Genomic DNA, 57,671 nt, shown 5'->3' with positions numbered 1-57,671 from the left:
TAAATTTATGTCATTCTCATTGGGAATGATACAAGGGTTGCCTATCATTGGTAAGTAGGAAGAACCATTGTGAAAAACATTATTTTTTATATAACCTACAATTTGAACTTCCAAAATTCTTTTTATTGATTTTTTAGAAAACCTATTATCAAAACTTATGTTATATTTATTTATATTTGAAGTATCCCATATTGTTTCAGAGTTGATTCTCGCCACTATTCTTATGAAACCTTGTTTTATTATCATGAAGCTATTTACGCTTATGTTTTTTACGATTTCACCATTACTGATAAAACTTGAATGATTAGTATTATCGTAAGTAGCAATTTTATTGTTAAATCCATTGGCTTCAATAACTATTCCAATTTCTAAATCACTCAAGAAAATCATCTCCTTCATCTGCTAAAACGGAGAAATGTTTTTCATTGAAAGTATTAGTAATATCAGCTTCAAGCAGTTGATTAAGGGAAGAAAAATTTAAGGTGGCCATTGTGCTTCCATCTTCCTTTTTAATAAAAGAAACCTCTTTACTATATATAGTAATTTGTTCCTCATCAACTATGATATTGTTTGCGGCTAAATCTTCATCCCCAGATTCTTGTTTATATGTTTCAATGTCTATCTCTTTTAGGATAAAATCACTTGGCAAAACAAATTTGATGTTATTAGGGATTGTATTTGGGGTGAAATTAAAATTTGAAATAATCTCATTCTTATTTTTATCAGCAAAACAAAAAATAATAACTAGTAAATTCGGATTATTTAGCGATCGTTGAACTATTTCTGTAATGTGTTCGTCATAGAAAGAAAATCCAAAAACAATCAATGTGGTTTGTTCTTTTTCTAGTTCATAACTTAACAATCTTAGTAAGCTAAAATAATATTCATTTACCAATGTTGATTCAAATTTCTTTTTGGTCGGATAGACAATCTGCATTTCTGCAAGTTTATTTTCTATCTCACTTAGTTCGTTAGAGAAATGATCGCCTATCAAGTTAATGTCATCTTTGATATATTCAGAACTCTCTTCATTTATCAATTCAACTAGATCATCAATGGAGGTAAACCAATTTTTTAAATCTTCTTCCTCGGTTATAAACACCTCTATATCATCAAATAACGAATCAATTAGTGAATTTAACTCATGAATAGTATTAGGCGAAGAGTTTACTTGAATTCTTTTCTTATTGTCTCTTGAATAATGTGTCTGCCAATTAACTGACCCATGGCATTTAATTAGATTAATCGTTGGCATCTCATTTGAATAGTTATCAAATATACCTGAATACAATAACGTTTTGTTAAAATTATCAGTTTGTAATATTTTTTTTGTATATCCATTAGTTCCATCATTAAAATGAACTCTAGGATTATCCTCCAAAATGTCATCAATTGCAGCTTCTATAAAAAGATCATAGTTTGTAGTTATGATGTTAGTTCGTTTAGGAGATACACGACTATTCCTTACTTTCATATATTCAAGAATGTTGTGAATAAATCTCTTATATTGCAATAAAATTGAATACATTATCTTTTCGTCTTTACCATCATCTACTAAACAATCTTGTAAATAATCCACTAAATATATGTTATTAGCGATAGAGGTATCATAAAATAATGCTTTGATTAGTTGCTTCCCACTTTCATTAATACTACTATTTGTCAGGACATTTTCTAAGTTTCCCAATGATGAGAAAAAGGGTGTCGATGCACCAGCTCCTATCAAAAATGATATGTTTTTCTCCATAAGAACAGTTGATAAAAGCTCATTAATTTTTTGATTCATGCACTACCCCTCCACCATTTTCATGTATATTCATTATCTAATAGATTCAGATAACATACAATAACATAATGATAGGTAAAGGACAGTTTATCAATTTTTCTTTATTTAATGTGTTCAGTCTATCTCACAGTTTCTTCCTAGAGCTATCCAAAATATATCTACTACTTATAGCTGAAACAGTTCATAACTAAGTACTTTAATCAAGATTAATAGAACTTGTAGGATTTTTAATTTTTTTGAATACTTTCATATTTTTGATTGGCATTTTTCTTGTCAAAAAACAGGGTCTTTTTTTTGAATAATAGTAAGTTGCTTTTCTTTTATAAAGTTGATATTATTACTTCCAATGTACTGCAGGGAATTGAAATAGATTTTTATTCCTATGGGAATTAGTCTCTTAAAATGTTTGAAGAGCCATAATGTTAACGAAATATACTACCTCTTTTAGAACACATTTTCAGAACACATAAGGGTAAAATCTAATCAAATTCATTAAAAACTAAATCTATAGAAACACTGCCAAATCAAGCTATTTCACACTTATTCAATAATAAGAAGGGAAAACCAGGTCTTAAAAAAGCTCGTAAAGCTTCACAGTTTTCAAAACGTTAATATATCTTATATCAACATTTCAAGACATTTTCCATTTATTTGGAAAGTGTCTTTTTTTGTGTTTTGGGACGTTAGTTGGGACTAAGAATATACTAATCATAAAAATAAGCTTGTATTTTATGAAATCAAGAGGCATTATTTATTTAGTGGTAGTGCTACAACCACATTCGAAAGGAGGTTAGTTTATGAGTTTAGAATTAATAGAAAATTGGTTAAATTATTGTGAAGCAGAAAAAATCGAACCATGGCGTTATGACTTCAAAACTGAAAACCTAGTAAAAGGAGTTCAAAATCCCAATCCAATATTAAGAATATTTGAATGGTACATCAATTATGATAAAAAATATCAAGAAGGTGAAATCGAGAATACTGAACTTGCTAAAGAAATATATTGTAATTTGTGGAATATTGATAGGGAAATTCTTTTTTTAAAGCGACCGTTTGTAGATATAGATGTAATGAATTCATTTTGGACGATATATCAAAGATCTATTAAAGTAGATAAAAATCAAGACTTTTATAAGTGGAAGAAGAATAGAGAAATAAATAAAGAAACATTTAAATTTTTAATGAATAACTATGATAATTATAAAGAAACAAATGATAAATTTGAGGAATATGCTTCATTAACACATACAATTGGAAATTTTACAATTGAACCAAGAGGATTTAATATGGGACGTAAGAATTCAGACTATTGGGATTTAGGAATGATACTTCTTCAAAGTTTTTTTAATTGCTTGGATGGAGAAGAAAATTGGAAAAATTTTGTTGAAAAATACTTTTTGCATTCATATGTAAATAATTCAGAAGAGTATGTAGTTACAGAATTTTGGAATAGAAATGGTGTTAATCCTCGTAATAATGAAGATATAAAAAGCTTCATATCAAAAGCTAATTGGTGTATTGAAGAGCGTGGAAAATTAATGATAAAAAAACTTTGTGAAGATAGCAATTTAACACATTATAAATTTTATGATTTATATTTAAAAAATTTTAAAAAAAAATTCTCAGATGATCAATAGCAATGTATAAGGAGATTTGAATATGGCTAGAATTAATAAAACAGTAAGATTAGCACATGAAACGAAACTATGTATTGATGAACTAGTAAGTATTAAAGAATTGGAATTAAGAGAGGAATTAAGCAATGGACTGATTTTGAAACTAGAGGAGAGTTTGTTTAACACAAATGAAGAAATTCTGAATGGAGTTTCTTGTAATGTTGTTTTAAAAGTAACGAGCGGTAGTGTAATTGAACAAGCATATAGAAATACCGTAAAGTACACTAAAACAGATTGGGAAAAGATGAGAACTAGAATGGAGTCTGAATTATCACAGGTAGATTATAGTAAAGAATCATCTGTTACTCCCAAGTTATATATGAATGAAGAAGTATTGAATGGACTTAAACTTTACCAAGATGAATGGAGATATAATGAACCAGGAAAAAGACTAATAAGGTTAAGTTACGTTATTAAATTAGTAGTATTTGCTGAGTATTTTAATCAAAAGTATATTTAGATGAATTTTGTCTAGATATTTTTTTTATTCATATTGTTTGCATGTGCTACCACTGAGATTAGAGGTTTGCTCCATCAGGAATTGCCGATAGTTATTCTGAATTTACTAAAGAAAATTATGATGAATCTATGAAAAATAATATTCAAATTAGATTCAGTGGATATATGCAATGAATTTCACTATATTTGGTGATGTTCATAGAATTGGTTGGGATCCAACGAATGAAAATATTATAAAAACAGTTGATAATAAAACATATCAAATTCTGTTTGATTCTTCTTCGAGTAGTTATGACTCATTAGAAGAAAGAAGTAAACTTTGGTCGGCATTTGAGAGAAGATACTAAGAAATAAAATATATAAATTTGAAACATCTTTCAACAATTTGCAAGGTGTTTTTTTGTTATTTAGTTAAATAGGTATTGTTCTGAAATTTTGATATACTATAAAAGAGAGTTAAATCAGTTCATAATCATATAGACGGAGAATACGAAAAAATAATGGAAAGTACATATTAAAAGAAACAAGAAGTTATAAAATCGAGAGTGTAAAATATTTTGTGTAAATGAATAAAACCATACAAAAAAGGAAGTCCCTTCTGTAGAATAAAGTTAACGACAACCAATTCACAGAAAAGAGGACTTCCCTATGAATGATTTTACTACAGAAATTGTACAAACTCTAGTCACTAAAGGCGATTTAAATGAATTATTCCGGTCACACTTAGAAAGAGCGATAAACACTCTCCTACGGACAGAATTAACGGCTTTCTTGGATTATGAAAAATATGACCCCACTGGTTTTAATTCCGGTAATTCGAGGAACGGTTCTTATTTTCGATCAATCAAAACCGAATATGGTGAACTAACCTTGGAGATACCTAGAGATCGAAATGGTGAGTTTAAACAACAAACTTTACCAGCCTACAAAAGAACAAACGACACATTGGAAACAACCATTATCCATTTGTTCAAAAAAGGCGTTACGATGTCTGAAATCGCTGATTTAATCGAAAAAATGTATGGACATCATTATACTCCACAAACCATGTCAAACATGACTAAAGTGTTGACTGAAGAAGTAAACGCATTTAAAGCCAGAGCCTTAAATGATAAGTATGTCTCTATTTTTATGGACGCTACTTATATTCCACTAAAACGTCAAACCGTGTCAAAAGAAGCCATTTACATTGCCATTGGAATACGAGAAGATGGTACTAAAGAAGTACTAGGTTATGCGATTGCCCCGACTGAGTCAACACACGTTTGGAATGAGCTACTACAAGATATTAGCTCCAGAGGCGTTCAAGATGTCTTGCTCTTTATTACGGATGGCTTAAAAGGTATGAAAGATACCATTCATAAAATTTATCCGAAAGCAAAATACCAACACTGTTGTATCCATGTATCTCGTAATATTGCTCATAAAGTACGTGTCAAAGACCGAAAAGAAATCTGTGATGACTTTAAGACTGTTTATCAAGCCAATTCAAAGGAAGAAGCGAGTACCTTCTTGTCCTGTATGGTTGAGAAGTGGCAGAAAACTTATCCTAAAGTGACGCAGTCGCTCATAGAAAACCAAGATTTATTGACTTTCTATGAGTTTCCGCCTAGTATTCGCAGAACCATTTACTCAACCAATCTGATCGAGTCATTCAATAAGCAAATCAAGAAATACAGCCGCAGAAAAGAGCAGTTCCAAAATGAAGAATCATTAGAACGTTTCCTAGTATCCATCTTTGATACATACAATCAAAAATTTCTAAGCAGAAGCCATAAAGGTTTCCAGCGAGTAACCGATACATTAGCTTCAATGTTTAATAAGTGACAGATTATTTTGCAGAAGGACGATTTATTTACACAAAAATATTGACGCTCTCTATAGGTTACGCACTTCTAATATACACATTATAAATCATAGCATTTAGCAAATAATTTTATGTAATAACCTTAGTTAGGTTTTTTCTAATAAATTAAAATGTGTAGTTTAATGCTAAGATGCCGTTTGTTAAATCGAAACGAGGAGAAAAAAATGAAAAATAAATATATGCACCTTTTTTTAGTTGGATTATTGTTTGGGTCAATTGTAATGAATCCAGTACAAGCATTGACAGATACGCTCGGAACGGAACCTGATCAAGAACGAGAAGGCAGCAATCTTTTATCGGAATCTTTGAACAGCTATGAAAAAAGTGAAAATCAGGAACCGGCGCCTGATAACAAAGATGTATTTTCTGAAAGTGAAGCTAAGGAAAACCTTTTAGAGAATGAAACGTTAAGCAGTCTAGAAGATGATGCTACTAGTAATGAGGAGCAATCGGATAACAGTAAAGAACTATCTGAAAGCCAGTCATCTGGATCCGATACGAGTGAAAGTGTGACAGATAATGCTGACCAGAATCAAATACATAAAAAAGACTCGAAGATGCTTATGACTCCAATGGAAGCTTCAGAGATGTTCACTTACGACTTAACAGTTGAATATGATCCTCTTAAGGTTCAACCATTGGTAATCGACTTACCCATTCCTGAAAAATATATAGAGGATGAACTATATTTTCGTCTTCTGTTAGGTGGGGATGACGGAAATTTTTACGAGTACAAATCGGATCAGCAATATTTCATGACAGGTTCATCACATAGCAATCCAGTAATAGGAGTGAACACTTTACAAATGTCATGGAGTAATTTTACTCAAGGTTGGAGCCCAGATGATTTTGAATATTTTGGGTTTACTGTGGTTATTCCTTACAAAGATGCTAACGGGAATGACCTATTTACAGCTGCATACAATATCCGTTTTACAAACAGCCACTTAACTATTAAGTATGTAGATGAATCAGGTAATGAAATCTACCCTTCACGTCGAATTGATGATAGTACAAATCAGCCCTATGACGTTTCAACTAGTGACTACATTCCAGAAATTCCTGGATATGAGCTAGATACAAGTAAGTTGCCTTCTTATGCTATTGGAGTATTTCAACGTGGTGAATTTACTGTTACCTATGTTTATCAGAAAGCGCAAATTGATTATACCGATATTTCGATTAAAGATAGTACTATTCATACACAGGACACATGGTCACCGATTGATAACTTTATCGAGGCTTCATCAAAAGAAGGGAAACAGCTAAATTATGAGGAGTTTTTGGCAAACGGCGGGATTGTTTCTGGTACAGTAGACACACAGACAGCGGGTACTTATACGGTTAGTTATACTCTCAATAATCTAACCAAGAATGCGACAATAGTTGTTAAGCCTAGGCTGACCGCCATAAATGTCTCTGATTCAACGATCTATGTGGGGGATAGCTGGGAAGCAGAAGATAATTTTGATAGTGCGTTAGATAAAGATGGCAATGATGTTGATTTTTCAGCTTTAACTGTCGATGCCAGTAAAGCCGACACGAGTAAGGTAGGCAGCTTTGAAGTCACCTATACGTACGATGGTGTAATGAGTACAGCGATTGTTACGGTTAAAGAAAAAATGACCGCCGTCAATGTCCATGATTCTACGATTTATGTGGGAGACAATTGGGAAGCAGAATATAATTTCGATAGTGCGTTAGATAAAGATGGTAATGATGTTGATTTTTCAGCTTTAACTGTCGATGCCAGTAAAGCCGACACGAGTAAATCAGGCAGCTTTGAAGTCACCTATACGTACGATGGTGTAACGAGTACAGCGATTGTTACAGTCAAAGAAAAAATGACCGCCGTTAAGGTCCATGATTCTACGATTTATGTGGGAGATGATTGGGAAGCAGAGGATAACTTTGACAGTGCGTTAGACAAAGATGGCAATGATGTTGATTTTTCAGCCCTAACGGTCGATGCCAGTAAAGCCGACACGAGTAAATCAGGCAGCTTTGAAGTCACCTATACGTACGATGGTGTAATGAGTACAGCGATTGTTACGGTTAAAGAAAAAATGACCGCCGTCAATGTCCATGACTCAACGATCTACGTGGGGGATAATTGGGAAGCAGAAGATAATTTCGATAGTGCGTTAGACAAAGATGGCAACGACGTTGCACTTTCAGATCTGACAGTCGATGTTAGTAAAGCCAACACGAGCAAAGCAGGGAGCTTTGACGTCACGTATACGTATGATGGTGTAACGAGTACAGCGACTATCACGGTCAAAGAAAAAATGACAGCCGTCAACGTCCATGATTCTACGATCTACGTGGGGGATAACTGGGAAGCGAAAGATAATTTCGATAGCGCGTTAGATAAAGATGCTAATCCGGTAGATTTCCAAGATCTTGCAGTTGATGCCAGTGAAGCCGACACGAGTAAATCAGGCAGCTTTGAAGTTACCTATACGTATGATGGTGTAACCAGTACAGCGATCATTACGGTCAAAGAAAAAAGGACCGCCGTCAATGTCCACGATTCCACGATTTATGTGGGGGATCCATGGCAAGCAGAGGGTAACTTCGACGGTGCTTTGGATAAAGATGGTAATTCAGTAGATTTCCAAGATCTTGTAGTCAATGATAGTGAAGCCGACACGAGTAAAGCAGGGAGCTTTGAAGTCACGTATACGTACGATGGTGTAACGAGTACAGCGATTGTTACGGTTAAAGATAAAATGACCGCCGTTAATGTTCATGACTCAACGATCTACGTGGGGGATAACTGGCAAGCAGAAGATAACTTCGATAGTGCGTTAGATAAAAATGGTAATTCAATAGATTTCCAAGATTTGACGGTTGATGCCAGTCAATCAGATACAAATAAAGCAGGCAGTTTTAAAGTCACGTATACGTACGACGGTATAACCAGTACAGCGATCGTTACGGTCACAGAAAAAATGACCGCCGTCAATGTCCATGATTCTACGATTTATGTGGGAGATAATTGGGAAGCAGAGAATAACTTCGACGGTGCTTTGGATAAAGATGGCAACGATGTTGACTTTTCAGCCCTGATGGTGGATGACAGTAAGGCAGATACGAGTAAAGCAGGTACCTTTGAAGTCGCGTATACGTATGATGGTGTAACGAGTACAGCGATTGTCACAGTTAAAGAAAAAATGACCGCCGTCAATGTCCATGATTCTACGATTTACGTAGGAGATAACTGGGAAGCAGAAGATAATTTTGATAGTGCGTTGGATAAAGATGGTAATCCGATAGATTTCCAAGAACTGACGGTCGATGCTAGTAAAGCAGACACGAGTAAAGCAGGCAGCTTTGAAGTCACGTATACGTACGATGGTATAACGAGTACAGCGATTGTCACAGTTAAAGAGAAAATGACAGATGTCAATGTCCATGATTCTACGATCTATGTGGGAGATAAATGGACGGCAAAAGAAAATTTTGACAATGCATTAGACAAAACAAGAAAGAAAGTCGTGTACGAAGACTTGACAGTAGACGCCAGTCAAGTTGATACGAGCAAAGCAGGTAGCTATGAAGTATCGTATAGTTATGATGGAATTACGGTAACGGCTACAGTCACAGTAAAAGAAAAACCTAGCCAAGAAAAACCTGAAGATGATTCAACGCATACGACACCAGAACAAAAGAAAGAGAATCGGAAAAAAATAACTTCTGATAGTAAGAAACAGGTAACACTTCCTAAAACAAATGAAACTAAATCAGTAGTTGAATTAGTAGCAGGTGTCATAATTGTGCTTCTAACAGGTGTAATTTTCTTTTGGAAAAAAAGAAAAGCGAATAAAGTGTAATGTCTAAAAAATAAAGTATTCGGAATTTATTTCCGGGTACTTTATTTTATTTGAAAAAGACTTCAGCCAAGCTTCTCTTTCTTGCTAGGGGAGAGATAGAAACCCTCACAGAAGCCATGTAAATTTATTTCATAGAGGATCATATCTTCTTACATGGAGGATGTTAGGAAGGTACTGACACCATTCTCATCAAAGAGAGGGACACCTTTCAATAACTAATTATATTAAGTAGGAATTTTCGGTAGTAAGGTTAGCGTACTTGATAAAATCATGCCTCCCTAAAATCAACCTTTGATCAACTCTACCAGCACATCAGCGGTTTCCTGTGGGTGGCTGATTGGAAAATGATGACCCAATGGCAGATCGACTATTTTAGTCGTTTCTCTTGGCGGTAAATAGCTTTTATCCTCAGTTCCCCATATGATCGGAATTGAAGGGTCATTTCTTTTAACAACCGATTTAGTTGAAGTGTTGTGTTGACTATCCGTGAAGAACGAACACTCTTCTTCACTCTTTTTAAATATTCACTAGAAGAGGCTGCTTCGTCTATCAGCAGTTTTTTTTGTGAAATAGGCGAGTAATTGTCGTTCAGATGCATGTCTTAAAGCTAATTTACTGAGCCATGTTGCAGGGACCGAATCGGTTTTGTGAATAGGTGGTTGTAAAAGAATCAGTTGATCGTTCTCTGAAAAGAAGCGCTGTTCAGCGGCTGTTTCGATCACTTTGTTTTTATTTGAACGTTTAGAATTTGCCATAATAGAACTACATAGTACTAATTGAGTCTTGTCAATTTTTTGTTGACCGATTGATTCATTTTCTTTTTATTGTTTTAAAATTAATGTTAAAAAATAATTTAAGGTTCTTTTTTAATGGTTGGTATGTATAATAAGAACATACAGTAAGAAAATGTATGCTGAAAAGAGGACTCTTATGAAAAAATTTGCAATTAGCTGTTTTTGGATCAGCCTTTTTATGACGATCGTTGGCTTTTTTTTACAGACGATTTTGATCCCTATTCAAGATTTTGACACAATCAGCAAAGAAGAACTTAAGAATATCCAACTTGACCTCGCTATTAATTATCCATTAGGAACTGGTATGCTCTATGTCGGGCTTCCTTTGTTAGTATGCTCGAGTGGTTATTTGATTTATTGTTATTTTAGAGATAGGAAGAACTGAAAGAAGAGTAAGAATATCTGGAGTATAAAGCTTTCGTTCATTAGGAGGGATAAGTTGAAAAGAGGGTTATTTTTATTGTTTTATGTCCTATGGAAGGGGCTAGCAATACGTGGCATTCCTTCTTCTTATGCAAGATATTTGATGAGTTATAATCATATTGGGATAAAATTACTATTCATTTTATTCGGTACTATACTCTTTCGTAATTATTTAGTAGAGAGTTATCAAAAGATAAATAAAATTGCGCTAATAAAAATCGGTCTCATCGTACCTACTAGTATTATCCTTACCATCGGTTTAATTAATATTCTTTTATTTCGTGATCTCAATGCGTTGATTTTTGTTTATCCCTCAGATCAACGAACCCTTCCCTTTGTATTTGATGCCCTTTTGCTAGCACCTGTTTTTGAGGAAATGCTTTATCGATATTCACTGATTTATGTTGGAGAAAAACGATGGTTGAGAATCATCACTGCTGCCGGAAGTCTCTTGCTTTTTACTCAGAGTCATATTGAAAATGTGAACGGGAATCTTTTTGCTCTTTTTCCTTACTTTGTCATAGGGTTTTATTTGACGATCACCTATTTACGTAGGGGAAATATTTGGGAATCCATTTTTGCACATAGCTTCTATAATTTCGTTGTGATGTTAGCAGCCATCTTGATCTAAAAATTACTGTGCAGTGGCTGTCTATAAGCGTAAAGGAATTGAGGATAGCTTGGCTGTACGCTTAGAAGCTCTAAAATTAGGTTGATTGAAGCCGATTTGAGAGTTCAGATAAGCGTTACGGGCTTGCTATTTTTTGCAGTCGTTATATACTGATGTCTATACTTCATGTTTTCGTATGTCGTCATCATTTCGGTAGTATTGCTGATATGAAAGACCGCAGCAAAAGTGAGCGAATAGGAGGAAGTAGTGATGCAGCAAACAGAAGAAACTGAATTATTTGTAGAATGTCCAGTGGCTAGCGTCCAGAAGGTCGTACGCGGCAAGTGGTCCATGGTCATCTTGTCCTTTTTACGGCACAAAACGCTTCGTTTCGGTGCGCTTAGTCGTAAAATGCCCATGGTGACCCAAGCAAATTTGACAAAGGAATTGCGCATGCTTGAAAGCTATGGCCTCATTCATCGTGAAGTCTATCCGCAAGTGCCGCCAAAAGTTGAATACTCACTGACCGAAATGGGGCATAAATTCATGCCAGTTTTGGATGCCTTAGAAACATTTGCTTCTACCTATGAGTCAGAAAACGAAAAAGTAGTCAATCCTTGAAGCGTTCAAGGATTTTTTTTGTACCTGAAATCCGTATGATTACACAAATCTATTGAAAACGATAGTACCTATCAAAAAATATGGTACTTTTTATTATTGAGGTAACAGGTCATAATGAAATCATCTTAAGAAAGAAGGTTTTTTTTATGAAAAAAATGATATTGAATCAATATGGCTCTGTAGATGTGATGCAAATGGTTGAAACTGCTATCCCTGAGCCAGCTGCTAAACAATTGGTGATCAAAACCGCAGCGATCGGCGTGAATGATCCTGATATTGTTATTCGTGCGAATGGACCATTTCCAACGATGCCAAAAGAATTGAAACCTGTGCTTCCACACTCTTTGGGACAAGACTTTTCTGGTATCGTAACAGCTGTCGGAGATGATGTGACCCGCTTTTCAGTAGGTGATCATGTGGTTGGGATGGCGTTTATGAGTACATATTCTGAATACATTTTGTTAGACGAGTCAGCAGTTGTTGCTGCTGTACCGAAGGAGCTGGGCTTGGTGCCGCTAGGAGGATTTTTCCTTGGCGTAGCCACAGCTTATGGTGCAACCATTCGTGATGGTCAAGCAAAAGCTGGACAAAAAGTACTGATCCATGGCGGTGCTGGCGGTGTCGGGTCTAAAGCTGTTCAGCTGGCAAAACATGCCGAGGCGTATGTCATAGCAACAGGCAGCGCTGAACAAGCTGACTATATGAAGGAGTTAGGGGCAGATCAAACGATCGATTATCAGACAGAAGATTTCACAAAATTGGTTTCTGATGTCGATTTAGTGGTCAACTTGACTGGTCCTAAAACATTGGAGAACAGTTATCAAGTAATCAAAAAAGGTGGACGCGTCACTTCTGTTAATGCGCCAATCAACCAAGAAGAAACGGAGCGTAGAGGAATTACTGGTATGTATTCTATGGGGTTCATGACTGTTGAAGAGCTGGAAAAAGTCATTGATCTTTATGCGCAAAGAAAACTTGATGTCCTTGTAGACAAGACATATCCCTTTGAATTAGAAGCAATCAAGCAAGCTCACCTTGATTTCGAAGCAGGCGGAAATACTGGCAAAAAGATTATTGTCTTTGATAAATAGGGAGTAGTAAATAGAAATCGTACAATAGAGATTTTAAGAGCGAGCGTAACAGAACGCTGTCCGTTGTTTAGCTACAAGCACAGTGCTCCAGAGAAATGAGTTTAATCGATGGATTCTTCAGTTACTTGATCAAGGCAGAATTTCCAAAAATTTTGTAAGAATTACCATGAAAAGAGACAAGATACAACTCAGTAAGAACCAATACAAGTCCGCTTCCTTTCGAAACGGAAGCGGACTTGTATTGGTTTCCTTCAATAAAAACCCTATTAGTTTTCAGTATCTAACATCCGATTCATAAACCATTCCACTTGTTGGGGGGCATCGTGGTCAAAGAATGCGGACTCTTTTTTATCTAAAGCGGCTATTTTTTCAATGTCTTCCTGGGAAAGCTCAAAGTCAAAAATAGCAATGTTTTCAACCATCCGTTCTGGACGAACTGTTTTTGCTAAAGCGACGATCCTTCTTTGCATCAACCAGCGAAGCACAACTTGACCAACCGTTTTGCCATATTGCTTGCCAATTTCTGCTAATGTCGGATTGGTAAATAGGTCATGGCGTCCTTCTGCAAAAGGTGCCCAAGCTTCCACTTGGACGTCATATTTTTCATGCCATTCCTGATCTTCCACTCGTTGATTCCAAGGGTTCACTTCGATTTGATTGATTTGAGGTTTCACCTCATTCAAGCCGACAAACTCGATCATCTTAGCTGATTTGAAATTTGAAACGCCAATTGCACGTAATTTCCCTGTTTTTTGAGCAGCAACCATTGAGCGCCAAGCACCATAAATATCTCCATATGGTTGGTGAATAAGGTAGAGATCAAGATAAGTCAATCCCATTGTTTCAAGCGAATGCTCAATCGTTTCTTTAGCTTTATCTTCGGAAGCTTGTAGAATAAATAATTTAGAGGTAACAAAAAGTTGTTCTCGAGTGACTAGACCTTCACTGATGGCACGCTTGATTCCCTCGCCGGTTTCTTTTTCATTTCCATAAATAGAAGCAGTGTCGATCAGGCGATACCCAGCTTTGATTGCTTGGTAAACAGCTTCAGCTGTTTCTTCCAAAGGAATTTGATAAACGCCAAATCCTAGTTGCGGCATGGTGACACCATTATTGAGTATGATTGTTTGCATAGTGTTTCCTCCTCTAATTTTCATTACATGTTCTATCCTAAACCTTGGAGTTAGGTCTATAGCAAGTAAAAGATGTTACTTTTTTCGTTCCCATAATTTTTCCACTTTATCAGGAGTCATATTTCCTGCTTTGAATTTTGCGATATGCTCATCATACGTTTCTATCTTATAAATAAGCAGGTCTCGTACTTCCTGCATTTCTGCTAACTTTTTCTCTAATTCTTCGAGTTGATCGGCTAAAATCTGTTTCTGAGCTTTTTCGACATTTTGACTTTCACGTACTTGTGCCAATTGAGCAAATTCAATTAGCGATTCGATGGACAATCCTGCATTTCGTAAATGTTTTGCTAGATAGATCCAGTTTAGATCATTTGTTGTGTACACCCGATAGCCACTCTCATTGCGTTGAACAGGTGGGATCACACCGACTCGTTCATAATAGCGCAATGTGTCTACGCTCAAATCAAACATTTCCGCTGCTTTTTTTATATTCATCGTTGGTTCTCCTTATCTTTTTCTATAAGTAATCATAAACCCTGAAGTGGACTCTAAGGCAAGTGGTTTAAACTCGTTTATTTAAAAGAATATATTTTGTTCGTTATGGCGACTGGGAAGAAAAAGCTACAAGCATTTTTATTTCAACAGAATGATTTGAGCAATCATCAGTATTGAAAGCTCCTTTCTTAGTGTTTTTCAAAGCAAGTCATACTCTCTTAGAAATTATTGTTTCATTATCTATATGAGCAAGGCATTTTTCATCCATAGATTTTAAATAAATCCATCTCATGTTATGATGATGATGAAAATTCTTAACTTGGATCAAGGAAACAATCGGTTCTTGTTATGAAAAACGAAAAAAAGCTGATGAGAGTGTGACTATCCATGAATATAAAAGAAGTAAATAATATGAATCAAAAGTTAGAGCAACAAATCATTGAAGTTTGGGAGAGTTCTGTTAAGGCGACGCACACCTTTTTGTCAGAGTCTGAAATCCAAGCCATTAAGCAATACATTCCAGAGGCATTGCATCATGTGCCGCATTTGATTGTCGTAGAAAGTGAGCATGGAGAGCCAGCTGGTTTCATGGGGATCTCGGATCGAAATCTTGAAATGCTGTTTATAGCAAATGAACAAAGAGGCAAGGGCCTAGGAAAGAAACTCTTGGCATACGGGATGGAAAACTATGCTGTAAATGAACTGGGAGTAAATGAACAAAATCCTCAGGCGAAAGGATTTTATGAGCATATGGGATTTGAGGTATACAGAAGAAGCGAGTTGGACGAACAAGGAAATCCTTATCCGATTCTTTATATGAAGAAAGTTGCTAAAAAGTAGCTGTTTTTTTTATTCTTTGTTTTTGAGGATGGCTTGGCTGAATGCCTAGAAGATCTAAAATTAGGTTGATTGAAGACGATTTTAGAAACAAGATAAGCGTCACAAGCTTTTTATTTTCAGCAGTCGTTATATACGACTGTCTATCATTCATCATTTTATAGGTCGTCATCATTTAGATTACGCTGGTAATGTGAAAGGCTGCTACCCAATCAAGTCAGCTTCATTTGCAATGCCTCCAAAAAACTTTCCAATTTGAATAAAAAGCTCACCCCAAGCAGCCCCCGAAAAATAGTTTCGGGGGCTGCTTGGGGTTTGGGGGGCTTAGCTTGCTAAGCAATGATCGATCACTAAAAAATGATCAAAACAGAAGAGGCAATTTTTTGTTTTCAATCAAAAAAGTTTGATCGTTTTATCAAGCAGAGGATGGCACAAGTAAGTGGAAAGTAGGTAGTGGCTATTTTTTGTGTTCAGGATGGGGAAGTAGATTTGTTTAGGATACACGTGAGGATAAACGTTTGAGGATCATTTGTTTTTGACTTACCTATGTGCCATCACTGCGAAAACCCTGTGGATGAAGGCGTCGTGTACGACACCAAATACTCGGATGAGAACTAAGGACGGTTGATTGCCCGTGCCTGACACGCTTTTTCTAACCGCAAAGTCGTAAGGGCTGAAGAGCTGCAACGCTGAGTAAGTTGGCTGCCCCGTGCGGTTTTTGGTGTTTTTTGAACCCTACAAGCTGCTATTGCTGCGCGTCTATTCGTCGCAAGCTTGGAAGGCTTTCTCAGAAAGTGACCGTCAGCTGTCAGCACGTTGTCTTTTGCATCAGGAAGCATCAGCGTTCCAACAAACCTTTGTGACCCAGAAGGCACCCACTCATTTTTGGCAACTTTTATCCGAGAGATCGTTGCGCTAGAAGTAGGTCCGTCCGTACTTTCCAGACAAAAGGCAGCTGAAAGTGGGCTGATACCCAACAAAAAGGTGGTTATGACGAACACAAGCGCTCTCAAAAAACTCAGTCCTTTCTTTTCAATGGTCATTGTTCTTATCTGCACTTCATGATAGCACCGAAACGCGAAGTAATTTTCGCGTTTTTTTGTTTTTAAAATAAAAAATTAGATATTCGCTTTTTTTAGATAAATGGTATACCTGAGATGGAATAAAAATAATAAAAGAAAGGACAGGATTTACAATGAAAAAAACATCATTAGTTGCAGGTTTCGTTTTAGGTGTAGGTGTTTTGTTCACTCTAGGTGCGTGCTCAACAGTGGAAGAGTCAGGGGAAGTGGTCTCTGGGTCAAGAACCGAAACGTTGATCAGTGATTCTTCAGATGAGGTGATCGTGGGAAGTGAAAAATTGAGTGATGACGGGTATTTTGAAGAAATCGTTACCAAGGGGATCGATCCGAAAGTCAAAGATGTTGTTTGGTATGAAACGAATTATGAAAATGCTGGTTGGGATCACATTCGCTTTTTAGTGAACCATGTAAAAATCGTGAATGTAGAAGCGTTCAAACACAAAGACAAAGAATACAAAACATTGCTTTCACTGAAATATCAATTGTTTAATGAAGATTCGAAAGACAAAAAAATCAAACCTGACAAAGCATATTTGGTGTTGAATGATGGCAAGAAAATTGAAGCGGAAGTATTTGTGGACTATTTAGATGATGAAATTTTGACCCATGACAAACACAAAGATGGCTTTATTCACTTTAAAGTAGCACAAGAACAAAGTTTGCCAGCGATCAAAGCAATCGAAATCGAATTTAAAGCAGATGGCGATCTGACACATACGTACCATATTGATCTTTCTTCCGCTGCTGAAAAATAGTATCTAACGATAGGAGGTTGAAAAAATGGATACTAGCAAGAAAAAACTATCATTGTTGAGTTTTTTTGCGATAACTGCTTCAATGGTGATGACGGTATATGAGTATCCAACCTTTGCGACATCGAAGATGAATCTAGTTTTTTATTTACTCGTCGGCGGTTTCCTCTGGTTTATCCCTGTGGCCCTTTGCTCTGCGGAGATGGCTACTGTAAAAGGATGGGAAAAAGGGGGACTCTATACCTGGGTCTCAAAAACATTAGGGAGAAAATGGGGCTTTGCTGCCATTTTCTTCCAATGGTTCCAAATCACGGTAGGCTTTATTACGATGATTTACTTTATTGTCGGGGCGCTTTCCTATGCCCTAAATTGGCCGGCTCTTAATACCAATGTTTGGCTGAAGCTGATTGCCACTTTAGTGATCTTTTGGTTGATTACGATCTCACAATTTGGCGGAACAAAAAATACCGCGAAGATTGCCAAAGTAGGGTTCTTTGTGGGGATCGTCGCAACTGGGATCATACTTTTTATCCTAGGAATTGTCTACATTGCTCAAGGAAATCCCATCAAAGTTTCCTTTGGATCAGGCGCTTGGATTCCTGATTTTACGAAAATCAATACGCTGGTCGTTTTTGTTTCCTTTATTTTGGCCTATGCAGGGGTTGAATCTTCTGCCAGTCACGTAAAAGACATGGATAATCCTGGAAAGAATTACCCGAAAGCCATTTTGATTTTAGTCGTAGCGACGATCCTTTTGGATACGCTCGGCGGGGCAACGGTGGCTGCTACGATTCCCCAAAATCAATTGTCTCTTGATACTGGTGTGATTCAAGCCTATTCTTATTTGATCCATCATTTTGGCGGTGGGGAATGGCTGGTTCGTTTGATTGCCGTGGTCATCTGTTTAGGTGTCATTGCAGAAATTGCCGCTTGGGTGGTCGGCCCATCAACGGCGATGCTTGAAGCAGCTGAAAATGGCTTGCTGCCAAAACAAATGGCAAAAGTCAATCAACACAATGTCCCAATCAATATCGTTTTGGTGCAAGGCATCATTGTTTCTATTTGGGCGGTTGTCTTGACATTAGGCGGCGGGGGCGCCAATCTATCCTTCTTCGTTGCGATGGCTTTGACGGTCTGCATCTATCTGGTTGCTTATGTCCTCTTGTTTCTTTCGTATATTAAGTTAGTCAAAGAAAAAGACGACTTAACAAGAACGTATCATATTCCTGGTGGGAAAAATGTGAAAATCGGTGTTGCGATGGTTGGTTTGCTTGTTTCTATTTTTTCTTTCTTTATTTCCTTCTTTCCACCGAGCGATATCGGATCGGGAAAAGGCGGAACCTATTTAGCCATCTTGATCATCAGCTGGCTGATAATTGTCGTGATACCGTTTGTCATCTATAAATACGTAGGTGAAAAAGCAAGCGATAAAAAATAAAAAGCACAACCTATGAGGAGGAGAGCTGCATGTTATTTAGTAAAAAAAATCGAAAAGAAGCCCAATATTTGGAACCTATCTATGGGAATGAGGCAATGGATCGGGCGATCCCTATGTACAAATTGCCAAAAGAGTCCTTGGTACCGCGGGATGCCTATGAATTAGTCAAAGATCAATTGATCGATGAAGGGGTCTCCAGACAAAATTTGGCGACGTTTTGTCAAACCTACATGGAACCAGAAGCAGTCAAAATCATGAGTGAAACCCTTGATAAAAACGCCATCGATAAAACCGAGTACCCACGGACAGCAGAAATTGAAAACCGCTGTGTCAACATGATCGCTGATTTATGGCATGCACCAGAAGCGTCTGATTTTATCGGTACATCAACGGTAGGCTCAAGTGAAGCGTGTATGCTAGGTGGATTGGCCTTGAAATTTGCTTGGCGCAATCGGGCAAAAAAACTTGGTTTAGATATCAATAAACGAAAACCAAACTTAGTGATTTCTTCTGCCTATCAAGTCGTTTGGGAAAAATTCTGTGTCTACTGGGACATTGAAATGCGGACGATCCCTATCGATGAAGAACATGGCAGCATCAATGTCGAAAAGGTCACAGACTATTTAGATGAATATACGATCGGGGTCGTCGGTATCTTAGGGATCACTTACACTGGACGATACGATGACATCAAAGCACTAGATAAGAAATTAGAGGAATACAACAAACACACCGACTACAAAGTCTACATCCACGTGGATGCGGCTAGTGGTGGATTGTACACACCGTTTATGGAACCAGAGCTTGAATGGGATTTCCGTTTGAAAAACGTTCGTTCCATCAGTACGTCTGGACATAAATATGGGTTAGTCTATCCTGGTATCGGTTGGGTGCTTTGGAAAGAAAAAGATTTCCTTCCAGAAGAATTGGTCTTCAAAGTAAGTTATCTTGGCGGTGAAATGCCAACGATGGCCATCAACTTTTCAAGAAGTGCCAGCCAAATCATCGGACAATATTACACCTTTATCCGCAATGGGTTTGAAGGCTACCGCTTGATCCACAAAAAGACCAGCGATGTTGCCCAATATTTAGCAAAAGAGATTGAAAACATGGGCTACTTCGATATTTATAATGATGGGTCACGGTTGCCGATCGTCTGCTACAAATTAAAAGAAGATGCCGACATTTCTTGGAATCTGTATGATTTGACGGATGAATTTGCCATGAAAGGCTGGCAAGTCCCTACCTATCCATTACCTGATAATCTATCACATATCAATATCCAACGCTTTGTCTGTCGGGCAGATTTAAGTATGCAAATGGCAATGGATCTGGTGCAAGACATGAAAGAAGGAATCGAGCGCTTGAACAAGCGACCAAGCCGTCATGTTTCATCTGATCAAACCTATGGCTTTTCACATTAAGAAACGGTATCGCTAGAAACCCGTTCATTGCTTTTTTCAATGAATAAAAAGACCCTTTATGAAACGTTTTTTGCAAGACTGAATGAACAATGGTTTATAGAAAAATCAAAGGCGGTTGCATCGACTGCCTTTGATTTTTTTGTTTATACGAACGGGTAAGCACTTGATAGGGTCATTTTTTAAGAGAAAGTAAAAAAAATGGCGCTTGATAATGTCATTTATTGACATTTCTAGCTTGTGATAGTATTAATTATTATGGTCTAAATATATTTTTTTAGAGAAGCATGTTTTACATAAACAAAAAGAAAATCCGAGAATATTGTCGCGAGAAAATTCTGAGGAAAGTTCGTCTGGCAGGGCGCATTTTTGTTCGTTCGTTTTGGTTTATTTGGGGAGTAAGTGAAGGAAAAGTATGTGTAGAAAGGGCATGTTTTTACTACATTTGTTTGTTTCATAGGGAATGTACTGCTATCTTTTTCTGTAAATTGGTTGTAACTATTCGAAAAGAATAAGGATTTACACAGGAGGAAAAACAGTCATGTATAAAGAAGACTTACTGGATAAAGACTTGAAATTGGAGTATATCTTGCTCAAATTCTTGTATTTATCGACGGGTCATATCAAAAAAAGTGATGCGTGTCGGGAATTAGAGATTACGATGCCAACCTTGACGAAACTATCAGAAAATCTTCAGCAACAACTAAAAAATGAGAAGGTCTCTTTTGCAATCAACCGTTATACCCTTGATCTGCAAGTAAACGACAGCGTCTCATTGGATGATTTGACCGACACGTTATTGAAAAAATCTGTAAAATATCAAATCATCCATTATTTGTTTCAACATGCAGGCTATGATGCTTTTGTATTAGCCGATGAATTAAAAATAAGCGTCGGGACACTGAATCGTGTGATTGCAGAGTGCAATCAGCTGCTGCAGCATTTTGAATTAAAGATAAAGAACAAAAAGCTAGCGGGAACGATGACTCAACGCATTTATTTTTACTATAATTTTTTAAAAATGGGGGAAACAGCGATCGATTCTGTTTTGATCGATGAGCTGGTGGCGGAGCTAGCGAAAAAAATAACCCTCTCGATTGCGCAACAAAAGCAGTTGAAGATCTGGCTATTTGTGATCATGAAAAAAGTCACGCCACACACAACCTTGGGAAGCTTAAGTCCGGAGGAACAAATCAAAATCAATCGCTGCCAAGAAATGCCGATTTGTCGCTTTATTCGAGAAGCCTATGTGTCGAAAAAAAGCATCTGTTCAGTAGACGAAGCCAAGATCGTCCCCTTCTTTATCTGTCTTTTTCTCGTTACGGTAGGAGGAATTCCTTACGAGGAGCTTCGCTTAGGGTTGTATACCAATAAAAATCCTGTTTTTGAGATTACCGATGAAGTCATGGCAGCGATCCAGTCCATTTATTGTCTTGAAGCCTCGCATACGACGATCGATATTAAAGCCAGTGTCTTCTCCTTGATCGCACAAGTCTATTACTTTCATGGGGTAAATTACTCCATTGACCGAGTCACCTTGAATTATTATCACAAGCTGTTTCACAATTCCTTGCGAGATCAAGTGATTACAGACATCCTACAACACATTATTGCACCAACCAACTTGTTTACGCCCACGAAACTCAACTACCTCAAGAAACGTCTGGTCTTTTTAATCTATCTGTTATCACCGAAAGAGGAATATCGGGTACGGATCGGGGTCTTAAATATGGGCTCCAGTCTTTTGGCAGATGCTTCCATTTACTTGTTAAAAAATGAACTAAAAGGGAAACAAAATGTAACTATTTCTCCTTATAACAATGAGGAAGAATACGATTTGCTGATTTCAAACGCCCGTGTCCCTCAACTTGGCAACAATTATGGTCAATTTTATCAAGTGACTGCCATCGGTGCCGATTTAGATGTCAATCAGGTTTCTGCGATCGTCGATCAAATTGCTTATTCTAAGTATCATTCGTTTGTGGTGTGAGCCATTACTTGTTAGTTAAAAAGCAGTGAGTCAACGGATAGTTGATTCGCTGCTTTTTCAATTATCTGCGAAGGAGGGAAAGGAAAAGGAGCTTGAATTGCTCTTATCATTGATGACAGAATAAGAATAGGGATTAGTCAAGCAGCTTTCTGTTAGATAAATGTGCCCAGTATCCTTGTATAACGTATCGCAACAGAGCAGAAGACATCAAGCGTGAAAATAATAGAAGGGATTCAAAATGCTGATTTTGGAAGGGGGTAAAAAAAGACCCACGTAATGATGTGAATCTGCAATCGTTAATTGGCTCTATCAATATCGACAAACCGACTAGCTATATTTTTCCAAAAACGGAAGTATGCTAAAATAGAATTCAACTAATAGTTTAGTTCTGATTTCCTCTATTCCGCACTCTGTTCATTGAAAAGATAATCTCAAGGGAGTTGTTTTAATGGTAGAGAGAAGAGAAAATCAAAGAATTAAGGCAATCTAAAAGATGCCTCAAAAAGCTTAACAGAAATTCTGAGCGATAATTTTTTTAGCAACTAATGAAAGCGTTTAAATAAGCGCTGAGATAGAACTCAACCAATAGTTTAGTCCCCATTCCCTCTATTCAACGATCCGTTCATTGAAAAGATAATCTGAAGGGAGTTATATTAATGTTAGATTTAGGAAAAAATATCAAAGAATTAAGACAATCTAAAAAGATGACTCAAAAAAGCCTAGCAAAAATATTGAACGTTACGCCACAAGCTGTATCTAAGTGGGAAAGAAACGAGAGCAATCCAGACATTCAGACGCTTATATCTTTGAGTAACTACTTCAATGTTTCTGTAGACGAGATTTTAGGAAGGAAAAAACCTACTTTTTTTGAGACTCTTTTTTCTAAAAAGAAAGGATACCAGCAAATGGAAAAAACAGGAGATTTCATTAAACCAAAAGATTCAGTAGAAGAAAAGAAATGGAAAAAAGTTGTTATATTCGATATCGTTTTCAGCTTCATTGCAGACCAAGGACTTTTACAAACGCAAGCTTTAAGTAGGAAACTGGAGATGCTTATGCAGAAAAGAGGAGAAAAAGTTTTCATTGAGACTTATAATTCGAATCAGGTAAATCAATATGGCGGTGAAGCCGATCTTATTTTGCTGACTCCAACTTTCGGATATGCGAAAAACGAAATTGAACAGAATTTTCCTACAACACCAGTCATAGCTATTTCAAAAAAAGATTACGGGATGCTTAATGTTGAAAAATTGTACCAAGAGATAGAAAATGCATTCGATCGATAGCAGTTCTCAAAAGATTTGCTATTTTTGTTTTACGTTTCCCTTTGGGCCTTTGGTTGGTTCAGCAACCTTATCCGCTATTTCGTTTGATTGAGTTTCTGTTCGTAGACTCAAAGTTGTGCGGCACCACTTCCTGCACATTGTCATTACTGTATTCGGCTTGTGGTTCACTGCACTTGCCAGTAACTATCTGTGAGTGGATTTGCACCATCTAGAGAAGTGCCATCCATGTCCAGTAGACTCAAAAAAGATGAAAATCACTAACAAAAAATCTGAGCCAGAATGTGGTTTATTCTGTCCCAGATTTGATGTTGTGCAACTCATTAGTCCTTATTAACGAAGAGCTCATTAGTTTTGATTTTCTAATTTCTCTAGAACCTTTTTGGGAATTGCGTCTTTTTCAACGCCATTCGGGCCGTTTATTGTACGCTTTTCACTGATCACCGCTTTTACATAAGAATTTGGTGTTAAGGGTTTTGCGTTATCTTATGATAATGAAACCTCAAGGGTTTGGGTGCTGCCATCTTCTTTTACAAAGTTTAATGTGTAATCGTAAGAATACCAAGGAGACTGGTCGCCGATGCCGCTCTTACTTTCGTGTTGGACTTTAGGCGGAATCTCAGACGGGACATACGCGTAAGCTGTTTGTCCTGAGTAGGTGGATTGATAATATTCATATCCTTTGTATCCAACGAATCCTAAAAGTACGACTAAGATGAATCCGATTATTTTTTTCATATAAACCATCCTTATCCTCAAATATGGAGCTATTATAACAGAATGGTTCTATAGATGACCTTTCATCAGACGAACAGTTTTGCAAGGAGAAACGTTGCTATCCAGTCGTGAAAAAGCAGGGAACGCCGCTAGTAAAGGGTTCGATCTATAAATCCTCAGGGGATTGGTGCTTAGAGCGACTAGAAATAAGAGGGGAAGTAGACGACAAGATCTTAATTAAAAAACACAGCATGGAAAATGCTTCTTTATGTATGCCCAGCAGCAGACAGCTTGATGAGACGTGCCGTTTGTTTTTTCACTATAGACAGGCGAAAGAGGGCGCACCAGTTTCATAAAAAACCAGCAAAGACGCTCCGTAAGAGACAGTCTTTGCTGGTTTTTTTACCGAAAATGCTTGAGAGCAGTCCATGGCAGCTTTTTATGGTTCGATTTTACTATACAAATCGAGGGCTCTTTTTCTGGCTTCGTTGTGGTCAACTATAGGCAACGGATAGTCGGTGCCTAAAACTACCTTTAGGTCGGCTTGTTCTTCGTCAGTCATCAAGTAGGGTTCATGGATGAATTTTAGCGGCAACTGGGCGAGTTCGGGAACAAATTGTTTGATAAACGTCCCATCCTTGTCGAATTTTTTCCCTTGTGTAATGGGGTTGAAAATTCGAAAGTAAGGAACCGCATCGGTGCCAGTCGAAGCTGCCCACTGCCAGCCGCCGATATTGCTGGCAGCGTCGTAGTCGATCAATTGTCGAGCAAAATAGGCTTCTCCTTGCCGCCAATCGATCAGTAAATCTTTGGTTAGAAAGGAAGCGACGATCATCCGTAGACGGTTATGCATCCAACCGGTTTGATTCAGCTGCCGCATCGCGGCATCAATGATCGGATAGCCGGTTTGCCCTGCTTGCCATTTGGTTAGCTCCTCTTCATTTTTTCGCCAATCCATGTTTCGATATTTCTCAATGAGTTCATAGTTTTTTTGTTCAGGATGGCTGAAGTAGATCATATGATAAAAATCTCGCCAAGCCAGTTCTTTTAAAAAGGTCGCTTTGCCAGTGCTTGATGGCATTCCTTGGCAAGCGGCCCAAACCTTCCGAATGGAGATTTGTCCAAAAGACAAGAAAGGGGACAGGCGGCTGGTTCCTTTGATCGAAGGGATATCACGGTCTTTTTCATAGGTGGCCAAACGCTTTTGCACAAATGCTTGCAATTGCTTGTGCGCATAGTCTTCCCCAACGATCGTTGAAAAATCGGTCTTTCTATTTTCTAGCAGCTTAGCAAGCAGCGCTTTCCCTGCTTTGAAGTGAGGGGCATCATCAAAATGAACGGCTTTTTCAAAATCGAGAGCCTGCTTTTGATACACCGGTTTGGGCAATTGAATCCATTTCTTATAGTAGGGGGTAAATTTTTTGTAGTACGTCCCATCCTCTTTGGTGACTTCTGTTGGTTGATGCAGATGATGATCTTCAAAAGAATGGACAGTGATGCCTTTTTTCTCGACCAATTCTTTTATGTAGAGATCACGTTTACGACCAAATCCACGGTTATCAAAGTTGAAGTAAAGCTGGCTCCATTTTGGATAGCAAGCGAGCAACTGATCAAAGGCTTCTGTCAAAGTCCCTGTCAATAGGTGGATCGTCAGATTTTGCTTTTTGGCAGCCTCGATAAAGTGAGCAACTGCGCTAAAAAAGTAATCATGGCTTGGCGCCTTGGGGAGAAACTGCTTGTCATTGAGATGAAATACACACAACAAATGGTCGTTTTCTTGAAGAGACGCAAGCGCCTCAGTCAGTGCCGTGTTGTCCTCTAAGCGTAGATCCTTTCTAAACCACATCACATGAATTGCCATACAAACCTCCCTGATAGTATAACCGTGCAAAAAACGATCGGATTTCGTTTATAGTAATGGAAAGATGGGATTTATTCAAATTTGGCGATTGCGTCAGCTAACCAGAAATCTTGGCAAGCGTCCGTGATTATAGAAAGCATATGGAACAAGAAGATGCGTCGCTTTTCAATAGCCGATCTTGTAAACAAAAAAAATCGAACACAGAACAAGAGTCTGCGTTCGATTCTAGCAATCAACAAAATTATTTCATTTTCCGTTCATCTGGCACGATGTCTGCTTTTAACAACCAGATGTGGAAGAACCATTCTGCCACACTGATCAATACTGCTGGGATCAATACTAGCATCCAGATGTCATTTGTATAGTCCATATAAGTCAGATACAGCCATAGGATAAGGGCTGCTGCGCCGGCATCTGCAACCGTTGCCGCAATGTTACCGATCTTGCGCAAAATGACCAAGTCGCCTAGCACATAGATCATCACCACAATGATCACACCGACGATCGTCGAGTCCATAAAACTGACATCGTAAATCCCTGACAACACAATCCACAAAATCGCCCAAATCATTAGTGCTTTGACAACCAACGCTTTTAGATGTTTCATTTCATACACTCCTTTTTATTATTTATTCCAAAAGCAAGAAGATCATCTTAGTGATAACCTTCTATTTCAAGGCTATCATCTGACATTTTTTGCGTCAAAAAAAAGGATTGGTTTGGTTTTTTATTCAAAAGCACTAGCAAGAGGCACATGTTGCGAGCAGATTCGCTTTCTCCATTCATTTACTTGAGAAGCGATCTTGTTACATGGTTCGATTGTTGGTTATCAGTTGGTATTTGTTTTAATATATCTTGTAAGATTAGTTAGTAGTATTGCTAATATTATTCTTAAAAAAAGCAGGTAATCGCCTATTAGATAGTTTCTAGCAGGATAAAAAAATTCGACTCTTTTCATCAATATCAGAAACAATTTTTAATTGAAATTCGCTTAGTTTACTAGGGCTTCTTCTGCTTGATCTGGTTCTAGTACAACTTCCTTTCCTATTTCGGAAGCAGCAGCTTCTTCCTCAGGATCTTCAATTCCTAAGAATAGTTGAATAATAAATGATGCGGAAAAAGCAATGATACAACCGATGATTGCATAGATAAAATTCGAAAATCCATCCGCGCCAATATAGCTTGGAAGTGATACGAGACTTGGCGCAACTTGGGCATAGCGTCCAACATTCATAACTCCTATAAACAGACCACCCAATCCACCTCCGACCATTGCTGAAATCAATGGTTTTTTAAACCTTAAGCTAATGCCGTATAGGACAGGTTCAGTTATTCCTAAGAGAGCAGAAATACCTGAGGAAATCGCAAGTTGCCTAACTGAACTATTTTTTGTTTTGACAGCTACTGCAAAAGCGGCGGCACCTTGAGAAACATTCGAAATCAACATTCCCGGTCCAACGACTGTATCGATCCCTATCGTGGCAAGAGAATTGATGCCCAATGAAATCAATACATAATGCATACCAGTCATCACTAAAAGAGGATTCAAAATACCAACCACAGTTGGTGCCAGCCAACTTACATGTTCATTCAGAAAAGTTACCATATCTCCTAATCCTGAGCCAATCAGAGCACCTAATGGTCCTAGTAAGACTAAAGTTACTGGCGCAACAATAGCTAGAGTTAGAAGAGGTACCATAATGAGTTTGATGGATTTATGAACAATTTTATCTATAAAAGGTTCAACATAAGACATAAACCAAACTGCAAGAATGATTGGTACAACGGATGAACTATAAGTGGCAACTGTGACTGGAAAAGCAAGAAACCTTACGGCATTTCCCGTCTCTATACTGTTATTCAACAGGCCTATGAAAGTGGGATGAACAAGTGCTCCTGCTATAGCCATAGCAATGTAAGGATTGACGGAAAATGTTTTAGCAGCTGAATTTGCTAATAAAAGTGGTAAGAAGTAAAAAGCAGCATCACTTATCATCTCTAGAAGAATATAGGTTTCTGATTCTGTTGACAAGACTCCTAATAAAGAGATGATTGCAAGCAGGGCTTTTAACATCCCGGCACCAGCAATGGCAGGGACGATTGGCATAAAAATTCCTGTGATCATATCGATGATTTTAGTTAATACACCATTTTTCTTTTTCGCTGTGGATTCCATACTAACCCCCGTTAAACAGTTATAGTTTCTTTTATTAAATCTGTTGGTGAACTGCTGTTTCCTAGATAGACTTCGTAAGGAATTTCTTCTAGCTCCCATTGTTCAGAATCAGGATTGTACCATTTCAATTTTTCGATAGGACATTTAATCGTAATATTCTTTTTTTCTCCAGGAAGTAGATGCACTTTCTTGAACCCGCGTAATACTTTGATGGGACGATCGATTTGCGAGTGACTAAATCCTACATATAATTGAACAACTTCTGCTCCAGGTAGTTTCCCTGTGTTTTCAACTGTACATTTTGCTGTCAAAAGCTTTTTATCTATTGTAAAATCATGGTTTGAAATATCAAAATTGGTATAAGAAAGCCCATAACCAAAAGGAATCGAAGGCACTTTTCCTTCCTTTTCCAACTTCGCATATCCATGGTAATACTCATAGGTGATTTGATCTGCATTCCAATCAATCTGTGGCAGATCTTTCTCTTTGTAAGGGGTTACAAATGGGAGTTTTCCACTCGGATTGGCTTCTCCAAAGAGGATTTTTGCCAGCGCTGTGCCACCTTCCATTCCTGAGTAGTAGGTAAAGAGAATCGCAGATACTGCATTTTTCCATTTTTCAATCATAATTGTATTACCACCAACTAAAGCAACAACTGAATTATTGTTTTCTGGGCCAACTTGGTTTATTAGTAAAATATCTTCAGAATGGAGTTCTAATGATTCTTTTCGATCACCGCCTTTAGCGTCAAAAATCGCACCAGCAGGAACCTCTCTGTTTTCTGCTTCACCAGTATATTCACCTTCATCATCATAATTATATCCAACAACAAAAATCGCTGCGTCCGCTTCTCTGGCAATCGTTTTTGCTAATTCAATATCTGATCCTTCGTTATAAATAACCTGAATGTGTGGAGAGTATTTTTTTAATCCTTCTAAATAACTGATAACATAGGGAGGGTAAACTCGACTAGAACCACGATCGCCTGTATTTTCTTCAGTCGCTAATTTTCCAAAAATAGCAACTTTTTTAATATTTGCGTTTAAAGGAAGACAGTTGTTTTCATTTTTTATCAAAGTAATCGATTGTTCTGCAGCATCTAAAGCTAGACGTATATGTTTTTTGTAATCAATGGTTTCTTTGGAATCATCGTTTTTCCTAGCTTCTTCAAAGACGAGTAGGGTACGAATAATTCTTAATGCAGCATCGTCAATTGTTTCTACAGGTACTAATCCATCTTCGACAGCTTTTTCTAATTTTTCTCCGTAATGATTTGTTACATGCATTTCAATATCTAATCCTGCCAATGCTGCTTTTACAGTGTCTCTCGTTCCGTTAACGAAATCACTAATGACAAAGCCGTCGAAATTCCATTCATTTTTTAGTACATCTCGAACTAAATAAGTACTATTGCCAGTATGTTCGCCAAAATATTTATTATAAGAAGTCATTACCGAAGCTGCACCAGAATCAATAACATCTTTAAAATGCGATAAATAAATTTCTCGTTCTGTTCTTTTGCTAGCATGAACATCGACTTTAAAACGAGCATTTTCCATACTGTTAAATGCATAATGCTTGACGCAAGCAACCACACTTTCAGATTGAACACCTTCTGAAAGGGCAGATCCCATCGCACCGAGAAGGAATGAATCTTCTCCGTAGACTTCTTGACTGCGCCCCCAACCGGGATTATAAGGTAAATTAATACAAACGCCGCCAAAAAAATTCCCGCCACTATCTTTGATTTCTTTCGCAATCGCTATTCCAATTTGCTTTTCTAACTCAGTGTCGAAGGAAGCGCCCCTTGCCATAGAAACTGGAAAACAAGTTGTTTTGTCTCTGCCGGTTACTGCACCGCGAGGACCGTCTACAAATTTCATGGAGGGAACATTCAATCGTTCATTTCCACCGGCCTCATAAGGAAATTCGTTGTAATGCTGCCCATTTGCCATATCCCTTCTTACATCTGCTAAAACCATATTGCCGCTCATCAAGTGCACTTTTTCTTTTAGGGTCATTTGCTTCAAAATCTTCTCAGCTGCTTCCGTATATTGGAGCCGATTTTTTCTCATATTCATATCAATTTTCATCTGATCTCCTTCCTTGTTACATTTTATCTGTTAATGATACCGTTTCCATCATTAAGTTAGTTTTGCGTACTAACTTAATAGGTGAAATATAAATCATAAAATATAAAAAGTCAATGGAAATTTTAGTTATTATTATTAAATAAATAGATATAATTTGGAATATTGAAGAAAAAAGAGCACGACCCAATAGAGTCGTGCTCTTAATCATTTTCTCCTAACAGCTCGAAAATAATTGATCCCGGTTCCTGCAAATACTACGAAACTAGCCAATAGAAACAAGAATCCTACGGGAATCAGATAGAAATTTTCATGTAAAATGCCGGTTTGATCGATGTATTCTACGGCGCTTGCTTTGATGAAGAAGCAGGCAAAGCCGAATAGTAGTAAAAATGTTCCGATCAAGGTCGTGATCAAATTGAGTTTGGCGCGTCGGGTCTCGCTGCCGTCTTTGATTAGTTTTTCAGTGATCTTGTTCACTTGAGTTCCTCCTAAAATCAATTCATCAAGCGAGAGTTCAAAAATCGTGGCGATGGCAATCAGCATTTCTAAATCTGGTAGATTACGATTGTTTTCCCAGTTCGAAACGGCTTGTCTTGTCACGTGTAGTTGAGTGGCAAATTGTTCTTGGGTCAAGTTATTTCTCGTACGTACTTCTTTGATTTTTTCGCCAAATTCCATCTTTTCTTCCTTTCGCTGATGTGACTTAAGCATAGTCGAAACCCTCGTTGGTTCCAAGAAAGCAGGGCTTGCTGCTTGGTAAATCAAGGGAAAGTGGTGCTTGCGTCGCTTTTTTGTCCGCTCTTGGTTAGGGCGGGAGCCAATCATCTTTAATAATCAAAGCGATCAGCTGCTAAGTAAACGAATTGATGTGTGTTATTTTTACAATGTATCTTTTCTTTTATTATAGCATTGTGATCGAGGGGAGGGAAATGTGTGATACGGGTCTTTCGCTACTTGATTGGTAGATGTCTAACAGCTGTCGAGAGTATCGAGCGGGGAGCAGCGCAACAGCAAGGTTCTTTTCTTAAAGAAAATCACTTAGTTGACAAATCGCAAAACATCTTGTTTAATATACCCCAAGGGGTATACGAAAGGAGCAAGAAATGTTTTCACTATTTAAGCGCATACCAAGTATGTCAACAGCAGATTTACAAAAAGAAGGAGCCAAAGAATGGACGGTTCTGGATGTACGCACGCCAGCGGAGTACCGCAGCGGGCACATTGCCTATGCGAAAAATGTACCGTTAAATAAGGTTGCTGGATTTACTCAAAAAGGCGACAAGAAACTGGCAGTCATTTGCCAATCGGGGATGCGGAGCAAACAAGCAGCCAAAATCCTAAGTAAAAAAGGTTTTGATGTGGTCAACGTTCGTGGCGGCATGAATCAATGGCGCGGAACAACCAAAGGAGGAAAGTAATGATGGAAAAAATAGTTATTGTCGGTGGGGTAGCAGGGGGAATGTCGGCAGCCACGCGCTTACGTCGGCTTAAAGAAGCAGCGGAGATCATTGTTTTTGAAAAAGGCCCTTTTGTCTCTTTTGCGAATTGTGGGCTGCCGTATGCCATTTCTGGTGAGATCAAAGAGCGAGACGCCCTATTGGTCCAAACACCTGAAGCACTAAAAAAACGGTTCAACTTAGATGTGCGACCTTTTCATGAAGTACTGGCGATCCAGCCAGAGGAGAAAACGGTGACGGTCAAACATGGCGAACACGTCTTCACGGAATCTTATGATGCGTTGATTTTATCGCCGGGGGCAAAACCGCTAGTACCAGCGATCAAAGGGCTAGAAGAAGCAACCAACGCCTTTTCTTTGCGCAATGTTCCTGACTTAGACCAAATCATGGCGCATCTTGAAGACAAAAAGCCTCAAAAAGCGACGATCATTGGCGCTGGGTTTATTGGGTTAGAAGTCGCTGAAAATTTACATAAAAAAGGCCTCGAAGTAACGATCGTAGAAAAAGCACCCCACGTATTGCCACCTTTGGACGAAGAAATGGCTGCGTATATCAAAAATGAATTGATCAAGCAAGGGGTCAAAGTTTTGACCTCGCAGTCAGCGACCGCTTTTGAAAAAGCAGGGCAAGAAATCGTTCTGGAAGATGGCACGGTCCTGGCCTCAGATGTCACGATTCTTTCGGTTGGTGTCCAACCAGAAACGGATTTGGCGAAACGTGCTGGTATCCAATTAGGACACCGGGGGGGTATCCTGGTAGATGAGCAATACCAAACCAGCAAGAAAGATATTTACGCGGTGGGTGATGCCATCGTTGTGAAACAACAAATCACCAACGAAGACACGTTGATCTCCCTGGCGTCACCAGCCAATCGCCAAGGTCGGCAAGTTGCTGATGTGTTGGGTGGACTGGCTCGCAAAAACAAAGGCAGTATTGGGACTGCGATCGTGCGCGTATTTGATCTTGCCGCAGCTTCCACAGGGTTGAGTGAGCGCAGCGCCAAACTGGCAGGGCTAAATCCCCAGGTGGTTCATCTGTCAGGCAAAGACCATGCAGGGTATTATCCTGATGCGACGGATATTTATTTGAAACTGATTTTTGATGCGGATACTGGAAAAATCTATGGTGCGCAAGGCATCGGTGCCAAAGGGGTCGATAAACGAATCGATATATTGGCAACAGCGATCAAAGGCGGTTTAACCATCTTTGACTTGCCTGAACTGGAATTCACCTATGCACCGCCTTTTGGCTCAGCCAAAGATCCAGTGAATATGCTTGGCTATGCAGCGATCAATCTGGCGGAAGGAATCAGTGAGAATATTCAGTGGCACGAATTGACGGATGCCTTAGAAAACGGTAAGCAGTTGTTGGATGTTCGTTCAGAGATGGAATTAGCCAATAATGGGCGTTTTCAACAGGCGCTCCACATTCCGTTAGATGAATTGAGGGATCGGTTGTCTGAATTGGATCCAAGCGTCTCGTATGTCGTTACGTGTCATAGCGGATTGAGAAGCTACATTGCCGAACGCATCTTAAAACAAGCGGGCATCAATTGTCAAAACCTCGATGGTGCCTTTTCGTTGTATAATACTATTAAGCCGGAGATGATTATTCATGATTAAAGCAATATCTATGGAGGAATTTGCCCAAAAAGAAAAACGTGAACCACTTGAGATCCTTGATGTCAGAGAAGTCGATGAGTTTGCACAAGGACACATCAAAACAGCACAAAACCTACCGTTGAGCGAACTGACAGAACAAATCAGCGACTTAGAGAAGGATAAAAACTACTATGTCATCTGTCATTCAGGGGCTCGTTCGCAAATGGCATCTGAATTTTTGAGCCAGCAAGGGTTTCAAGTGACCAATGTCCTCGGCGGCATGTCAGCATGGAGAGGAGAAATCAAACGATGACCGCATGCAACAAAGATATCTTGAATCGGTTAAAACGAACCGAAGGGCAGTTGCGGGGGATTCAAAAAATGATCGAAGACGAGAAAGAATGCGTCGATGTCATCACGCAATTGTCCGCCGTCAGTTCCAGTGTTAACCGTATTATGGGGATCATTGTCGCTGAAAATTTGAAAAATTGTTTGGAAAATCCAGACAGCGACACGGAAACCCAAAAGCAGAAAATCGATCAAGCCGTTCAGCTGATCGTGAAGAAATAACGGGATTTTTGAAAGGTTTGTCGCGTTTTTTATCATCCCATGGAAAAGGTTCAGAAGAGCAGCATGTTCTTCTGAACCTTTTTACTCTTCATCAGCGATTGCTTGTCGACGCCAATAGAGGAAATAAGCGGAGATTGTCGGTATGTTTTGTTTTTTAATTATGAAGGAATATACACCGAGAAGGCTGTATGGTTAAATGGAGGGAGAAACGTCAAAACGCCTGATGGGTCGTTGCGTATTTATAGCGACCAACGATCGCTTTTCTTGTGATTAAAATCACAATAAGCGAGTGGGTGTTGCGCAGTTATGGCGAATGAGAGAGGAGAGTTTCTTGAACAAAAAAATACAGTCTTTTACATTGCCCTTGATTGCTTCCAATTTGTTTCAAATCATTATTGCGCAAGTTTCATTAGCGATTATTTCAAGAAGATCCACGGAAGCGCTGGCGGCGATCGCACTGATCGACGGATTTCTCTACGCTTTTGCGGGTATTTTAGGTGCGATTGGCCTGGCTTTTAATATTTATGGCGCAAAGGCAGTCGGGCAAAGAGAAAAGACGCAGTTAAATGATTATCTGTCGTCGGTTCTTTTTCTAGTAGTCGCGATCGGCGTGAGCTTTTTCTTGATTTTCCTGCTTTTTGGACGCGGCATTTTGCAGGTTATTTACGGATTTAGTGGGGAGCTGCTAAGGACCGCAACATTGTATCTTGCAATCATGTCTCCCTATATTTTACTTACGTTAGTCACGTTTGTTTTTACTAGCCTTTTAAAAATTGAAAAGAAAACGAACTACATCCTCGGTGTTTCCATTATTAGTGCGTTGGTACAGGTGTTGCTTAGCTATCTATTGATCAACGGCAATCTCGGTTTTCCCGCAATGGGGGTCTTAGGCAGTGGCATCGCAAATATGCTTGCGACTTTGTGCTTGCTGGGGATTTATGGGGTTCTTTTACGAGAAAGTCTAGCCAGGGGGCTGAAACAAAGACCACGAAAACGCACCTTTTTATTGAAAAAAGCGGTCCCTTTAATGATTCAGGAATGCTTTGAGGGTTTAGTCTTTATTATTGCTTTTGAAGCTTTCGTCTCACGATTGGGTGTCAGTACGCTGGCAGCCTATGCGATCGGCAGCCAAGGATTGATGATCGCACGGTTGCCTGCTTTGATGTATGGCAACGCAGTGACCGTCTTTGCTAGTGAGGCGAATGGACAGAAAAACCGTCAGAAGATTTTAGCAGTGGGGAAAAGTGCCTTCGTTTCTTCTTTTGTGGCTTATGTCGGAATCGCCAGTCTGATCTGGCTCTTTCGTCCTGCTTTTTTTCAGTTGTTTACTACAGATGTCGCTGTTTTAGACTTGTTGCCAGCTATTCTACCAATCATGCTGGGGATAATGCTCGTCAGTCCGTTATATGAAATCACAAAATACCTATTACAAAGCTTGGAGTGCAGTCGCACGGTTTGTGTGTTGACAGGATGCGTCAACAGTCTGGTTTTAGTGGGAATCATGGGCTTTTGGCGTAGTGGGCAGCTGAACTTTTTCTTCCTCTACTGCCTATACGGCATGAATTTCCTGATTCTCGGTAGTTTCTTTGCAGGGCTGTTTTATTGGACGATCAAGCAGCGTGATCCTCAGGGCAAAGGATGCCTTTGAGGGTTAAAAAAGCGAAGGTGCTGCTGAGCCTTCGCTTTTTCGTCGCCTACAATTGGACAGGGGGATTAATTGTGGCTGACTTCTTCGTAAAAAATGGCGTTGCGTTCTGCAATCAGTTGGGTTTCCCTTCGCTCTAATTCAAGAAAGGTTTCATCTGCCAGCAATTCGGCAGCAGAGTAGCCGGCAGCCAAGAAATTTTCGGCATAGGTCAATTTTTGATTCGTAATGTTTCTTCGTTGCTCGGCAATGACGAGTAGCTGTTTTACATTCATATACACACTCCATTCTTTTATAAAAAGCAAGTACTAAAAAGAGGACAGCTAAGGCAGTACTTGCAAGTCAACGGTGAAGGTAGGGCTGCGGCGCTTGCTCGGCTATTCATCGCTCATGAGGAGAACGTCCGGTTTGTTTCTGATCAAACGGGTTTATACGGAAGCTTTGTACTAAGTATAAAAAAATTTCCACCGTAGCAACAGAACCTAGTCGTTTACATAAAGCAACCATTGGTTTACATCCCTCGGACAATTGGGTGTTACAAGAAAATCAAGTAATTTTTCCAAGAAAACGGTGGGATTTGACGACAAAAAAACCTGCGACCAGCTTGAAGCGGTCGCAGGTTTCTTAGATTAGTAGAAATAACTTAAACGGTTTGTTTTGCTGGGCGCAGCAATACTTCGCTGATCGCCACATGTTTGGGCTGTTGAATGGCATAAACCACTGCATTTGCTACATCTTCTGGCGTTAGGCTGTTGCCTTCTACGCGAGAGGTTTCTTTCAAGGCTGCTTCTAGTTGAGCATTGCCGACGGTTTCAAACAATTCCGTGGAGACCATTCCTGGAGAGACGATGGTAGAGCGAATGCCATGTTCACGTTCTTCTTGGCGCAAGCCTTCCATGATTGCACGAACGGCAAACTTTGTCCCGTTGTACACGGCAGAACCTGGGTAAATGACATGTCCGGCAACTGAGTCAGTGGCGATGATCAAACCGTCTTGCTGTTTTTGCATGATGGGCAACACAGCGCCGATCCCGTTCAATACCCCCATGATATTGATATCCAGCATTTTTTGCCAGCTGTCATAGTTCAACTCTGCCAAGTTTCCTTGAGGCATGATGCCAGCATTATTGAAAAGGACATCAATCCGACCAAAGGAGGTCATGGCTAAATCAATGACTTGTTGGACTTGTTTGCGATTGGTGACATCAGCTGTTTGATACAAGACATTTTCTCCTAATTTTTCAGCCAGTGCTTTGATGCGCTCTTCACGGCGGGCAGCGATCACTACTTTTGCCCCTTGCTCGGCTAGTTTAACGGCGGTTGCTTCCCCAATTCCTGAAGATGCTCCCATAATTACGATAACTTTTTCTTTGATTTCTGTCATTTGTATTTCCTCCAATTTTCGTTTTCCTTGATAAGGTCGAGTATTTGTAAGTATCGGTCGTTCTAGCAAATCAAACGATCGTATAACCACCATCAACTGCGATTGATTGACCAATCACATAGCTAGCTGCTGGACTGCATAGCCATAAAACGGCATCCGCAACCTCATCATCTCGACCTAGACGTCCGATCGGTGCGGATTGAGCCGCTTTTTCTTTCGAGAGATCACCAGAATCGATCATAGACTGAACCATTGGTGTTTCTATCGTTCCTGGGCAGACTGCGTTGATTTGGATTCCTCTTGGTGCATACTCGATGGCAGCGCTCTTTGTGAGACCTAAGACACCATGTTTCGCCGCGTGATAGGCAGCTCTTCCTGGATTGCCTACCAATCCACCAAGGGAGGAGCAATTTACGATCGCGCCGCTGCCTTGTTTGCGCATTTGCTGTAATTCGTATTTCATACAAAGCCAAACGCCTTTCAAGTTGATTGCCATGATTCGATCGTATTCTGCAGCAGCCAAATCTGCAGTATCTGTCATAGGACTATTTACTCCTGCGTTATTGTAAGCCGCATCTAAAGTGCCAAAAATAGCAACTGTTTGGTCCATCATTGCTTTTACTTGTGTTTCGTCACTTACGTCGCACACAATAGGGAGCACGCGATGCCCTTCTGCCTGCAGTGCTTTCGCCGCTTTGGTAAGTGCCTCTTTGTCGACATCGGCCATTGCAACAGCCGCACCTGCTTTAGCAAAAGCTTTCGCAGCGGCTAATCCCATCCCAACAGCCGCTCCTGTTACTAAAGCTGTTTTTCCTTCAAATGAATGATTCATTGTTTCCCTCCTTTTTTCGCGCATCGATTAAAAGGTGTTTTAATGCTTGGTCATTTTCAAAATGATTAGAAACCGTTTCTAGATGACCATTGACACCTCCACTGACGCGATGTATTTTAATTGTAGAACTTGAAGTTAGGTTTAGGTCAAGCAATAAACAAAATTTTTTTAGGAGCGATGCAAGTGAGTTACTCGATTGGCGAAGTATCACAAACGACCAATATCCCCATCTCGACTCTGCGTTATTACGATCGAGAAGGGATGTTTCCGAAGCTGGCCCGCAGTAATGGCGGCATTCGGGTGTTTTCAGAAAAAGAAGTAGCGACGATCAAAGTGATCGATTGTTTGAAGAATACTGGCATGCCTATCAAAGACATCAAGAATTTCTTGGATTGGGGCGAGGAAGGCGATGCGTCTTTGCAGAAACGGCAGCAGCTGTTTCATGAACGTCTGGAAGAAGTCACAAAGCAAATGGCAGCCTTGCAAGAAACCATGAATACGATCAAATACAAATGCTGGTACTACGATACAGCGATGGCAGCAGGAACCGAAGCGGTGGTAAAAGAGTTGCCGCTAGAAGAAATACCCGAAGAAGTCCGAGCATACAAACTGTAAGTCCATCGAAAAACCACCTGCTGTTTTTGCAGGTGGTTTTTCGATTCTACTGGTTTTTCTGGGAAAATCAACCTTGCCAGTTGCCGTTTTCTAACGGCAGTTCGTCAGTTCCATGAAAATTGGGTTTCGTTCGTCGGCAGTGTTACTCAATAACCCCTACAGGAATCAAATAGCGGGGTTCATTTTCCGTTGGCAGCTGCAGCAGCTCTGTGAGTTCATGATCAGTGAAGGCGCCGATCGGCACAGCGCCTAAGCCTAACGCTTGGGCTTGTAAAAGGACATTTTGGGCGGAATGACCGACTTCGATATAGGCATAGCGTTCGATTCCTCGGTCCCCATAGCGCTCGATCAGTCGTTCATAAACCACTGTATAAAGCAATGTGGCAGGTGCCCGTTGGATCGCTTGCTGGTCCAACGAACCTTCCGCCAGTGCGGTCCGAAAATCGCCGGCAAGAACTTTTGCTAAGGTATGCTGCTCTGGTTGATACAGATAAAGCCCTGGCTCAAGCCCCGTTACCTGTGTGACCACAACATAGAGGTCTAAGGGATACAAGGCACCAGCCGAAGGCGCTGTCCGGCGACCATCTTCTGTAGTGACACCGGCAGCGGCCCATAAAAGCTGTGCCAGCTGTTCTTGTGTTAGCTCAGTGTCTAGAAAATCCCGTTGCGAGCGCCGCTCGAAGAGAGCTTCCGCCACACTGGTTTCCCCGTCTAAGATTGGTTGCGGCAATGGAAAGGTTTCATAGGAAACTGCTGGTTCAGAAGAAGTGGCGGTGTTGGTAGTCGGTTGTTCTTCAATTGGTGCCGTATCCGCACTGCAGCCAGTGAGGAGTAAGCCCAACACCAAAAGAGCGCCTAAATGAACAAAGCGAAATCGTTTGTAACGGGTCATGAGGGTTCCTCCTTTTCTAAGGACTTCGTGTTATTTATAAGTATAACAAGGATTGCTTTTTCATGCGCTTTTATTCACAAATGGGTGAGCAGTGACAAGCGTATCAGCTCAATCAGGTCATAGGAAAAGCAGACTTTTTAATATTTTCTAAAGGCTTAAAAAGTATTTGCCATCGAGACATCATCAAGATTTTGTTCTGGCTCTTTCAATCAATGATCATTGGAAAAGGATGCAGCAAATGCCAGAGTGTTATCTAAAGGAAGAGAATCATCAGAAGATGGAGAACTGCCCTTTAAGGAGCTTTCTGGAATCAATAAAGCCCCTTTGTCTCTTGCGACAAAGGGGGCGGGGCTAACTATTCATTTCTGCGACTTCTTCCTCCATATCAAATTCCAACTGTTTGGCAGCATTGAGCTGGTCGCTATAGTAGCTGGCAAGCTCTTCAGCAGATTGCGGTGTTAGATTGTTGAAGGCAAAAGTCACATAGGTGCTATGATCCTCCAGACAGATCGAATTGATGGTGAAGCGGTGTTTATCATCGTAAAAGGTATAACTTTCACCTGGTACGAATAGTTGCTCGGGATGAGTACGGATACGGAAGCCGTTGAAACTCATTTGATACATTTCGAACGTCTTCGCATCATAAGAAAGCTGACGATTGATGGCGATACTCAAGGCTTCACTATCACTTTCGATAAAACGGTTTTTCCCGATCAGAATGGCATAAAACAAGCCATAGAGGTTATAGAGCGACCAAATCAAGGTCACGATATAGCCGAATTCATAGCCTTCTCCTCGGTACAAACGATACCCAGCCACCAGACAGGCAAAGGAAATCCAAGTAAAGAGGATGATGTGGGGCAAGACGGTTCGCCAATCAAAGGCGTTGCTGCCGACGATCTCTTTTTTGGTCACGTTGAATTTTTTCTGTGATTTCATAAATTCTTTGATCAATGCCCCAGTGTGGATAGGAGCGACAAAGCAATCATAGATGTGGGAGCTTGTCAGGTTCCTGATCTTAGGGACATACAGCCGAAACGACAGGGAAATCATAATGAAAGGCGGTAAAAAGAACAGCAACAATTGGTGATTGTTGCTTCTGACGATAAAGATATCAAAAACCATGAATAAGGTTGGTGCCAATAAAAAGATGATTTTTTGGAAAGAGGTAAACCAATACAAATAGGAGTTGTAATAACAAAGTTTTTGCATGAACGACAATCCTTTTAAGCGGCGTGGTTTGAAGTGGTCAAAAATTTGTTTCGTTCCTTGCGCCCACCGAGTCCGTTGAGAGGTCAGCTCTTTGGCAGTGTAAGGAGTGATCCCCAAGGCATAGGCTTTATTGATAAAAATCGTTTCATAGCCGGCGTCTTGTAAAAGCATCCCGGTCGCCATATCTTCGGTGATACTGCTGGTAGGAACGCCGCCGATCTCTTCAAGGGCACTGCGACGAATGATGGCATTGGTACCGATATGGATCAAAGCATTCTCACGAGAAAGTGCGGGTTCTAGAAAGCGCATGAATAATTCCTGTTCGTTGTACATGGATTTGCGCAGTAATTGAAAGGGATCTTTGTTATAAAATGTTTGTGGATATTGCACCAATGCGACTTTAGGATTGCGGAAATAGTCGACAGCTTCAAAAATAATGTTCTTTTTGACGATAAAGTCAGCATCCAGAAGCAAAATCAAGTCACTGCTGGTTTGGGACAAGGCATAGTTGATATTCCCAGCTTTAGCATTGGCATTTCCTTCGCGGGTCAAATAGCCGAGGTTCATTCGCTCGGCCATTTCTTTTAGTTCCTCTCGATGGCCATCATCGCAGATATAGATTTTTTTGTTGGGGTATTTCAAGGCTTTGACAGCCAGTGCGGTGGCGATCACCAGCTTGATGTCTTCATTGTAAGTACAAATAAAAGCGGCGACACTTGGCAAGAATTCTTCTGCTTCATCCCCCTCGTAGCGGTATTCTTTTGAGAGCTTATTGGAAAAAAGGTAAACAAAAAAGCCATAGACAAACAAACCAATGACTTCCGCAATATAGAGAATGATCCCAAATACTAGTGAAGCAGAACTATCCATAGGGATCGTGAAAAACAAACGCCAAACCAAGTAAATAAGCAGAAAAGCAATCGTGATCTTCGAAAACAACTGTTTGATGCGATTATTTTTCTTTGCCAGAAAATACAACAAGAAAATGACCAAAAACAACCCAGATAAATAAACCAATTCCAAACCGATCTCCTCCTTTGTTATACTAAAATAGTAATAAGTTTTTAAAAATAAATCAAAGCAAACGATTGCATGTTTTTTAACATGTAAGAAAGAAGAAGGAGGACAAGTACGAAGAAGCGAAAAAAGGACATACAAAAACCCTCCAACAACGAATTGCTGGAGGGTTTCATTTAATTGGCAGCTGCCAATGCTGCTTGGTTTTGTTTGGCATGATAGGCTTCCACGTCTAGGATTGCCTGTTTAAACATTTCTCGCGTGATCTCATAAGGCACGTGGACGATGTCATTGGTGGTCATTGCTTTGTCTAAGATTGCCTCAAGATCGCTGGTGTCGTTAAGGCCCATATCCGCTAGGCAAACCGGCAGTTTGTTTTCCTTCATAAAGGCGTAGATGCGCTGGAAGAGGGCATCTTGCTGATCGAGCTGCAACAAGGCCAAAACGCCGTAACTAACGGATGCGCCGTGTAAATAGTCTTCCATTTTTTCCAAAACGGTCGTTCCGTAGTAAAAGGAATGGGCAAGGGCGGAGTTGTAATCATTGATGACTAAGACGGAAACTAAGCCGGTGGTCACGATGATATCCAAGACGACTTGCTCAATGGCATAAGACGGCTGATTGGCGGCACTGTCTTTCAAAGCTTGTGTGCCGTATTGCAATAAGCGTTCCGTACACATTTTGCCGATTTGGATGCCTAACCCATCGGTGTAATCTAGCTGATCGCCCCGCGCTGAAAATGTCGATTCGATCTCTTTAGAGAGGGCATCGCCGATTCCTGCCCATAAGTACTTGTCGGGGGCTTGGGCGATGATCTCACTGTCGATAAAGGCATGGGTCGGCGGTTGCGAAGGGAAAAACAACCCTTGCATCTCGCCGTTTTCTTTATAGATGACACAAACCGCGGTGACTGGTGAGCAGTTGGAGCCGATCGTTGGGAAGGTGAAGACTGGTTTGCCAGCTTTTTCCCCAACCACTTTGACGGTATCGCAGACGCGGCCGCCACCAACGGCGAATAGAACATCGGCGGCTTGGACACTTGGAGTAGCTAACAGCTGATCGACGTTTTCATAGGTCGAGTTGCCGCCGTACCACAAGGTATCCGTCACTTGGACTGCTGACGTTAACGCGGCTTTGATCTTGTCTTCGGCTTTTTCAAGGGCGGTTTTTCCGCCGATGATCACGGCATTGGTGCCGTATGGTTTTACGATGTCATTTACTTTTTCGTAGGCGTCCGCCCCGATTGTGTAGTTTGGCAAAAAGATACTTTGACTCATACTTTTCTCCTTCTTTCTTGGCCACGAGATTGGCTAAAATTGGTCCGGTAATTTGATGGATCACCATGCCGACTGCGGCAGGGGTAACGGCTGCAGCAATGGCGGCAAAGTGGGCATTGGCTAACGAGATCGCTAGGCCAGTATTTTTCATTCCTAATTGAAACATGATAGATTTGGCTTGGGTAGCACTGACGCCCATCACACGGCTCAGACCATAGCCTGCGCCGTAGCCGATCAAGTTATGGAGCAAGACTAAGAAAATCACGATCAAGCCAGATTGGACGATGACGGCGCCGTTGCGAGCGACAGTTCCTGCAACGATCAATAAGATACTGACGGAAGAAATCAACACAAATGATTGCAGAAATCGCTCGATGTGCTTGGCAATGAGTTTGTGGACGATCACCCCTAAAATGATCGGCAAAAGCACCATCTGCAAGACAGACAAGAGCATTTCCCAGAAGGAGATCTCGGTGTACTGACCAGCCAAGACATAAACCAAAAAGGGTGTAACGACGGTCGCTAACAAGGTCGATACCGTGGTCATGGAAACGGTGAGGGCGACATCGCCTTTGCCGATGAAGGTCATGACATTGCTGGCGGTTCCGCCAGAAACGCAGCCTAGTAAGACAAAACCGATGATCAAACCGGAAGAAAGACCAAACAGCTGCGCTAAGCCGTAAGCCACCAAAGGGCTGATGGTGAACTGGAAAAGCACCCCTAAGATGAATGCTTTGGGCTGTAAGACGACCATTTTAAACGCAGCAACGTTTAGAGTCATCCCCATACAAAACATGATGATGCTCAAAAGAATCGTTGTACGAGGCGGAATCCATAAGAAGGGTTGCGGGAAAAAATAAGAGACGATCATCAATAAAATCATGATGTAGATCAAATACTTGTTTACAAAAGCAGCGATCGTGTTGACGGTTTTCATAATAAAAAATCATCCTTCCTTTTTTCTGCTTGACCAATCAAGTGTCCAAACAGAAGGGGTCTTTAGAATAAGTGCAGTGCATAACCGCGGGGAATCGGCAGCAGTTGGTCAACGAGCGTTTTGGATCTATCTGACATCAAGGTGTCAGCTTGCAAAAGGCCGCTTTCTTGAAAATGGGTATAAAAAAACACTCCATCTCAAGAAGCTGTTCTTCTTTTTGGATGCAATGTGAATAGGGACTCTTTGAATGTATAAAATCAAACAGTCCCGACTATAATAATAAAATAATTCGTTTGCTACCATTGGTGCGGGTCATATGCGCCACCGTCCTTTTCTTTATTTTGAATTTTCTAAATATTTAAATTATTTCTACCTAGTCTACAAAAGAGTCAACGCTTTGTCAATCGTTTGAGAAAATTTTTTTCATTTTTTTGGGTGTTTTTTAAAAAAACATGGGTTTCTATGGGGAAAAACAGCAAGAATTGGTTTGTGCTGTGCTTTTTTTCCCTTCGTTTAGAAACAGAATAGTTGTTGGATCTTGGTTTTTGTCCTACGATGATACTAGCAAGAGTTGGAAAAAGAAACGAGAGGAGCAAAGAAAATGAAAATTTTTGTCGTTGGTGCTACTGGACGAGTAGGCCAAAAATTGATCACCTTTCTAGAAAAACAAGGACACATCGTTTATGCTGGTGCGCGCAGCAGTGAGAAAATCACAGAAACGGAGACGATCAAGCCCGTGTTCTTTGATTTACACACGGAACCGGAAGAGATGGCGGCGAAATTCGCAGATGCGGAAGCGGTATACTTTGTGGCGGGTTCCCGAGGCAAAGACTTGCTGCAATCTGATCTGTATGGTGCGGTCAAAGTGATGCAAGCCGCTGAAGCAAAAGGAATTAAGCGCTACATCCACCTTAGCTCAGCCTATGCCTTAGAACCTGAACAGTGGCAAAGGGAAGGCATGGCGTCATTGATGGATTACACGATCGCCAAATTTTTCTCTGATCGCTGGCTGATCGACAACACCGCACTAGACTATACGATTTTGCAGCCGGGTGCGTTGAAAGAAACACCAGGTTCTAGTTTGATCGAGATCAGTGAAACGACCTCTGGTGCGATCCCCATCGAGGATGTCGCCGTCTTGTTAGGTGAAATGCTGGAACGTCCAGCAACTTATCAAAAAGTCATCAAAGTCCAAGCTGGGGAAACCCCCATCAGCGAGGCACTGGATCAGCTTTAAGGCGAGCCTTTGGGCTTGAAGAGAATGTACTGAAGGAGCTGTACGGCAATGAATCGTTGGCGTGCGGCTTTTTTTTTTTGAAGAAGCCAGCCACTTTTCATTTTTGAAAGCGGTGACTCTTGACTTTGGAAAAATAGTTTGTTACGCTTATTGCTAACTTTAGAGGGGGTGGTAAACGAATGTCAAGCGACTCGAGTGACGGTGAGCAGAAACACTATTTTGACTTGCCTTACTTTTTAATTGAATAGGAGACAAACAACAGCGCGTTATTTAGGAGCAGTTTCTAAATAAGGGGCTTATTTGTGTTATCCATCAATGAAAAAGAAAAGGAAGAAGAAAAAAATGAATAAAAAAGAGTTTCAGTTATCAGTGTCAGAAACAATCGAACAGTATCAGGTGCCCTCTATCGATCAAGGGTTGACTGAGGCGCAAGTAACCGAGCGGTTAGAAACCTACGGATTGAATCAATTAGCGGTCAAAAAAACCGCCAAGTGGCGGTTGCTGCTGCGACAATTCCATAACACGATCATCTACATTTTGATTTTCTCCGCCATCTTAACGCTGCTGATGGGGCATTTCTCTGATGCCGTGATCATTGGTATCGTCGTGCTGGTCAATGCGTTGATCGGTTATTACCAAGAAGCGAATGCTTCCGATGCGTTAGAACGGATCAAAGAGATGCTATCAGCAGAAGCCACGGTCTATCGGAATGGGATTCGTCAAGATATTCCAGCTGCCGAAGTCGTTCCAGGGGATGTCGTATTCCTAGAAGCTGGTGACAATGTGCCCGCAGATCTGCGAATCATCGAAGCCGACAACTTGCGTATCCAAGAATCCGCCTTGACTGGTGAAGCCGATTCGGTGGAAAAAATAACAGATGCCTTAATGGATGAAGCAACGCCATTAGCGGAACAACGGAATTTGGCGTTTGCTTCGACTTCCGTGACGTCAGGAAGCGGGAAAGGGATCGTGATCGCTACTGGCGTCACGACTGAGATCGGGAAAATCTCAGCTGAAGTCAATCAAACGGAAGAACGAAAAACGCCGTTGATGAAAGAGATCGATGGACTGGGGAAAGGCATCACCTATGTGATCATGGGCGTGGCGGTCTTGCTATTTGTCGTCAGTTTGTTCCAGCAAACCTATGCGATCTCTGTCTTATCCTTAGCTGTTGTCACCATGATCGTCGGCTCGATCCCAGAAGGATTGCCAGCAACGACCTCGGTGGTTTTGGCGATGGGTGTCAGCGACATGGCAAAAAACAAGCACACCATCATAAAAACGCTGCCAGCGGTTGAAACGTTAGGCTCAGTGGATGTGATCGCGACGGATAAAACAGGTACCCTGACCAAAAACGAAATGACGGTCAAAGACATCGTATTGGCTGAGCAGGAATATGAAGTGACGGGTGACGGCTATGCGCCGGTGGGAGAAAATCGTCCAAAGCAGGAGGAGGTCCACGCGCAAGACACCTTGCAGTTGTTTTTGGAAGCTGGTTACGAAGCCAACGATACGGTACTGGTCCCAGAAGGAAATCACTGGACAATCAATGGGGAACCAACAGACGGCTCCTTTTTGACGCTGTATCATAAGCAATTTGCCTATCCGCAAGCACCTGCTTACCAAGAGCTGGATATGTTGCCCTTTGATTCGGACAACCGCTACATGGCGAAACTAGTGGCAAACCCTGCGGGGGAACGCTTGCTATTTGTTAAAGGCTCCCCAGATAAATTGTTTGAAATGGTGCAAAAACAAGCGGCGCCTTTTGATGAAGCCTATTGGACAGGCCATGTCCGCCGCTTGTCGACAGAAGGCAAACGAGTGGTAGCAGTGGGCTATCAGAAAGTTTCGATCGATCACATTGATGAAACGATTTTTGAGCAAGGGCTGCAATTACTAGGGATCGCTGGGATCATCGATCCGCCGCGAGAAGAAGTGATTGCCTCCCTCGAAGGAAATGAACCAAGCCGGTGTTCAAGTGAAAATGATCACTGGCGATCACCCTCTGACCGCCAAAGCGATTGGGGAAAAGCTTGGCTTAGCGGATGAGATTCACGTCGTGACTGGTGCCGAGTTGGATCAGATGAGTGAAGCCGAATTTCAAGATGCTGCCTTGACGAATCAAGTCTTTGCACGAACCACGCCGAAAAACAAATTGGACATTATCAAAGCGCTACAAGCCAAAGGCAAAGTCACGGCGATGACAGGGGACGGTGTCAACGATGCCCCTGCGTTGAAGCGGGCGGATATCGGTGTAGCGATGGGGATCAGCGGCACGGATGTAGCCAAAGATTCTGCTGATATGATCTTGACCGATGACAATTTCGGTACCATGTCCTTAGCGATTCGCGAAGGACGCAGGATCTATGACAACATCAAAAAGAGCATTCTGTTTCTGTTGCCGACATCTTTTGCCGAAGGGCTGATCATTGCCTTTACGATCATGATGCAAAAAGAATTGCCGTTGCAGGCGACGCAACTGCTGTGGATCAACATGGTTTCTGCTATTACGATCCAGTTTGCGTTTATCTTTGAACCAGCAGAGTCTGGGATCATGAGCCGCAAACCGCGAAAGACAGGCAATAAATTGTTGAATCGCCATGATATTTGGCAGATGGCGTATGTGTCGATCTTGATGGCAGTCATCAGTTTGATCGCCCATGACTGGCTCTTGCTGCAAGGCGTCAGCGAAGCCGTTGCTAGTACCATGATGGTCAATATCGTGGTCTTAAGTAAGATTTTCTATTTATTCAACATCCGTACCAGTGCACCAGCGTTTTCTAAAGCTTCCTTCACCAATCCAAAAGCGTTCGTGATCATTGGTGTGATGCTGGTTCTGCAACTGTTATTGACCTATGTTCCATTTATGCAAAGCGCCTTTCATACGGAGGACATGTCCTTGATCGGCTGGGTCATCTCAGCAGCTTCTGGGATGGTCGTCTTACTCGTGACGGAGTTCGATAAATGGCTTCGTTCGAGAAAAAATATTTAACCTAGGTTTTCTCGTGTTTTTTTACAGGCAAAATCGCCTTGCTGCAGCTTAGGAAAATGGCGGAACGACAAGGGATTTCTGCTGTCGCTGCTTTGGGGTTGCCAAAAGAAAAAGCCAAGAGGAATTCCTATCGGCTCGTGATCAGGCCTATTGACAAACAAAAATGGTCGGGCTAAAATGCACATGAATTGAATAGTATTCTTCGGGGCAGGGTGTAATTCCCGACCGACGGTGACAAGCGCAATGCTTGAAGTCCGTGACCCGCATAGCTATGCGGTGGAGCCAGTGTGAATCTGGCACCGACAGTGAAAGTCTGGATGGGAGAAGAAAAACCACAAAATTTCAAGGGGCGCAGTGCGTCTAAAATTGATTTTTTGCCGGTCTTGTTTGTCTATGCCTCGTGAGATTCTCACGAGGCATTTTTTTATTGAAAGGAGGAAGGAAGATGCATAACGAATACATGCGTTTGGCGATCGCAGAAGCCAAAAAAGGGCGTTACCAAACCTTTACCAATCCGCTAGTGGGCGCTGTGATCGTCAAAGAGCAACGGGTCATTGCTAAAGGGGCTCATTTAGTCTATGGGCAGCCCCATGCGGAACGAAACGCCATCGAACAATGCCATTCCTCCGAAGACCTAATCAATTCGACTTTATACGTGACGTTAGAACCTTGCAACCATCAAGGAAAACAGCCGCCTTGCACCCAGCTGATCATCGACAGCGGCATCAAAAAGGTAGTCATCGGCCAGTTAGACCCTAACCCGATCGTGGCTGGACAAGGCAAGCGCTTTTTAGAAGAACAGGGCATCGACGTGTTGGTGGGCATCGAAGAAACAGCGGTGCGCCGGTTGAATCCACACTATAATTTTTACCATCAGCATCAGCGACCTTACGTGGCGTTGAAGCAAGCGATCACTTTAGATGGTCGAATCGCTCATGATGCGTTGACCCGCAGTGCGATCACTGGTTCAGCGGTTTGGCAAAACGTCCATCAAGAACGTGGGGACTATCAAGGAATCTTAGTGGGCAGTCAGACGGTGTTGACGGATGATCCCACGTTATTGACCACGGTTGAAACCAGCTTTCCGCCGATTCGCATCGTGTTAGACCGTCGGGGGCGAACGCTGTCGCAACCCCATTTGGCACTGTTTGTCGATGATTCGGCACCTGTGTGGATTTTTACGCAGCAGACAACTGTCAGTGATTTGCCAGCTCATGTGTCAGTGATCCAGCTGGAAGAGTTGACAATTGTTTCATTGCTGAAAGAGCTTGCCGCACGACAGGTCCAATCGCTTTACGTAGAAGGAGGCGCTGCGATCCATGATGCCTTTTTAGCCAGCGGACTGTGGCAAGAAAGCATTACCTATGTGGCGCCAAAGTTTCTTGGGGGCAATAGTCTCGCAAGTTTTACCAGTGAGCGTACCCCGAAACAGCTGCAGCAGCTAACAGAGGTGACGGTGACTGCAGTTGGGGAAGATGTTTGCATCCGAGGAAGGAGACCAGAGGAATGTTCACAGGATTGATTCAGGAAAAAGGCCGCATCAAAGAGATCCGCAAGCAAAGCCGCACGATCCAGCTAACTTGCAGTGCGTCCGAAGGATTACTGGCGGATTACCAGATCGGAGACAGTATGGCGATCAACGGGACGTGTTTGACGGCGATCGCCAAACAAGCGACGACGTTTACGGTGGATATCATGCCAGAAACCTTTCAACGAACGACCTTTAAACAACTCTCGGTAGGTGCCGAAGTCAATTTGGAGCGAGCGATGGCGGCAACGCAGCGTTTTGAAGGCCACTTTGTCGCTGGCCACATTGATGTAACGACCCGTTTGATCCAGAAAAAGCAGTTGGAAAATGCCTTGATCTTGACGTTTGCTTATCCTGTCAGTGTGCAAGGGGAAATCATTCCGCAAGGGTCGATTGCGATCAATGGCGTCAGTTTGACGGTTACCCAGACGACGGCACAGGCATTTTCCGTTAGCTTGATCCCCCATTCCAAAGACCAGACGACGCTGGGGCAGTTGAAACAAGGGGAGTGGGTCAATATCGAGACGGATATGATCGGGAAATATGTCAAATACCAACGAAAATGAAAGAAGGCAGACGATGCATAAAGTAGAACAAGCAGTGGAATGGTTAAAAAAAGGCGGCTTAGTGATTGTCGCCGATGATGAAAATCGGGAATCAGAAGGAGATTTGATTGGGATCGCTGAATACGCAACGCCAGAAGCCGTCAATTTTATGGCGACTTATGGCCGCGGCTTGATCTGTGCACCCATCTCACAAGCGATCGCTGAAAAGCTGGCATTGCCTGAGATGACCGCCAATAATACGGATGCCTTTGGCACCGCGTTTACCATCAGTGTCGATCACGTGACGACGAGTACGGGAATTTCTGCGAAAGACCGGGCAGTGACGATTGAAAAGTTGGCTGATCCTGCGTCACAAGCTGCGGATTTTTATCGCCCTGGTCATATCTTCCCTTTGACCGCTCAACCTGGCGGCGTGTTGGAACGCAGAGGACATACAGAAGCGGCTGTGGATTTAGCAAAGCTTGCTGGCAGCGTGGAAGTAGCCTACATTTGTGAGATTTTAAATGAAGATGGCACGATGGCTCGGGTCCCAGAATTGAAAAAATTAGCAGAAAAATGGCAGCTGCCGTTTTTGACCATTGATGAGTTGGCGGAATATCTACGAGGAACCACGCCTATCACGGTGGATCTGCCAACGGCTTATGGGGCGTTCCAATTGACCTTATTTGAAGATGAGTTCGGCAATGAACACCTTTTACTAGCCAAAGGCGAGATTCAACATACTACCGAGCCGCTGTTACTACGGATCCATTCAGAGTGTTTAACAGGCGACGTCTTCGGCTCTCATCGCTGTGATTGCGGCGAACAGCTACAAGAAGCGATGCGGCAGATCGAAGCAAAAGGCCGCGGTGCGATTTTGTATCTACGCCAAGAAGGCCGCGGTATTGGCTTGCGGAACAAGCTCCGTGCCTATCAGCTGCAGGAACAAGGCATGGATACTTATGAAGCAAATATTGCATTAGGGTTTGCAGCAGATGCCCGTCATTACACGTTTGCCGCCGATGTTTTACGTTCCTTAGAAGTGCAGGAGATTCAACTGATGACCAACAACCCTGACAAAGTGAAGGAATTAGAAAACTTAGGGATCAAGGTCGCAGAACGAGTACCGCTGGAGATGCCTGCGCATAAAGAAAACAGCAGCTATTTGAAAACGAAGAAAGAAAAGTTTCACCATTACCTATCTATTTAATCAACCAAAGGAGAATGAGCGATGACAGTATTTGAAGGAACGTTTCAGGGAGAGGCAGTCAAAGTAGGGATCGTAGTCTCACGATTCAACGAGTTTATCACTTCCAAGTTAGTGGAAGGCGCCAAAGACAATTTGTTGCGTCATGGAGTCAAAGCAGAAAACATCGACGTGTATTGGGTACCAGGTGCATATGAAATTCCGTATATTATCAAACAAATCGTTGACCACAAACAATACGATGGGATCGTGACATTAGGTGCCTTGATTCGCGGAGCAACGACCCACTATGAATTGATCTCAAATGAAGTGGCGAAAGGCGTAGCCCAAATTGGTCTGAATGCCGACATTCCGATCATGTTTGGTGTGTTGACGACTGAAACGATCGAACAAGCCATTGAACGGGCGGGAACCAAAGCTGGCAACAAAGGCAGCGAAGCCGCTCAAGGTCTTTTGGAGATGATTTCGTTGAATCAGCAAATCCTTGGCAACGTATAGGTTTCACGTTCGAACAAAGGGAAGCTAGCAAGAACAAGCCTGCCTGAGCATAGGCATCAGACTGGAGACAGACTTCGTACAAAATGAAGTCTGTCTTTTTTTCATCATTAAAAAAACACTGGATTATTATGCCAAAGGATTCGCTTCTTCACGGGTACCGTGTTTTCGATCGGTCAATGAAGAGGAAAACGCCCAATCAATCACGAACATTAGAATAACTCTTATTTAAGGAAATTTTCAGAAAATTATTTACATTTCACAAAAGGTTCCTTATAATGACTCTATTCATTGAGAGTGATTCTCATTTGCAAATAGATGTCAAAGCAGCACATGGCTTTGGCGCTTTTCATGAGAAGAACTGTTATAAGCGAAAAAACGCACAGATGCTTCTTTTATGATGGCGGCGAGGCAACAGTCAAGGTTGTTTTTGCTGTGAAATCAGGAGGGAGTCGTGCTGAATAAAGGAGAATCACATGTCGGTAGGGTTGATTAAATCAAATCGTTGGATGGTTTCGACAATCATTTGCTGTGTTTTAGTTGTCGCCATTCTCTTATCTGCAGGAGTTGCTTTGGCAAACGGTCAAGCCAATATCACCCTTGGCGAAGTTTACCAAATTCTCTTCTATAAAATCAGCCATGGATTGGTTGGTGATCTTTCAGGCATTTCAGACGCAAACATCAATATCGTCTGGTTTGTTCGGGCACCGCGGGTCTTGCTGTCTATTTTTGTAGGCATGGGGTTAGCGATCAGCGGGGCAGTGATGCAGGCAGTGGTCCAAAATCCGCTGGCAGATCCCTATATCTTAGGAATCTCTTCTGGCGCATCCTTAGGGGCGACCTTCGCCATCTTAGTCGGTTTTGGCGGCTCGGCGCTAGTCTTGCAACTGGGCTTATCGTTTGGTGCCTTTGCAGGAGCGGGGATTGCGACCATTTTGGTGTTGCTGCTTGCCAGTATCGGTGGGAAAATGACTTCCACAAAACTTGTGCTGTCGGGGACGATCGTCAGTGCCTTATGCAGCTCTGTTTCAAACTTGATCATCTATCTGGCTAGCAATGCAGAAGGGATGAAGACTGTGGCGTTTTGGTCGATGGGCAGCTTAGCCTCGGCTTCTTGGAACAAATTAGGCTTTATCGTGGTTCTGGTTTCTTTGATCACGCTGTTCTTCCTGACGCAATACCGTGTTTTGAATACGCTTTTGCTGGGAGATGAAGTTGCTTCCACCTTAGGGGTCAAGCTGACTTTCTATCGTCGTTTTTACATGCTGCTAGCAGCGCTATTAACCAGTATCATCGTTGCGAATTCTGGTATGATCGGCTTTGTCGGCTTGATCATTCCTCATATCGTACGTGGAGTCAGCGGGTCGGATCATCGCCTGTTGATGCCTTTGACCGCTTTGACAGGCGCGTTGTTTTTGATTTGGGCGGATGTGATCGCCCGCTCGACCCTGCAAGGAGTCGAACTGCCGATCGGGATCATTACAGCGCTGATCGGTGCACCGATCTTTATCTATATCATTGTCAAACGGCAATACAACTTTGGGGGGTGACGGAATGAAATTAGCAGTTGAAAAGCTCAATCTGACGATCGGGGATCAGCAGATACTAAAAGACATCTCCGTCCAAACCGCACAGGGGCAATTTGTCGGCTTGATTGGGTCCAACGGCAGCGGCAAATCTACATTGTTAAAAGCTATCTACAAAACGTTGAAACCTGACAGCGGCGACATTTATTTGGGTGAGATGAATATTTTGAAAAGTTCCGAAAAAAAAGTCGCCCAGCAAGTCAGCGTCGTCAGTCAGTTCAATGAGTTGAGCTTTGATTTAACAGTAGAACAGATGGTGCTTTTAGGCCGCACACCCCACAAGGGTTTGTTGGAACAAGACACCAAAGCCGATCATGAGCTGGTCACTGAAGCCTTAGCCAAAACAGGGTTAAGTGCCTACAGAAAACGCAGCTACCTCTCATTATCAGGAGGCGAAAAACAGCGGGTCGTCCTTGCTCGTGCCATCACCCAAGAACCGAAATTTATGATTCTCGATGAGCCGACCAATCATTTGGATATCCGTTACCAGCTGGAAATCTTAGAAACCGTCAAGCATCTGAAGATTGGCTTGTTGGCGGCGCTGCACAATTTGGAACAAGCAGCTAACTATTGCGACATCATCTATGCCTTAAAAGATGGTCGGGTCGTAGGGTATGGCGAACCAGAAACGTTGCTGACAGAAGAACTGATCGAAGAAATCTATGGCGTGAAATGCAGTATTTACCATCATCCGATCACAGGCGGATTAGGGTTTCATTATTATTTTGAAAAGGAGCAAACAGATGAATAAATGGGGAAAAATGATTGGGATAGGATTGGCAGTCTTTACATTAAGCGCTTGCGGCAATACGAAGGATGAAGGAACTTCGGCTTCTTCCTCACAGGCAGAAAGTACGTATCCCTTAACCATCAGCAACTACACCAAAGCAGAAGGCGGTACGCAGTGGACTGCCAAGGACCAAACCTTTAATGAGGCACCGAAAAAAGTCGTAGCCAACACACGACCAGCAGCGGAATTGCTGCTGCATCTCGGCCTCAAGGATCAGATTGCGGGTGTCGGTGCAACCTTTGGTGCCGCCGATGAGGAAGTTGCTGCCGATTACGCAGAACTAAACGACCTGGGCAGCGACTATATCAGTAAAGAAACGGCGCTCAGTGTGGATCCGGATTTGATTTTTGGCCGCGGGGGACTTTTCGATAATCAAGATTGGGGCGTCGGCACCGTTGATTCCTTGAACGAGATGGGCATTCCGACTTACGTCCAAGAAACCTCTGTCACTGGTGCAACATTTGATTCCGTTTATCAAGACATTGAAAACCTTGGTAAGCTCTTCAATGTCCCTGAGTCAGCCGCTGCTTTTGAAAAAGAATTAAAGGATCGCCAGAGTGCCTTGGAAGAAAAAGTAGCAGACAAAGAAGAGCAAACCTTTGCCCATCTCTTTATGTCTGATCCAAGTGTGGTCAGTGTCTATGCCGCTCAAGATGAGTCTTTTTTCAACAGCAACTTTGACATGATCAAACTGAACAATGTGTTTCAAGACTATTCAGGAGAAGTCAGTGTCGAAACCTTGATCGAAACGGATCCCGATGTCTTGATCGTCGGCGACTGGTCAACAATCGAAGGCAGTGTTTCTGGTCAAGAAATCATTGAAGGCTTGTACAAAAATGACAAACTCTCCAGCATGAAAGCCATCAAAAACAAACAAGTCTACAGCATGGACTACAATTATCTCTTTGGATATGGCTACCAAGCCTTGACTGGATTGGAAGAACTGGTAGAGCAAATGGCACAATAAACACCTCCTGTTGCATAAAAAGGAGAACCAACTTTTTATATAATAGAAGAAAACCAACGTTTCACTGGCCGATCGACCACAGAAACGTTGGTTTTCTGTATTTAAGAAAAGCAACCTTTGCCGCTGCCCGTTCCGCAACAAGTAGCCCGTTAGCTGTTTTTTTCTGTCATATGGTTCATTTGATAGCGAGACAATAGCTTCTCTTTGTGTTTTTGCATGATCGTTTCTAGAGAAATATCGTATTTATCGGCGAGAATAAATAAGTTATCCAGTACATCGCCCAATTCTTCCGTCAGGTTTGCCAGTTTTTCTTCTGGCAAGCCTTCTTGTTCATCGGGACGGTCACGACCGATCTCCAATGTTCGAATGGCACGGCTCACTTCCCCGACTTCTTCTGCTAAAAAATTCGCCCGAATAAACGGATCGTACTGATACCAGTTGCGGGCTTTGTAGAAGTCACTGATAAATCGTTGATACTCCTCAATGTTCATAAATTTTTTTCCATCCTTTCGCAGAACCTTTATCAGAATCATGATATACTATTTCAAAATGATTGAGAAGGATGTTGGAGAGTTTTATGAAAATTGCAGTCTATTGTGGTGCCAGTGTCGGTAATGAACCTAGTTTTGCAACAGCCGCCCAAGAATTGGGGCAGTGGATCGCCTCACGGCAAAATACACTGGTTTATGGCGGCGGAAAAGCAGGCTTGATGGGCGTATTGGCAGATGCTGTCTTAGAAAATGGCGGTCAGGTGATCGGGGTGATCCCAACCTTTTTAAAAGATCGGGAACTAGCACATCCTGGGTTGACCGAACTCCATGTCGTCGAGACGATGTCAGAAAGAAAACGAAAAATGTTCGAATTATCTCAGGCCTTTGTCGCACTGCCAGGCGGTCCTGGTACGCTGGAAGAAATCACGGAGATGATCTCGTGGTCAAGAATCGGTCAAAACCCGAATCCGTGTGCTTTTTATGATGTGAACAACTTTTACCTCGCAACGAGAGCTTTGTATGACAATATGGTGGAAAATGAATTCTTAACACAAGCCGATCGCGAAAAAATCGGCTTTGCACAAACAACCCAGGAGCTTGAAGCTTTTATTCAAGAATACGAACCGCCAGTTATTCGGCAATATTAATAAGCAATCGGTTAAATCCTATCATAGTTCTCTAGTTTAATGAATGAGGAGGAGAGAAGTAATGCTAGAATGACAAGATTATTTTGAATCCCATATTTTGGAAAGAGGAAAAGAGTATTATTTAAGCGGTTGTGTGGCGCGACTGAGAGCGGATGATCAGCTTATTCTGGCCGAAGTATTCGGCACAGAGCTTTATGAAGTAGAAATTGCGCTAAAACAGGGCAAGGTCGTGGAGGAATTTTGTAATTGTCCTCACTTTGCGGCTGGTTTTAATTGCAAACATCTTGCGGCTGTTTTATTCGCCTATACGAGAGCGAAAGAAAAGAATAAGCCGCTGACTCCCCCAAAACGTAAAGGACGCCGTGAGGTCTATCAGAAGCTGGTGGATCAGCTGGATGAAGCAGATATGCGGCAGATTTTACTCAGTTTGATGGTTGACGATACTTCTGTAGCCCTTTTTGTGAAGAACGTTGTATCGGATAGCGAAGATGATTTCGCTGAGGAGGAAGAAGTAGAAGCTTGGGATGACTGGGATGAAGAAGAGGAAGATTGGGAAGAAGAATGGGAGGATGACTGGGAGGCTTAAAAGAAATTTCGTACTAGGTCTTATACGCGTATCTTGCTCTTTTGCTTCTTTGACGCATTCTTAGTATAATGGGGTTTGTTTTGCAAGTGGGGTCATAAAAGAAGATCCTTGGACAAAGAAATGGAGCGTAAATCATGACAACAAATTTTTGGGCTGAATTGCCGAAGCCTTTTTTTATCCTAGCACCAATGGAAGATGTCACCGATGTCGTTTTTCGGCATGTCGTTCAAGCTGCCGGCGCACCAGATGTTTTCTTTACGGAATTTACCAACTCCGATAGTTACTGCCATCCAGAAGGACGCGACAGTGTGCGGGGACGTTTAGTCTTCACCGAAGATGAGCAACCGATGGTGGCCCACATTTGGGGCGATAAGCCAGAGTATTTCCGTGAGATGAGTATCGGCTTAGCGGAGATGGGCTTTAAAGGGATCGACTTAAATATGGGCTGCCCAGTGCCGAACGTTGCTGGACGAGGCAAAGGCAGCGGCTTGATCTTGCGACCAGAAGTTGCTGCTGAGCTGATCCAAGCAGCCAAAGATGGCGGTCTGCCGGTCAGTGTCAAGACTCGTCTGGGCTATACCGAACTAGGAGAAATGGAAGCTTGGTTGACCCATGTCCTGCAACAGGATATCGCCAACCTTTCGATCCATTTGCGAACCCGCAAAGAAATGAGCAAGGTCGATGCCCATTGGGAATTGATTCCTGAAGTGGTTGCCTTGC

At 41.4% G+C, this 57,671-nt stretch carries 51 protein-coding genes, 1 pseudogene and 1 riboswitch (2 of these 53 running past the window's edge); of the genes and pseudogenes, 32 read left to right on the top strand and 20 right to left on the bottom strand.

The annotated features are described in order from the left end of the window. Together QN079_RS15845 and QN079_RS15840 are read right to left on the bottom strand one after the other, a co-directional pair. Positions 1-381, bottom strand: partial view of an ATP-binding protein gene (locus tag QN079_RS15845; protein WP_502875140.1) — the start only. 1,455 nt of this gene lie to the left of the window's left edge; only the first 381 of its 1,836 coding nucleotides appear in the window; the start codon lies at positions 379-381; its stop codon lies off the left edge, out of view. Continuing rightward, positions 374-1,786 carry an SIR2 family protein gene (locus QN079_RS15840; RefSeq protein WP_289230104.1) on the bottom strand — a complete coding sequence of 471 codons (1,413 nt, stop codon included), beginning with the start codon at positions 1,784-1,786 and terminating at the stop codon, positions 374-376. Before QN079_RS15840 ends, QN079_RS15845 begins: the two co-directional genes overlap by 8 nt. Before the next feature lie 797 nt (positions 1,787-2,583). On the opposite strand from QN079_RS15840, the gene QN079_RS15835 reads away from it, so the two are divergent. From QN079_RS15835 to QN079_RS15820, 4 genes are all read left to right on the top strand, one after another. Then, positions 2,584-3,423 (top strand): hypothetical protein, encoded by an 840-nt coding sequence (locus tag QN079_RS15835; protein WP_289230103.1) that lies wholly within the window; start codon positions 2,584-2,586, stop codon positions 3,421-3,423. 22 nt (positions 3,424-3,445) lie between these two features. Beyond that, a complete protein-coding gene (locus QN079_RS15830; protein ID WP_289230102.1) occupies positions 3,446-3,922 on the top strand; it encodes a hypothetical protein in 477 nt (158 codons plus the stop codon). 647 nt (positions 3,923-4,569) lie between these two features. Further along, positions 4,570-5,748 (top strand): IS256 family transposase, encoded by a 1,179-nt coding sequence (locus QN079_RS15825; protein WP_289230101.1) that lies wholly within the window; start codon positions 4,570-4,572, stop codon positions 5,746-5,748. A gap of 204 nt (positions 5,749-5,952) precedes the next feature. Then, entirely contained in the window at positions 5,953-9,624 is a 3,672-nt protein-coding gene (locus QN079_RS15820; protein ID WP_289230100.1) for a bacterial Ig-like domain-containing protein, read from the top strand. 527 nt (positions 9,625-10,151) lie between these two features. On the opposite strand, the gene QN079_RS15815 is transcribed toward QN079_RS15820, so the two are convergent. Next, positions 10,152-10,379 (bottom strand): hypothetical protein, encoded by a 228-nt coding sequence (locus QN079_RS15815; RefSeq protein ID WP_289230099.1) that lies wholly within the window; start codon positions 10,377-10,379, stop codon positions 10,152-10,154. A gap of 175 nt (positions 10,380-10,554) precedes the next feature. Here QN079_RS15815 and QN079_RS15810 point away from each other — a divergent pair, with 175 nt between their 5' ends. The 4 genes from QN079_RS15810 (at position 10,555) to QN079_RS15795 (ending at position 13,163) form a co-directional block, all read left to right on the top strand. Then, positions 10,555-10,803, top strand: coding sequence for a hypothetical protein (locus tag QN079_RS15810; RefSeq protein ID WP_289230098.1), 249 nt, complete (start codon positions 10,555-10,557; stop codon positions 10,801-10,803). A gap of 54 nt (positions 10,804-10,857) precedes the next feature. Then, positions 10,858-11,472, top strand: coding sequence for a CPBP family intramembrane glutamic endopeptidase (locus QN079_RS15805; RefSeq protein ID WP_289230097.1), 615 nt, complete (start codon positions 10,858-10,860; stop codon positions 11,470-11,472). A gap of 249 nt (positions 11,473-11,721) precedes the next feature. Beyond that, positions 11,722-12,072, top strand: coding sequence for a winged helix-turn-helix transcriptional regulator (locus QN079_RS15800; protein ID WP_015510556.1), 351 nt, complete (start codon positions 11,722-11,724; stop codon positions 12,070-12,072). 146 nt (positions 12,073-12,218) lie between these two features. Beyond that, the gene (locus QN079_RS15795; RefSeq protein ID WP_289230096.1) at positions 12,219-13,163 is read left to right on the top strand and encodes an NADP-dependent oxidoreductase; all 945 of its coding nucleotides are present in this window, start codon (positions 12,219-12,221) and stop codon (positions 13,161-13,163) included. A gap of 266 nt (positions 13,164-13,429) precedes the next feature. Here QN079_RS15795 and QN079_RS15790 read toward each other — a convergent pair whose 3' ends face one another. Both QN079_RS15790 and QN079_RS15785 read right to left on the bottom strand, forming a co-directional pair. Next, positions 13,430-14,296 (bottom strand): aldo/keto reductase, encoded by an 867-nt coding sequence (locus QN079_RS15790; RefSeq protein WP_289230095.1) that lies wholly within the window; start codon positions 14,294-14,296, stop codon positions 13,430-13,432. A gap of 75 nt (positions 14,297-14,371) precedes the next feature. Then, entirely contained in the window at positions 14,372-14,791 is a 420-nt protein-coding gene (locus QN079_RS15785; RefSeq protein WP_016608514.1) for a MerR family transcriptional regulator, read from the bottom strand. Between the two features lie 387 nt (positions 14,792-15,178). Between QN079_RS15785 and QN079_RS15780 the strand changes: the two genes are divergently transcribed. Beyond that, positions 15,179-15,631 carry a GNAT family N-acetyltransferase gene (locus QN079_RS15780; RefSeq protein ID WP_159161438.1) on the top strand — a complete coding sequence of 151 codons (453 nt, stop codon included), beginning with the start codon at positions 15,179-15,181 and terminating at the stop codon, positions 15,629-15,631. Between the two features lie 611 nt (positions 15,632-16,242). Here the strand turns inward: QN079_RS15780 and QN079_RS15775 are convergent. Next, on the bottom strand, positions 16,243-16,671 hold the full coding sequence (locus tag QN079_RS15775; protein WP_289230094.1) for a hypothetical protein: 429 nt from the start codon (positions 16,669-16,671) through the stop codon (positions 16,243-16,245). 152 nt (positions 16,672-16,823) lie between these two features. On the opposite strand from QN079_RS15775, the gene QN079_RS15770 reads away from it, so the two are divergent. The 5 genes from QN079_RS15770 (at position 16,824) to QN079_RS15750 (ending at position 23,597) form a co-directional block, all read left to right on the top strand. Further along, the gene (locus QN079_RS15770) at positions 16,824-17,465 is read left to right on the top strand and encodes a hypothetical protein (protein ID WP_289230093.1); all 642 of its coding nucleotides are present in this window, start codon (positions 16,824-16,826) and stop codon (positions 17,463-17,465) included. Positions 17,466-17,490: 25 nt separating this feature from the next. Next, positions 17,491-18,900 (top strand): amino acid permease, encoded by a 1,410-nt coding sequence (locus QN079_RS15765; protein WP_010748933.1) that lies wholly within the window; start codon positions 17,491-17,493, stop codon positions 18,898-18,900. 29 nt (positions 18,901-18,929) lie between these two features. Continuing rightward, positions 18,930-20,324 (top strand): glutamate decarboxylase, encoded by a 1,395-nt coding sequence (gene gad, locus QN079_RS15760; RefSeq protein ID WP_128432573.1) that lies wholly within the window; start codon positions 18,930-18,932, stop codon positions 20,322-20,324. A gap of 538 nt (positions 20,325-20,862) precedes the next feature. After that, on the top strand, positions 20,863-22,311 hold the full coding sequence (locus tag QN079_RS15755; protein WP_289230092.1) for an AcpB/EbpR/MafR family transcriptional regulator: 1,449 nt from the start codon (positions 20,863-20,865) through the stop codon (positions 22,309-22,311). Between the two features lie 656 nt (positions 22,312-22,967). Then, positions 22,968-23,597 carry a helix-turn-helix domain-containing protein gene (locus QN079_RS15750; protein ID WP_289230091.1) on the top strand — a complete coding sequence of 210 codons (630 nt, stop codon included), beginning with the start codon at positions 22,968-22,970 and terminating at the stop codon, positions 23,595-23,597. A gap of 483 nt (positions 23,598-24,080) precedes the next feature. Here the strand turns inward: QN079_RS15750 and QN079_RS15745 are convergent, their stop codons facing one another. The 6 genes from QN079_RS15745 to QN079_RS15720 form a co-directional block, all read right to left on the bottom strand. After that, entirely contained in the window at positions 24,081-24,332 is a 252-nt protein-coding gene (locus QN079_RS15745) for a DUF1093 domain-containing protein (protein WP_249686349.1), read from the bottom strand. 418 nt (positions 24,333-24,750) lie between these two features. Continuing rightward, on the bottom strand, positions 24,751-26,172 hold the full coding sequence (locus QN079_RS15740; protein WP_289230090.1) for a cryptochrome/photolyase family protein: 1,422 nt from the start codon (positions 26,170-26,172) through the stop codon (positions 24,751-24,753). 241 nt (positions 26,173-26,413) lie between these two features. After that, the gene (locus tag QN079_RS15735) at positions 26,414-26,779 is read right to left on the bottom strand and encodes a DUF2512 family protein (protein WP_289230089.1); all 366 of its coding nucleotides are present in this window, start codon (positions 26,777-26,779) and stop codon (positions 26,414-26,416) included. Positions 26,780-27,163: 384 nt separating this feature from the next. After that, the gene (locus tag QN079_RS15730) at positions 27,164-28,348 is read right to left on the bottom strand and encodes a PTS transporter subunit EIIC (RefSeq protein ID WP_289230088.1); all 1,185 of its coding nucleotides are present in this window, start codon (positions 28,346-28,348) and stop codon (positions 27,164-27,166) included. Positions 28,349-28,359: 11 nt separating this feature from the next. Continuing rightward, positions 28,360-30,441, bottom strand: coding sequence for a glycoside hydrolase family 3 protein (locus tag QN079_RS15725; protein ID WP_289230087.1), 2,082 nt, complete (start codon positions 30,439-30,441; stop codon positions 28,360-28,362). Positions 30,442-30,645: 204 nt separating this feature from the next. After that, on the bottom strand, positions 30,646-31,119 hold the full coding sequence (locus QN079_RS15720) for a DUF3955 domain-containing protein (RefSeq protein ID WP_086338776.1): 474 nt from the start codon (positions 31,117-31,119) through the stop codon (positions 30,646-30,648). Positions 31,120-31,544: 425 nt separating this feature from the next. On the opposite strand from QN079_RS15720, the gene QN079_RS15715 reads away from it, so the two are divergent. From QN079_RS15715 to QN079_RS15695, 5 genes are all read left to right on the top strand, one after another. Beyond that, on the top strand, positions 31,545-31,859 hold the full coding sequence (locus QN079_RS15715) for a rhodanese-like domain-containing protein (protein ID WP_010748940.1): 315 nt from the start codon (positions 31,545-31,547) through the stop codon (positions 31,857-31,859). 2 nt (positions 31,860-31,861) lie between these two features. Then, positions 31,862-33,520, top strand: coding sequence for an FAD-dependent oxidoreductase (locus tag QN079_RS15710; RefSeq protein WP_289230743.1), 1,659 nt, complete (start codon positions 31,862-31,864; stop codon positions 33,518-33,520). Continuing rightward, positions 33,513-33,812 carry a rhodanese-like domain-containing protein gene (locus QN079_RS15705; protein WP_010748942.1) on the top strand — a complete coding sequence of 100 codons (300 nt, stop codon included), beginning with the start codon at positions 33,513-33,515 and terminating at the stop codon, positions 33,810-33,812. The genes QN079_RS15710 and QN079_RS15705 overlap by 8 nt, the downstream gene beginning before the upstream one ends. Beyond that, on the top strand, positions 33,809-34,069 hold the full coding sequence (locus QN079_RS15700; protein WP_005230585.1) for a metal-sensitive transcriptional regulator: 261 nt from the start codon (positions 33,809-33,811) through the stop codon (positions 34,067-34,069). The genes QN079_RS15705 and QN079_RS15700 overlap by 4 nt, the downstream gene beginning before the upstream one ends. Positions 34,070-34,400: 331 nt before the next feature. Continuing rightward, a complete protein-coding gene (locus tag QN079_RS15695; protein ID WP_289230086.1) occupies positions 34,401-35,717 on the top strand; it encodes an MATE family efflux transporter in 1,317 nt (438 codons plus the stop codon). Between the two features lie 65 nt (positions 35,718-35,782). On the opposite strand, the gene QN079_RS15690 is transcribed toward QN079_RS15695, so the two are convergent. The 3 genes from QN079_RS15690 to QN079_RS15680 all read right to left on the bottom strand — a co-directional run bounded on the left by QN079_RS15690 (position 35,783) and on the right by QN079_RS15680 (position 37,930). Next, complete coding sequence (locus QN079_RS15690) at positions 35,783-35,989, bottom strand: hypothetical protein (RefSeq protein WP_008380254.1); 207 nt, start codon at positions 35,987-35,989, stop codon at positions 35,783-35,785. A gap of 368 nt (positions 35,990-36,357) precedes the next feature. Next, positions 36,358-37,098, bottom strand: a complete 741-nt coding sequence (locus QN079_RS15685; protein WP_289230085.1) for an SDR family oxidoreductase — start codon at positions 37,096-37,098, stop codon at positions 36,358-36,360. Between the two features lie 70 nt (positions 37,099-37,168). After that, entirely contained in the window at positions 37,169-37,930 is a 762-nt protein-coding gene (locus tag QN079_RS15680) for a glucose 1-dehydrogenase (RefSeq protein ID WP_289230084.1), read from the bottom strand. A gap of 177 nt (positions 37,931-38,107) precedes the next feature. Between QN079_RS15680 and QN079_RS15675 the strand changes: the two genes are divergently transcribed. Next, positions 38,108-38,545, top strand: coding sequence for a MerR family transcriptional regulator (locus QN079_RS15675; protein WP_005230594.1), 438 nt, complete (start codon positions 38,108-38,110; stop codon positions 38,543-38,545). A gap of 142 nt (positions 38,546-38,687) precedes the next feature. On the opposite strand, the gene QN079_RS15670 is transcribed toward QN079_RS15675, so the two are convergent. The 4 genes from QN079_RS15670 to QN079_RS15655 form a co-directional block, all read right to left on the bottom strand. Next, positions 38,688-39,437: a SagB/ThcOx family dehydrogenase gene (locus tag QN079_RS15670; protein WP_010748947.1), complete on the bottom strand. Its 750-nt coding sequence runs from the start codon at positions 39,435-39,437 to the stop codon at positions 38,688-38,690. Between the two features lie 351 nt (positions 39,438-39,788). After that, positions 39,789-41,672: a glycosyltransferase family 2 protein gene (locus QN079_RS15665; RefSeq protein WP_289230083.1), complete on the bottom strand. Its 1,884-nt coding sequence runs from the start codon at positions 41,670-41,672 to the stop codon at positions 39,789-39,791. 170 nt (positions 41,673-41,842) lie between these two features. Next, positions 41,843-42,943 carry an iron-containing alcohol dehydrogenase family protein gene (locus tag QN079_RS15660; RefSeq protein WP_096741884.1) on the bottom strand — a complete coding sequence of 367 codons (1,101 nt, stop codon included), beginning with the start codon at positions 42,941-42,943 and terminating at the stop codon, positions 41,843-41,845. After that, a complete protein-coding gene (locus QN079_RS15655; RefSeq protein ID WP_010748949.1) occupies positions 42,879-43,880 on the bottom strand; it encodes a bile acid:sodium symporter family protein in 1,002 nt (333 codons plus the stop codon). Before QN079_RS15655 ends, QN079_RS15660 begins: the two co-directional genes overlap by 65 nt. A gap of 601 nt (positions 43,881-44,481) precedes the next feature. On the opposite strand from QN079_RS15655, the gene QN079_RS15650 reads away from it, so the two are divergent. From QN079_RS15650 to QN079_RS15610, 9 genes and pseudogenes are all read left to right on the top strand, one after another. Further along, positions 44,482-45,117, top strand: coding sequence for an NAD(P)H-binding protein (locus tag QN079_RS15650; protein ID WP_005230609.1), 636 nt, complete (start codon positions 44,482-44,484; stop codon positions 45,115-45,117). A gap of 342 nt (positions 45,118-45,459) precedes the next feature. Beyond that, a pseudogene (locus QN079_RS15645) lies at positions 45,460-48,109 on the top strand (HAD-IC family P-type ATPase). 194 nt (positions 48,110-48,303) lie between these two features. Continuing rightward, positions 48,304-48,442: riboswitch (FMN riboswitch) on the top strand. 112 nt (positions 48,443-48,554) lie between these two features. Then, the gene (gene ribD, locus QN079_RS15640; protein WP_289230082.1) at positions 48,555-49,631 is read left to right on the top strand and encodes a bifunctional diaminohydroxyphosphoribosylaminopyrimidine deaminase/5-amino-6-(5-phosphoribosylamino)uracil reductase RibD; all 1,077 of its coding nucleotides are present in this window, start codon (positions 48,555-48,557) and stop codon (positions 49,629-49,631) included. Then, complete coding sequence (locus tag QN079_RS15635; RefSeq protein ID WP_005230617.1) at positions 49,616-50,203, top strand: riboflavin synthase; 588 nt, start codon at positions 49,616-49,618, stop codon at positions 50,201-50,203. Before ribD ends, QN079_RS15635 begins: the two co-directional genes overlap by 16 nt. After that, positions 50,181-51,392: a 3,4-dihydroxy-2-butanone-4-phosphate synthase gene (ribB, locus tag QN079_RS15630; protein WP_502875139.1), complete on the top strand. Its 1,212-nt coding sequence runs from the start codon at positions 50,181-50,183 to the stop codon at positions 51,390-51,392. The genes QN079_RS15635 and ribB overlap by 23 nt, the downstream gene beginning before the upstream one ends. Before the next feature lie 21 nt (positions 51,393-51,413). Continuing rightward, the gene (gene ribH / locus QN079_RS15625) at positions 51,414-51,887 is read left to right on the top strand and encodes a 6,7-dimethyl-8-ribityllumazine synthase (RefSeq protein ID WP_289230080.1); all 474 of its coding nucleotides are present in this window, start codon (positions 51,414-51,416) and stop codon (positions 51,885-51,887) included. 473 nt (positions 51,888-52,360) lie between these two features. Further along, positions 52,361-53,434 carry a FecCD family ABC transporter permease gene (locus tag QN079_RS15620; protein WP_005233272.1) on the top strand — a complete coding sequence of 358 codons (1,074 nt, stop codon included), beginning with the start codon at positions 52,361-52,363 and terminating at the stop codon, positions 53,432-53,434. Between the two features lie 4 nt (positions 53,435-53,438). Beyond that, a complete protein-coding gene (locus tag QN079_RS15615) occupies positions 53,439-54,221 on the top strand; it encodes an ABC transporter ATP-binding protein (RefSeq protein ID WP_010748955.1) in 783 nt (260 codons plus the stop codon). Beyond that, positions 54,214-55,227, top strand: coding sequence for an ABC transporter substrate-binding protein (locus QN079_RS15610; protein ID WP_213357417.1), 1,014 nt, complete (start codon positions 54,214-54,216; stop codon positions 55,225-55,227). Before QN079_RS15615 ends, QN079_RS15610 begins: the two co-directional genes overlap by 8 nt. 149 nt (positions 55,228-55,376) lie before the next feature. Here QN079_RS15610 and QN079_RS15605 read toward each other — a convergent pair whose 3' ends face one another. Further along, positions 55,377-55,718, bottom strand: a complete 342-nt coding sequence (locus QN079_RS15605) for a MazG nucleotide pyrophosphohydrolase domain-containing protein (RefSeq protein WP_005230638.1) — start codon at positions 55,716-55,718, stop codon at positions 55,377-55,379. A gap of 86 nt (positions 55,719-55,804) precedes the next feature. Between QN079_RS15605 and QN079_RS15600 the strand changes: the two genes are divergently transcribed. The 3 genes from QN079_RS15600 to QN079_RS15590 form a co-directional block, all read left to right on the top strand. After that, positions 55,805-56,365, top strand: coding sequence for an LOG family protein (locus QN079_RS15600; protein WP_289230079.1), 561 nt, complete (start codon positions 55,805-55,807; stop codon positions 56,363-56,365). A 97-nt stretch (positions 56,366-56,462) separates the two neighbouring features. Continuing rightward, complete coding sequence (locus QN079_RS15595) at positions 56,463-56,951, top strand: SWIM zinc finger family protein (protein ID WP_289230078.1); 489 nt, start codon at positions 56,463-56,465, stop codon at positions 56,949-56,951. Between the two features lie 134 nt (positions 56,952-57,085). Then, positions 57,086-57,671, top strand: partial view of a tRNA dihydrouridine synthase gene (locus tag QN079_RS15590; RefSeq protein WP_289230077.1) — the 5' portion only. 401 nt of this gene lie beyond the right edge of the window; only the first 586 of its 987 coding nucleotides appear in the window; the start codon lies at positions 57,086-57,088; the stop codon falls past the right edge of the window.

Source organism: Enterococcus sp. FZMF (genome assembly GCF_030263915.1).
Taxonomy (GTDB): Bacteria; Bacillota; Bacilli; order Lactobacillales; family Enterococcaceae; genus Enterococcus_D; species Enterococcus_D casseliflavus.
The sequence above is the reverse complement of the archived record's forward strand: the minus strand, read 5'-3'. Positions and strand labels throughout refer to the sequence as shown.

Bases quoted from the DNA above. Each gene is read 5' to 3' on its own strand.
- QN079_RS15660 (WP_096741884.1), bottom strand. From the start codon at position 42,943: ATGAGTCAAAGTATCTTTTTGCCAAACTACACAATCGGGGCGGACGCC.
- QN079_RS15710 (WP_289230743.1), top strand. From the start codon at position 31,862: ATGGAAAAAATAGTTATTGTCGGTGGGGTAGCAGGGGGAATGTCGGCA.
- QN079_RS15820 (WP_289230100.1), top strand. From the start codon at position 5,953: ATGAAAAATAAATATATGCACCTTTTTTTAGTTGGATTATTGTTTGGG.
- QN079_RS15650 (WP_005230609.1), top strand. From the start codon at position 44,482: ATGAAAATTTTTGTCGTTGGTGCTACTGGACGAGTAGGCCAAAAATTG.
- QN079_RS15780 (WP_159161438.1), top strand. From the start codon at position 15,179: ATGAATATAAAAGAAGTAAATAATATGAATCAAAAGTTAGAGCAACAA.
- QN079_RS15795 (WP_289230096.1), top strand. From the start codon at position 12,219: ATGAAAAAAATGATATTGAATCAATATGGCTCTGTAGATGTGATGCAA.
- QN079_RS15610 (WP_213357417.1), top strand. From the start codon at position 54,214: ATGAATAAATGGGGAAAAATGATTGGGATAGGATTGGCAGTCTTTACA.
- QN079_RS15750 (WP_289230091.1), top strand. From the start codon at position 22,968: ATGTTAGATTTAGGAAAAAATATCAAAGAATTAAGACAATCTAAAAAG.
- QN079_RS15770 (WP_289230093.1), top strand. From the start codon at position 16,824: ATGAAAAAAACATCATTAGTTGCAGGTTTCGTTTTAGGTGTAGGTGTT.
- QN079_RS15690 (WP_008380254.1), bottom strand. From the start codon at position 35,989: ATGAATGTAAAACAGCTACTCGTCATTGCCGAGCAACGAAGAAACATT.
- QN079_RS15685 (WP_289230085.1), bottom strand. From the start codon at position 37,098: ATGACAGAAATCAAAGAAAAAGTTATCGTAATTATGGGAGCATCTTCA.
- QN079_RS15790 (WP_289230095.1), bottom strand. From the start codon at position 14,296: ATGCAAACAATCATACTCAATAATGGTGTCACCATGCCGCAACTAGGA.
- QN079_RS15740 (WP_289230090.1), bottom strand. From the start codon at position 26,172: ATGGCAATTCATGTGATGTGGTTTAGAAAGGATCTACGCTTAGAGGAC.
- QN079_RS15800 (WP_015510556.1), top strand. From the start codon at position 11,722: ATGCAGCAAACAGAAGAAACTGAATTATTTGTAGAATGTCCAGTGGCT.
- QN079_RS15730 (WP_289230088.1), bottom strand. From the start codon at position 28,348: ATGGAATCCACAGCGAAAAAGAAAAATGGTGTATTAACTAAAATCATC.
- QN079_RS15825 (WP_289230101.1), top strand. From the start codon at position 4,570: ATGAATGATTTTACTACAGAAATTGTACAAACTCTAGTCACTAAAGGC.
- QN079_RS15815 (WP_289230099.1), bottom strand. From the start codon at position 10,379: ATGGCAAATTCTAAACGTTCAAATAAAAACAAAGTGATCGAAACAGCC.
- QN079_RS15755 (WP_289230092.1), top strand. From the start codon at position 20,863: ATGTATAAAGAAGACTTACTGGATAAAGACTTGAAATTGGAGTATATC.
- QN079_RS15620 (WP_005233272.1), top strand. From the start codon at position 52,361: ATGTCGGTAGGGTTGATTAAATCAAATCGTTGGATGGTTTCGACAATC.
- QN079_RS15745 (WP_249686349.1), bottom strand. From the start codon at position 24,332: ATGAAAAAAATAATCGGATTCATCTTAGTCGTACTTTTAGGATTCGTT.
- QN079_RS15835 (WP_289230103.1), top strand. From the start codon at position 2,584: ATGAGTTTAGAATTAATAGAAAATTGGTTAAATTATTGTGAAGCAGAA.
- QN079_RS15725 (WP_289230087.1), bottom strand. From the start codon at position 30,441: ATGAAAATTGATATGAATATGAGAAAAAATCGGCTCCAATATACGGAA.
- QN079_RS15715 (WP_010748940.1), top strand. From the start codon at position 31,545: ATGTTTTCACTATTTAAGCGCATACCAAGTATGTCAACAGCAGATTTA.
- ribB (WP_502875139.1), top strand. From the start codon at position 50,181: ATGTCAAATACCAACGAAAATGAAAGAAGGCAGACGATGCATAAAGTA.
- QN079_RS15670 (WP_010748947.1), bottom strand. From the start codon at position 39,437: ATGACCCGTTACAAACGATTTCGCTTTGTTCATTTAGGCGCTCTTTTG.
- ribD (WP_289230082.1), top strand. From the start codon at position 48,555: ATGCATAACGAATACATGCGTTTGGCGATCGCAGAAGCCAAAAAAGGG.
- QN079_RS15720 (WP_086338776.1), bottom strand. From the start codon at position 31,119: ATGGAATTTGGCGAAAAAATCAAAGAAGTACGTACGAGAAATAACTTG.
- QN079_RS15785 (WP_016608514.1), bottom strand. From the start codon at position 14,791: ATGAATATAAAAAAAGCAGCGGAAATGTTTGATTTGAGCGTAGACACA.
- gad (WP_128432573.1), top strand. From the start codon at position 18,930: ATGTTATTTAGTAAAAAAAATCGAAAAGAAGCCCAATATTTGGAACCT.
- QN079_RS15635 (WP_005230617.1), top strand. From the start codon at position 49,616: ATGTTCACAGGATTGATTCAGGAAAAAGGCCGCATCAAAGAGATCCGC.
- QN079_RS15840 (WP_289230104.1), bottom strand. From the start codon at position 1,786: ATGAATCAAAAAATTAATGAGCTTTTATCAACTGTTCTTATGGAGAAA.
- QN079_RS15705 (WP_010748942.1), top strand. From the start codon at position 33,513: ATGATTAAAGCAATATCTATGGAGGAATTTGCCCAAAAAGAAAAACGT.
- QN079_RS15765 (WP_010748933.1), top strand. From the start codon at position 17,491: ATGGATACTAGCAAGAAAAAACTATCATTGTTGAGTTTTTTTGCGATA.
- QN079_RS15810 (WP_289230098.1), top strand. From the start codon at position 10,555: ATGAAAAAATTTGCAATTAGCTGTTTTTGGATCAGCCTTTTTATGACG.
- QN079_RS15655 (WP_010748949.1), bottom strand. From the start codon at position 43,880: ATGAAAACCGTCAACACGATCGCTGCTTTTGTAAACAAGTATTTGATC.
- QN079_RS15680 (WP_289230084.1), bottom strand. From the start codon at position 37,930: ATGAATCATTCATTTGAAGGAAAAACAGCTTTAGTAACAGGAGCGGCT.
- QN079_RS15675 (WP_005230594.1), top strand. From the start codon at position 38,108: ATGCAAGTGAGTTACTCGATTGGCGAAGTATCACAAACGACCAATATC.
- QN079_RS15735 (WP_289230089.1), bottom strand. From the start codon at position 26,779: ATGAAACATCTAAAAGCGTTGGTTGTCAAAGCACTAATGATTTGGGCG.
- QN079_RS15600 (WP_289230079.1), top strand. From the start codon at position 55,805: ATGAAAATTGCAGTCTATTGTGGTGCCAGTGTCGGTAATGAACCTAGT.
- QN079_RS15615 (WP_010748955.1), top strand. From the start codon at position 53,439: ATGAAATTAGCAGTTGAAAAGCTCAATCTGACGATCGGGGATCAGCAG.
- QN079_RS15700 (WP_005230585.1), top strand. From the start codon at position 33,809: ATGACCGCATGCAACAAAGATATCTTGAATCGGTTAAAACGAACCGAA.
- QN079_RS15605 (WP_005230638.1), bottom strand. From the start codon at position 55,718: ATGAACATTGAGGAGTATCAACGATTTATCAGTGACTTCTACAAAGCC.
- QN079_RS15830 (WP_289230102.1), top strand. From the start codon at position 3,446: ATGGCTAGAATTAATAAAACAGTAAGATTAGCACATGAAACGAAACTA.
- ribH (WP_289230080.1), top strand. From the start codon at position 51,414: ATGACAGTATTTGAAGGAACGTTTCAGGGAGAGGCAGTCAAAGTAGGG.
- QN079_RS15775 (WP_289230094.1), bottom strand. From the start codon at position 16,671: ATGACCATTGAAAAGAAAGGACTGAGTTTTTTGAGAGCGCTTGTGTTC.